The organism is Neisseria sp. HMSC058F07 (assembly GCF_001810035.1).
GTDB classification, from domain to species: Bacteria; Pseudomonadota; Gammaproteobacteria; order Burkholderiales; family Neisseriaceae; genus Neisseria; species Neisseria perflava.
In genome coordinates this window covers 1-55,490 of sequence record NZ_KV799674.1, presented here as the reverse complement: position 1 = coordinate 55,490, position 55,490 = coordinate 1, and the positions used below count along the sequence as shown (strand labels likewise).

Annotated in this window: 55 protein-coding genes, 1 other RNA gene and 1 pseudogene (1 of these 57 running past the window's edge); 26 read left to right on the top strand and 31 right to left on the bottom strand. The window is 50.5% G+C overall.

The features are described from left to right. Positions 1 to 49, bottom strand: partial view of a phosphoribosylamine--glycine ligase gene (gene purD / locus HMPREF2696_RS03655; protein ID WP_004519185.1) — the start only. Its footprint begins 1,223 nt before the window's first position; the window shows 49 of its 1,272 coding nt (coding positions 1–49); it begins with the start codon at positions 47 to 49; the stop codon falls past the left edge of the window. Positions 50 to 188: 139 nt separating this feature from the next. Between purD and HMPREF2696_RS03650 the strand changes: the two genes are divergently transcribed. Continuing rightward, entirely contained in the window at positions 189 to 500 is a 312-nt protein-coding gene (locus HMPREF2696_RS03650) for a DUF4298 domain-containing protein (protein WP_003747758.1), read from the top strand. A gap of 54 nt (positions 501 to 554) precedes the next feature. On the opposite strand, the gene HMPREF2696_RS03645 is transcribed toward HMPREF2696_RS03650, so the two are convergent. The 5 genes from HMPREF2696_RS03645 to HMPREF2696_RS03625 form a co-directional block, all read right to left on the bottom strand. After that, positions 555 to 1,166, bottom strand: a complete 612-nt coding sequence (locus tag HMPREF2696_RS03645) for an IMPACT family protein (RefSeq protein ID WP_004519187.1) — start codon at positions 1,164 to 1,166, stop codon at positions 555 to 557. 61 nt (positions 1,167 to 1,227) lie between these two features. After that, complete coding sequence (locus tag HMPREF2696_RS03640; protein WP_004519188.1) at positions 1,228 to 2,160, bottom strand: electron transfer flavoprotein subunit alpha/FixB family protein; 933 nt, start codon at positions 2,158 to 2,160, stop codon at positions 1,228 to 1,230. Between the two features lie 10 nt (positions 2,161 to 2,170). Next, on the bottom strand, positions 2,171 to 2,920 hold the full coding sequence (locus HMPREF2696_RS03635; RefSeq protein ID WP_004519189.1) for an electron transfer flavoprotein subunit beta/FixA family protein: 750 nt from the start codon (positions 2,918 to 2,920) through the stop codon (positions 2,171 to 2,173). 183 nt (positions 2,921 to 3,103) lie between these two features. Continuing rightward, positions 3,104 to 4,072, bottom strand: a complete 969-nt coding sequence (waaC, locus tag HMPREF2696_RS03630; RefSeq protein WP_004519190.1) for a lipopolysaccharide heptosyltransferase I — start codon at positions 4,070 to 4,072, stop codon at positions 3,104 to 3,106. A 46-nt stretch (positions 4,073 to 4,118) separates the two neighbouring features. After that, positions 4,119 to 4,754, bottom strand: a complete 636-nt coding sequence (locus tag HMPREF2696_RS03625; RefSeq protein ID WP_004519191.1) for a nicotinamidase — start codon at positions 4,752 to 4,754, stop codon at positions 4,119 to 4,121. Positions 4,755 to 4,923: 169 nt separating this feature from the next. Here HMPREF2696_RS03625 and tsaA point away from each other — a divergent pair, with 169 nt between their 5' ends. Then, positions 4,924 to 5,598, top strand: coding sequence for a tRNA (N6-threonylcarbamoyladenosine(37)-N6)-methyltransferase TrmO (gene tsaA, locus HMPREF2696_RS03620; RefSeq protein WP_004519192.1), 675 nt, complete (start codon positions 4,924 to 4,926; stop codon positions 5,596 to 5,598). A 95-nt stretch (positions 5,599 to 5,693) separates the two neighbouring features. On the opposite strand, the gene gap is transcribed toward tsaA, so the two are convergent. Then, positions 5,694 to 6,698, bottom strand: a complete 1,005-nt coding sequence (gene gap / locus HMPREF2696_RS03615) for a type I glyceraldehyde-3-phosphate dehydrogenase (protein WP_070504110.1) — start codon at positions 6,696 to 6,698, stop codon at positions 5,694 to 5,696. A gap of 652 nt (positions 6,699 to 7,350) precedes the next feature. Between gap and lpxC the strand changes: the two genes are divergently transcribed. Continuing rightward, positions 7,351 to 8,265 carry a UDP-3-O-acyl-N-acetylglucosamine deacetylase gene (gene lpxC / locus HMPREF2696_RS03610; RefSeq protein ID WP_070504107.1) on the top strand — a complete coding sequence of 305 codons (915 nt, stop codon included), beginning with the start codon at positions 7,351 to 7,353 and terminating at the stop codon, positions 8,263 to 8,265. Between the two features lie 237 nt (positions 8,266 to 8,502). Here lpxC and ggt read toward each other — a convergent pair whose 3' ends face one another. After that, positions 8,503 to 10,272, bottom strand: a complete 1,770-nt coding sequence (gene ggt, locus HMPREF2696_RS03605; RefSeq protein ID WP_049335672.1) for a gamma-glutamyltransferase — start codon at positions 10,270 to 10,272, stop codon at positions 8,503 to 8,505. 482 nt (positions 10,273 to 10,754) lie between these two features. On the opposite strand from ggt, the gene gnd reads away from it, so the two are divergent. Continuing rightward, a complete protein-coding gene (gnd, locus tag HMPREF2696_RS03600; RefSeq protein WP_070587873.1) occupies positions 10,755 to 12,203 on the top strand; it encodes a decarboxylating NADP(+)-dependent phosphogluconate dehydrogenase in 1,449 nt (482 codons plus the stop codon). A 195-nt stretch (positions 12,204 to 12,398) separates the two neighbouring features. On the opposite strand, the gene HMPREF2696_RS03595 is transcribed toward gnd, so the two are convergent. Further along, positions 12,399 to 13,349, bottom strand: a complete 951-nt coding sequence (locus HMPREF2696_RS03595) for a D-2-hydroxyacid dehydrogenase (RefSeq protein WP_004519196.1) — start codon at positions 13,347 to 13,349, stop codon at positions 12,399 to 12,401. 128 nt (positions 13,350 to 13,477) lie between these two features. Between HMPREF2696_RS03595 and HMPREF2696_RS03590 the strand changes: the two genes are divergently transcribed. Together HMPREF2696_RS03590 and dinG are read left to right on the top strand one after the other, a co-directional pair. After that, complete coding sequence (locus tag HMPREF2696_RS03590) at positions 13,478 to 13,696, top strand: DUF2061 domain-containing protein (protein WP_070826381.1); 219 nt, start codon at positions 13,478 to 13,480, stop codon at positions 13,694 to 13,696. Between the two features lie 164 nt (positions 13,697 to 13,860). Next, positions 13,861 to 16,011, top strand: a complete 2,151-nt coding sequence (gene dinG, locus HMPREF2696_RS03585; protein WP_070587870.1) for an ATP-dependent DNA helicase DinG — start codon at positions 13,861 to 13,863, stop codon at positions 16,009 to 16,011. Positions 16,012 to 16,080: 69 nt separating this feature from the next. Here the strand turns inward: dinG and HMPREF2696_RS03580 are convergent, their stop codons facing one another. Next, entirely contained in the window at positions 16,081 to 16,536 is a 456-nt protein-coding gene (locus HMPREF2696_RS03580; RefSeq protein ID WP_070587867.1) for a GNAT family N-acetyltransferase, read from the bottom strand. 166 nt (positions 16,537 to 16,702) lie between these two features. Between HMPREF2696_RS03580 and HMPREF2696_RS03575 the strand changes: the two genes are divergently transcribed. Then, the gene (locus tag HMPREF2696_RS03575; RefSeq protein WP_003686685.1) at positions 16,703 to 16,969 is read left to right on the top strand and encodes a DUF3079 domain-containing protein; all 267 of its coding nucleotides are present in this window, start codon (positions 16,703 to 16,705) and stop codon (positions 16,967 to 16,969) included. 83 nt (positions 16,970 to 17,052) lie between these two features. Here HMPREF2696_RS03575 and HMPREF2696_RS03570 read toward each other — a convergent pair whose 3' ends face one another. After that, positions 17,053 to 17,535 (bottom strand): dihydrofolate reductase, encoded by a 483-nt coding sequence (locus HMPREF2696_RS03570; protein WP_070587865.1) that lies wholly within the window; start codon positions 17,533 to 17,535, stop codon positions 17,053 to 17,055. 197 nt (positions 17,536 to 17,732) lie between these two features. Here HMPREF2696_RS03570 and HMPREF2696_RS03565 point away from each other — a divergent pair, with 197 nt between their 5' ends. Next, positions 17,733 to 18,530: a factor H-binding protein gene (locus tag HMPREF2696_RS03565; protein WP_070587862.1), complete on the top strand. Its 798-nt coding sequence runs from the start codon at positions 17,733 to 17,735 to the stop codon at positions 18,528 to 18,530. Positions 18,531 to 18,619: 89 nt separating this feature from the next. On the opposite strand, the gene asd is transcribed toward HMPREF2696_RS03565, so the two are convergent. Next, positions 18,620 to 19,735 (bottom strand): aspartate-semialdehyde dehydrogenase, encoded by a 1,116-nt coding sequence (asd, locus tag HMPREF2696_RS03560; RefSeq protein WP_049344926.1) that lies wholly within the window; start codon positions 19,733 to 19,735, stop codon positions 18,620 to 18,622. 240 nt (positions 19,736 to 19,975) lie between these two features. Here asd and HMPREF2696_RS03555 point away from each other — a divergent pair, with 240 nt between their 5' ends. The 4 genes and pseudogenes from HMPREF2696_RS03555 (at position 19,976) to HMPREF2696_RS03545 (ending at position 24,220) form a co-directional block, all read left to right on the top strand. Beyond that, a complete protein-coding gene (locus tag HMPREF2696_RS03555) occupies positions 19,976 to 20,548 on the top strand; it encodes an RDD family protein (RefSeq protein WP_070587859.1) in 573 nt (190 codons plus the stop codon). A gap of 207 nt (positions 20,549 to 20,755) precedes the next feature. Beyond that, positions 20,756 to 20,872 carry a tetracycline resistance determinant leader peptide gene (locus HMPREF2696_RS11180; RefSeq protein ID WP_001791010.1) on the top strand — a complete coding sequence of 39 codons (117 nt, stop codon included), beginning with the start codon at positions 20,756 to 20,758 and terminating at the stop codon, positions 20,870 to 20,872. A gap of 15 nt (positions 20,873 to 20,887) precedes the next feature. Then, positions 20,888 to 22,807 (top strand): tetracycline resistance ribosomal protection protein Tet(M), encoded by a 1,920-nt coding sequence (gene tet(M), locus HMPREF2696_RS03550; protein WP_063856397.1) that lies wholly within the window; start codon positions 20,888 to 20,890, stop codon positions 22,805 to 22,807. Positions 22,808 to 22,898: 91 nt separating this feature from the next. After that, positions 22,899 to 24,220 (top strand): annotated as a pseudogene (locus HMPREF2696_RS03545) (murein transglycosylase A). Positions 24,221 to 24,327: 107 nt separating this feature from the next. Here the strand turns inward: HMPREF2696_RS03545 and rnpB are convergent. The 7 genes from rnpB to HMPREF2696_RS03510 all read right to left on the bottom strand — a co-directional run bounded on the left by rnpB (position 24,328) and on the right by HMPREF2696_RS03510 (position 28,448). Next, positions 24,328 to 24,689: RNase P RNA component class A (gene rnpB, locus HMPREF2696_RS03540), an RNA gene on the bottom strand. Between the two features lie 53 nt (positions 24,690 to 24,742). After that, on the bottom strand, positions 24,743 to 25,450 hold the full coding sequence (locus HMPREF2696_RS03535) for a hypothetical protein (protein WP_070587856.1): 708 nt from the start codon (positions 25,448 to 25,450) through the stop codon (positions 24,743 to 24,745). Positions 25,451 to 25,504: 54 nt separating this feature from the next. Beyond that, positions 25,505 to 25,738 (bottom strand): methionine-binding protein, encoded by a 234-nt coding sequence (locus HMPREF2696_RS03530; protein ID WP_070587853.1) that lies wholly within the window; start codon positions 25,736 to 25,738, stop codon positions 25,505 to 25,507. Between the two features lie 13 nt (positions 25,739 to 25,751). Beyond that, a complete protein-coding gene (gene ruvA / locus HMPREF2696_RS03525) occupies positions 25,752 to 26,336 on the bottom strand; it encodes a Holliday junction branch migration protein RuvA (RefSeq protein WP_070587851.1) in 585 nt (194 codons plus the stop codon). A 98-nt stretch (positions 26,337 to 26,434) separates the two neighbouring features. After that, entirely contained in the window at positions 26,435 to 27,154 is a 720-nt protein-coding gene (locus HMPREF2696_RS03520) for a septal ring lytic transglycosylase RlpA family protein (protein WP_070587848.1), read from the bottom strand. 48 nt (positions 27,155 to 27,202) lie between these two features. Further along, the gene (trmL, locus tag HMPREF2696_RS03515; protein WP_049335654.1) at positions 27,203 to 27,667 is read right to left on the bottom strand and encodes a tRNA (uridine(34)/cytosine(34)/5-carboxymethylaminomethyluridine(34)-2'-O)-methyltransferase TrmL; all 465 of its coding nucleotides are present in this window, start codon (positions 27,665 to 27,667) and stop codon (positions 27,203 to 27,205) included. 64 nt (positions 27,668 to 27,731) lie between these two features. Then, complete coding sequence (locus HMPREF2696_RS03510; RefSeq protein ID WP_070587844.1) at positions 27,732 to 28,448, bottom strand: ComF family protein; 717 nt, start codon at positions 28,446 to 28,448, stop codon at positions 27,732 to 27,734. On the opposite strand from HMPREF2696_RS03510, the gene bioH reads away from it, so the two are divergent. Continuing rightward, positions 28,447 to 29,193, top strand: coding sequence for a pimeloyl-ACP methyl ester esterase BioH (bioH, locus tag HMPREF2696_RS03505; protein ID WP_070587841.1), 747 nt, complete (start codon positions 28,447 to 28,449; stop codon positions 29,191 to 29,193). The genes HMPREF2696_RS03510 and bioH overlap by 2 nt on opposite strands. A 55-nt stretch (positions 29,194 to 29,248) precedes the next feature. Continuing rightward, entirely contained in the window at positions 29,249 to 30,043 is a 795-nt protein-coding gene (locus HMPREF2696_RS03500; protein ID WP_070587838.1) for a class I SAM-dependent methyltransferase, read from the top strand. A 146-nt stretch (positions 30,044 to 30,189) separates the two neighbouring features. Here HMPREF2696_RS03500 and HMPREF2696_RS03495 read toward each other — a convergent pair whose 3' ends face one another. The 3 genes from HMPREF2696_RS03495 to HMPREF2696_RS03485 all read right to left on the bottom strand — a co-directional run bounded on the left by HMPREF2696_RS03495 (position 30,190) and on the right by HMPREF2696_RS03485 (position 32,208). Further along, positions 30,190 to 30,438, bottom strand: coding sequence for a BolA family protein (locus HMPREF2696_RS03495; protein ID WP_003686612.1), 249 nt, complete (start codon positions 30,436 to 30,438; stop codon positions 30,190 to 30,192). Between the two features lie 125 nt (positions 30,439 to 30,563). Continuing rightward, on the bottom strand, positions 30,564 to 30,893 hold the full coding sequence (locus HMPREF2696_RS03490) for an FKBP-type peptidyl-prolyl cis-trans isomerase (RefSeq protein WP_094192864.1): 330 nt from the start codon (positions 30,891 to 30,893) through the stop codon (positions 30,564 to 30,566). A 139-nt stretch (positions 30,894 to 31,032) separates the two neighbouring features. Beyond that, a complete protein-coding gene (locus HMPREF2696_RS03485; RefSeq protein ID WP_070587835.1) occupies positions 31,033 to 32,208 on the bottom strand; it encodes a cytochrome-c peroxidase in 1,176 nt (391 codons plus the stop codon). A 395-nt stretch (positions 32,209 to 32,603) separates the two neighbouring features. Between HMPREF2696_RS03485 and efeU the strand changes: the two genes are divergently transcribed. The 3 genes from efeU to efeB all read left to right on the top strand — a co-directional run bounded on the left by efeU (position 32,604) and on the right by efeB (position 36,008). Then, positions 32,604 to 33,428 carry an iron uptake transporter permease EfeU gene (gene efeU, locus HMPREF2696_RS03480; protein ID WP_036492490.1) on the top strand — a complete coding sequence of 275 codons (825 nt, stop codon included), beginning with the start codon at positions 32,604 to 32,606 and terminating at the stop codon, positions 33,426 to 33,428. 12 nt (positions 33,429 to 33,440) lie between these two features. After that, positions 33,441 to 34,607, top strand: a complete 1,167-nt coding sequence (gene efeO, locus HMPREF2696_RS03475) for an iron uptake system protein EfeO (RefSeq protein WP_004519217.1) — start codon at positions 33,441 to 33,443, stop codon at positions 34,605 to 34,607. Positions 34,608 to 34,742: 135 nt separating this feature from the next. After that, positions 34,743 to 36,008 carry an iron uptake transporter deferrochelatase/peroxidase subunit gene (efeB, locus tag HMPREF2696_RS03470; RefSeq protein ID WP_070504079.1) on the top strand — a complete coding sequence of 422 codons (1,266 nt, stop codon included), beginning with the start codon at positions 34,743 to 34,745 and terminating at the stop codon, positions 36,006 to 36,008. A gap of 82 nt (positions 36,009 to 36,090) precedes the next feature. Here the strand turns inward: efeB and HMPREF2696_RS03465 are convergent, their stop codons facing one another. From HMPREF2696_RS03465 to HMPREF2696_RS03455, 3 genes are all read right to left on the bottom strand, one after another. Continuing rightward, complete coding sequence (locus tag HMPREF2696_RS03465; protein ID WP_070504075.1) at positions 36,091 to 36,558, bottom strand: CinA family protein; 468 nt, start codon at positions 36,556 to 36,558, stop codon at positions 36,091 to 36,093. 76 nt (positions 36,559 to 36,634) lie between these two features. Beyond that, on the bottom strand, positions 36,635 to 37,480 hold the full coding sequence (locus HMPREF2696_RS03460; RefSeq protein ID WP_070587831.1) for a mechanosensitive ion channel family protein: 846 nt from the start codon (positions 37,478 to 37,480) through the stop codon (positions 36,635 to 36,637). A 111-nt stretch (positions 37,481 to 37,591) separates the two neighbouring features. Then, the gene (locus tag HMPREF2696_RS03455; RefSeq protein WP_070587829.1) at positions 37,592 to 38,593 is read right to left on the bottom strand and encodes a thiamine ABC transporter substrate-binding protein; all 1,002 of its coding nucleotides are present in this window, start codon (positions 38,591 to 38,593) and stop codon (positions 37,592 to 37,594) included. A 64-nt stretch (positions 38,594 to 38,657) separates the two neighbouring features. On the opposite strand from HMPREF2696_RS03455, the gene HMPREF2696_RS03450 reads away from it, so the two are divergent. The 4 genes from HMPREF2696_RS03450 (at position 38,658) to glmS (ending at position 43,133) form a co-directional block, all read left to right on the top strand. Then, on the top strand, positions 38,658 to 39,305 hold the full coding sequence (locus tag HMPREF2696_RS03450; protein WP_070587826.1) for a pyrimidine 5'-nucleotidase: 648 nt from the start codon (positions 38,658 to 38,660) through the stop codon (positions 39,303 to 39,305). A 61-nt stretch (positions 39,306 to 39,366) separates the two neighbouring features. After that, positions 39,367 to 39,660 (top strand): membrane lipoprotein lipid attachment site-containing protein, encoded by a 294-nt coding sequence (locus HMPREF2696_RS03445; protein WP_070588044.1) that lies wholly within the window; start codon positions 39,367 to 39,369, stop codon positions 39,658 to 39,660. A gap of 98 nt (positions 39,661 to 39,758) precedes the next feature. Next, positions 39,759 to 41,132, top strand: a complete 1,374-nt coding sequence (gene glmU, locus HMPREF2696_RS03440; RefSeq protein WP_004519225.1) for a bifunctional UDP-N-acetylglucosamine diphosphorylase/glucosamine-1-phosphate N-acetyltransferase GlmU — start codon at positions 39,759 to 39,761, stop codon at positions 41,130 to 41,132. Between the two features lie 162 nt (positions 41,133 to 41,294). After that, positions 41,295 to 43,133, top strand: a complete 1,839-nt coding sequence (gene glmS, locus HMPREF2696_RS03435) for a glutamine--fructose-6-phosphate transaminase (isomerizing) (protein WP_004519227.1) — start codon at positions 41,295 to 41,297, stop codon at positions 43,131 to 43,133. 78 nt (positions 43,134 to 43,211) lie between these two features. On the opposite strand, the gene HMPREF2696_RS03430 is transcribed toward glmS, so the two are convergent. The 3 genes from HMPREF2696_RS03430 to HMPREF2696_RS03420 form a co-directional block, all read right to left on the bottom strand. Then, positions 43,212 to 43,571 carry a DUF2628 domain-containing protein gene (locus HMPREF2696_RS03430; protein ID WP_004519228.1) on the bottom strand — a complete coding sequence of 120 codons (360 nt, stop codon included), beginning with the start codon at positions 43,569 to 43,571 and terminating at the stop codon, positions 43,212 to 43,214. Positions 43,572 to 43,702: 131 nt separating this feature from the next. Next, positions 43,703 to 45,001, bottom strand: a complete 1,299-nt coding sequence (locus HMPREF2696_RS03425; protein ID WP_039861906.1) for a M16 family metallopeptidase — start codon at positions 44,999 to 45,001, stop codon at positions 43,703 to 43,705. 58 nt (positions 45,002 to 45,059) lie between these two features. After that, complete coding sequence (locus tag HMPREF2696_RS03420; protein ID WP_070587823.1) at positions 45,060 to 46,409, bottom strand: M16 family metallopeptidase; 1,350 nt, start codon at positions 46,407 to 46,409, stop codon at positions 45,060 to 45,062. Positions 46,410 to 46,603: 194 nt separating this feature from the next. Here HMPREF2696_RS03420 and HMPREF2696_RS03415 point away from each other — a divergent pair, with 194 nt between their 5' ends. Then, positions 46,604 to 47,782 carry a phosphoglycerate kinase gene (locus HMPREF2696_RS03415; RefSeq protein ID WP_036493913.1) on the top strand — a complete coding sequence of 393 codons (1,179 nt, stop codon included), beginning with the start codon at positions 46,604 to 46,606 and terminating at the stop codon, positions 47,780 to 47,782. 93 nt (positions 47,783 to 47,875) lie between these two features. Here HMPREF2696_RS03415 and yccS read toward each other — a convergent pair whose 3' ends face one another. From yccS to HMPREF2696_RS03400, 3 genes are all read right to left on the bottom strand, one after another. Continuing rightward, positions 47,876 to 50,017, bottom strand: a complete 2,142-nt coding sequence (gene yccS, locus HMPREF2696_RS03410; protein WP_070587821.1) for a YccS family putative transporter — start codon at positions 50,015 to 50,017, stop codon at positions 47,876 to 47,878. Positions 50,018 to 50,180: 163 nt separating this feature from the next. Continuing rightward, on the bottom strand, positions 50,181 to 51,410 hold the full coding sequence (locus HMPREF2696_RS03405) for a PilT/PilU family type 4a pilus ATPase (RefSeq protein ID WP_039861910.1): 1,230 nt from the start codon (positions 51,408 to 51,410) through the stop codon (positions 50,181 to 50,183). 86 nt (positions 51,411 to 51,496) lie between these two features. After that, a complete protein-coding gene (locus HMPREF2696_RS03400) occupies positions 51,497 to 52,543 on the bottom strand; it encodes a type IV pilus twitching motility protein PilT (RefSeq protein ID WP_004519239.1) in 1,047 nt (348 codons plus the stop codon). 117 nt (positions 52,544 to 52,660) lie between these two features. On the opposite strand from HMPREF2696_RS03400, the gene HMPREF2696_RS03395 reads away from it, so the two are divergent. From HMPREF2696_RS03395 to dksA, 4 genes are all read left to right on the top strand, one after another. Continuing rightward, positions 52,661 to 53,356: a YggS family pyridoxal phosphate-dependent enzyme gene (locus HMPREF2696_RS03395; protein WP_039861911.1), complete on the top strand. Its 696-nt coding sequence runs from the start codon at positions 52,661 to 52,663 to the stop codon at positions 53,354 to 53,356. Between the two features lie 76 nt (positions 53,357 to 53,432). After that, the gene (proC, locus tag HMPREF2696_RS03390; RefSeq protein WP_004519241.1) at positions 53,433 to 54,230 is read left to right on the top strand and encodes a pyrroline-5-carboxylate reductase; all 798 of its coding nucleotides are present in this window, start codon (positions 53,433 to 53,435) and stop codon (positions 54,228 to 54,230) included. 2 nt (positions 54,231 to 54,232) lie between these two features. Continuing rightward, the gene (locus HMPREF2696_RS03385) at positions 54,233 to 54,790 is read left to right on the top strand and encodes a YggT family protein (protein ID WP_004519242.1); all 558 of its coding nucleotides are present in this window, start codon (positions 54,233 to 54,235) and stop codon (positions 54,788 to 54,790) included. A gap of 233 nt (positions 54,791 to 55,023) precedes the next feature. Then, entirely contained in the window at positions 55,024 to 55,440 is a 417-nt protein-coding gene (gene dksA / locus HMPREF2696_RS03380) for an RNA polymerase-binding protein DksA (protein WP_004519243.1), read from the top strand. The last annotated feature ends 50 nt before the right edge of the window (positions 55,441 to 55,490 follow it).

The window sequence follows — 55,490 nt, the reverse complement described above, 5'->3', positions numbered from 1 at the left end:
AAGCCAGTGCATGTTCACGTCCACCATTACCAATAACGAGCAATTTCATACCGTCTCCTTGAAGAATAGATGTTGTAAATAAAATTCAATCGATGGAATATTATTCCATCTTGCATAGCTGTTTCAAATTAAGAATAATATCGCACCAAGACAACCATACTCTAATTTCAAACAACGAAAGGAAAATCATGCAAAAACGTATTGACGAAATTCAAAGCAAATACCGCGAATGGTGCGAATTACTGCCGCAACTGGAAGCAGATATCGCCCGCTGGAAACATGCCGCAAGCCTCATGCAAGACATGGATGACTTCTATACCAACGAATACCAAGCATGCCATCAGGCCATTGAAGAAGGGGCAGATGTTGATTTGCGAACACAGGGCGAATACAGCATTATGAGCGAAGATGCCCTATGGAATGCACTGGGAGAATTTCATCAACTGGCTTGGGAACACCTGCGCTCAAGCGTAAATGCTTTAGACAGATACCAAGGCTAAAACATCAAAGGCCGTCTGAAACTTTTGATTTCTCAAATATGTTCAGACGACCTTTTATTCAAACGGCTTCTCAGTATCTACTTCAATTTGGCGCGTATTTTTCCAAGCAGCAATACAAGCTTCATAATCGGCCAATGCTATTTTCACTGTCAACTTACAATCCAGCTGTAAATCCTGTTCCACAATATCGGCCTGATATTGTTTGGCAATCCGTATAGCCTCATTCAAAACAGGATATTCACACTTCAACCAAACTGTCTTTTCGATGTTCTTTTCAACAACTTCAGCTATCGCCAATGCCTGAGCTGTTGATTCCTTATAAGCATGAATCAGACCGGGAACACCCAATAGCGTACCGCCAAAATAACGTACAACCACAACCAACACATCCGTTACGCCGACAGAATCAATCTGCCCCAAAATAGGGCGGCCTGCGCTTCCGGACGGTTCTCCATCATCGTTTGCGCGAAACTGCATTCCATCCACACCCAATCGATAGGCATAGCACCAATGTCGCGCCTTGTGATGTTCTTCCTTTAATGGGTCGAGATACTTCTTCACATCAGCCAAAGTGCGAATCGGATAGGCATATGCAATAAAACGGCTGCCTTTATCTTTAAATTCAGCCTGTGTCGGTGTGGTAATGGTTTTATAGGTCGTAATCATGCCAAAATATTTTCAGACGGCCTTTGTTATAAAAGGCCGTCTGAACGTTTCACGTGAAACATTAGTTTTTCAGTGCTTCAGTCAATTGAGGCACAACTTCAAACAAATCACCAACCAAGCCATAATCTGCTACATTGAAAATCGGAGCGTCAGCATCTTTGTTGATAGCAACGATCACTTTACTGTCCTGCATACCGGCAACGTGTTGGATAGCACCGGAAATACCGATAGCAAAGTACAGTTGCGGCGCAACCACTTTACCGGTTTGACCGACTTGAGCATCGTTTGGCGCATACTCGGCATCCACTGCCGCACGGGAAGCACCAATCGCCGCACCCAAAGCATCCGCCAAAGGAGTTAACACTTCATTAAATTTTTCAGCACTGCCCAATGCACGGCCACCGGAAACAATCACTTTTGCCTGAGTCAATTCAGGACGGTCAGACTGAGAAAGTTGACGGTTTACAAAACGGCTCAGGTTTTGAGCAGGCGCTGCCTCAACATTGACCACTTCTGCATTACCGCCTTGTTCGGCAGCATCAAATGCGGTTGCACGGAAAGTCAGCACCAATTTTTCAGAATTGGATTGAACAGTTTCAAATGCATTACCGGCATAAATCGGACGGACAAATGTCGAGTTATCCACAACTTCGGTTAAATCCGAAACTTGTGGCACATCCAACAGGGCAGCTACTCGGGGCAACAGATTTTTACCAAATGCAGTTGCAGTCGCAGCCACATAGCGGTAATCCGCAGCCAGTTTAACAACCAAAGGCGCTAATTCTTCTGCCAAACCTTCAGCGTAATAGGGCGCATCGGCTACTAAAACTTTCGCTACGCCTGCAACCTGTTTCGCCTCTTCAACCACTGCAGCAGCATTACTGCCAGCAACCAATAAATCTACATTACCCAATTTAGCGGCAGCCGTTACCGCATGCAAAGTGGCAGGATTCAAATGTTGGTTATTATGTTCCGCAATAATCAATATGCTCATTTCATACTCCTTAGATCACTTTGGCTTCGTTTTTCAGCTTTTCAACCAACTCGGCAACATCAGCCACTTTCACACCGGCTTGACGTGCTTTAGGTTCGGCAAATTTCACGGTATTCAAACGCGGAGAAATATCCACAGCTAAATCGGCAGGACTTAATTTTTCCAAAGGTTTTTTCTTTGCCGCCATGATATTAGGAAGTTTGACAAAGCGTGGTTCGTTCAAACGCAAATCTGCACTGATGACCGCAGGCAGCTTCAATGCAACAGTCTCTTCGCCGCCGTCAATTTCACGGGTTACCAATGCTTCTTCGCCTTCAATTTGCACTTTTGATGCAAAAGTACCTTGAGCCGCATTCAACAACGCAGCCAGCATTTGGGCAACTTGGTTGGCGTCATCGTCAATTGCCTGTTTGCCCAGCAGTAAAATTTGCGGATTTTCTTTATCCGCAACAGCTTTCAGCAATTTCGCAACAGCCAAAGACTCCAACTTCGCATCAGTCTCAACATGAACCGCACGGTCGGCACCCATCGCCAAAGCAGTACGCAACGTCTCTTCGCATTTTTTCTCGCCAAGAGAAACAGCAACAATCTCGCTTACTTTTCCGGCTTCTTTCAAACGGACAGCTTCTTCTACCGCGATTTCATCAAACGGGTTCATCGACATTTTGACATTACCGATATCCACATCGGAACCATCGGCTTTCACACGAACTTTGACGTTGTAGTCCACTACGCGCTTTACTGCGACCAGTGCTTTCATTCAATTCTCCTAAAAAGAATGTCCATCAAATCAAGCATACTGTTTTTGATACATTCTTTATATAAAATCCAATTCGGTTTTCCCAACATGACAAAACCAAATTTGTATAAATCTTGGCAAATATAGCGGAATTATATCATTTCTAAAGCATTTACTCAGAAAATAAATCCGACTCCCCAGCAATTATTTACCGTATACTGCAACACAATCCATCAAGGTTTGATAAACCTCGTCAACATTGGGAATTTGAGCAATACCGCCTAAATTTTCTGCATAAGCCGAAACTTGAACGCCGGTCTTGGCCGGATCTGTATCTGTATAAATTCCTACAACAGGCTTTTCCAACGCATTGGCAAGATGCAACAATCCGGTATCTACGCCAATAATACCCTCTGCGTTTTTCAATAAAAATGCAGCCTGTAATAAATTCATTTTGTCGCAAACCGAAGCAAACGGTAAATCGCTTGCAATCTGTTCGGCACGCATTTTTTCGGTTTCATTTCCCCACGGCAGATACACATTGCATTGTTGCTCTTCATTCAACTTTTTCAATAATGCACGCCAGTGTTCTACCGGCCATAATTTACTGTCTCGACTGGTTGCATGCAAAGCAACGTAATAAGGGAATTGCAAATTTTTCAGACGGCCTGATTCAGGAACTGACAAACCAAATACCTGCGTCTCAGGCATTGTATAACCAAATACTTGGGCGAATAATTCACGGTTTCGCCAGACCGCATTTTTGCCTTTCGGCACGGCAAATGTTTTACTGTATGCAAAGGCAGCCAAACTTTCACGCGCGCTGTGTTTATCCAAACCGTAAATAGGGGATTTCGCCATTTTGGCAAAACATGCGCTTTTAATCAGTCCTTGGCTATCTAAAACAAAATCAAAAGATTCAACCTGTAAATCTGTTTTCAGACGGCCTATTTCACGCCAAGTTTCAGCCTGAAAAAACTGTTTGCGCCATTGCCGCCATTTCATTACATGAACCTTTTTGACAAAAGGATGCAAGCGGACAATATCTGCAAACCCTGCCTCACACAGCCAATGGAGCTCTACCTCAGGACATTGTCGCGCCAAATCTTCAACTGCGGGTAACGTGTGAATTAAATCGCCCATACTGGACAAGCGGACAAGTAAAATCTTCATATTTTGAAAAATGTTTCACGTGAAACAACAGAATTTTAAATATACTTTATTGATTATTAATGTATTTTTTTATTTCTTCGGCGTTTTCTAAAATAATAGCTCCGGCAGAACGCATTTCCCGCCATGCAGATTCAACCGTTTCCGGAGCAATGCCACGGCAAGCCGCCTGATTGACGATGACTTTCCAAGCCCCGCCTTTAAGCAACTGTAAAACTGTCGTTTTCACACAATAATCCGTTGCCAAACCGCCGACAATGACTGTATCTGCATTTTGACAGCGCAACCATTCGATCAAACCTGTACTGAGCTTTTCTTCAATATCGTGAAAACATGCGCCGTAAGGATGTAACTCAGGATCGACGCCTTTCCAAACGCAATAATTGTATTCTTTGGCTGAAGGCAGGCCATCCAACAAATCATAGCCATATGTTCCAACCATCGCATGCGATACCCAAGTCAAATCCGCATCGGGTAAACCCGTCGGTTTCAACATATCAACAGGATTATCCACAAGCCATTTTGCCGCGGCATGATGCGCATCTTTCGTCATTACGCGTAAATCCGCCAATGCAGCTTGAGCATTGAGTTCATCCGCAATCAGATGACCTTCGGCAACGGGCAATTCTTTCGGGCACAAAGGCGTAAACGTTTTTTGTGCATCTACATCGATGGAAACAATCATGGATTAATATAACCTATTGATTTTATTTATATAATTTGAATTGAACATTTATTACCAATGTACGGACATTTGGAATAAATGCTTTGTATTATAACAAATTACTACCGCAAAATGTGGGAAAACATCTGTGATATGATGACAGTTTGCACAGAATTTTTATCCATAAATTATGTCCTATTCGATTACGCCTATTGCAACCGTTCATTCCCCCTACAAACAAAAATTCGGCATTGCCCGCCAACCCGGTTTGGTTCCTGCGGCAGAAATTTGCATTGAATTCAATCCTGAATTTACCACAGACAGCGTTCGGGGCTTGGAAGATTTCGACTACGTGTGGATAAGTTTTATTTTCCACGGCGTATTGGATGAAGGTTGGGCGCAAATGGTGCGTCCGCCACGGCTTGGAGGCAAACAAAAAATGGGCGTATTTGCCACGCGCAGCCCGCACCGCCCCAATCATCTCGGTTTATCCCTGCTGAAACTCGAACGCATCGAAACAGGCAAACCTGTCCGCATCTATTGCAGCGGCGCAGACCTATTAGACGGTACTCCGGTAGTGGATATCAAACCCTACATCCCGTTTGTCGAATCCAAACCTGACGCATCATCAGGCTTTGTCAGCGGCAAACCTGAAGAATTGAACGTTGTCTGGGCAGAAAGTACGCTTGCAGAACATTTATCCACAGAAGAAAAACATCTCATTGAGCAAAGCATCGCCCAAGATCCTCGCCCTGCCTATCAAGATATTCCCGAACGGGTTTATGTAATGAATATTGCGGATTATGAAGTGCAGTTTAGGATAGAAAACAAATGTGCCACAGTGATTAAACTATCCACAATCTGATTGCAAATTGAATCTATCTACACACAAAAGGCCGTCTGAAATGTTCAGACGGCCTTTTAATTATCCACAGACTGATTGATTCAGCCCGTTATTTTTTAGATTTTGCTGGCAAAAAATTCCAAGGTACGAACCAATTGGCAAGTGTAAGACATTTCATTGTCGTACCAAGCAACGGTTTTTACCAATTGTTTGTCGCCAACTGTCATCACGCGGGTTTGAGTCGCATCGAAAAGTGAGCCGTATTCGATACCGATGACGTCGGAAGAAACAATTTGATCTTCAGTGTAGCCTAAAGCATCGTTGGCGGCAGCTTTCATGGCTGCGTTGATTTCTTCTTTGGTAACAGGGCGTTCGAGAATAGAAACCAGTTCGGTCAAAGAGCCGGTAGCAACAGGAACGCGTTGGGCAGAACCATCAAGTTTACCGTTCAATTCAGGGATAACCAAGCCAATGGCTTTAGCGGCACCAGTGCTGTTCGGTACGATATTCAAGGCAGCGGCACGGGCGCGGCGGAAGTCGCCTTTGCGGTGTGGCGCGTCAAGGGTGTTTTGGTCGCCGGTATAGGCATGGATGGTAGTCATCAAGCCTTCGACAATACCGAATTCTTTTTGTAATACCGCAGCCATAGGAGCCAGGCAGTTAGTCGTACAAGAAGCGGCGGAGATGACGGTTTCGCTACCATCCAAAATATTTTGGTTTACGCCGTATACAACGGTTTTCACATCATTGCCGCCAGGTGCAGAAATCACAACTTTGCGCGCACCGGCACGGATATGGGCTTCCGCTTTGGTTTTATTGGTAAAGAAACCGGTACATTCGAGGACGACGTCCACACCCAGCTCGCCCCAAGGCAATTCTTCAGGATTAGGATTGGCAAATACTTTGATTTCTTTGCCGTTAACAACAATAGCGTCGTCTTTCAATTCGGCAGAGCCTTCAAAGCGGCCTTGAGTACTGTCGTATTTGAAGAGGTGCAACAGCATGTCTGCAGGAGTCAAGTCGTTAACAGCAACGACTTCGATACCTTGGGCTTTTTCAATTTGACGCAATGCCAGACGACCGATACGGCCAAAACCATTAATCGCTACTTTAATACTCATTTTGCTACTCCTAATTAGATGGAATGGGAAAAATTTTTCAGTAAAGCCATTGTATCCTGAAATAAAATTACTTTCTAGGATTATAGATAATTACTTTTAAGTTGTTTGATTTAAATAAAGAAAACATGAAATTCTTGTTTGTAGGAAAATATCAGGCAAATCGAATCAGTCCTTAATTTTGATATTTTATTTCATAAAAACCTTTTTCCAATCTTAAAAGTTTCATAAGTTTATGGAAATCATAAACTTAGTTCTATTTCCTCCGTATTTTGCCATTTTTGTGTTGATAATTCAGTGTTTTCTTCAAATCATAATATTTTAATTTTTAAAATGATGATTTTGATGAAGAACCAAACCATCTGTGGATAACGGAATAACTTTCTTTAAAACCAATTTGATAGTCGCTTTTTATCTTTGAGGCCAACCCCAACTGAATGCCGAAATAAAAAAGGATAGAATCTTAGTTCTTCTATTTTTCTGTGGATAAAACCCAAATTACCCACTTCAATTTCACATGCTATTGTGGATAATTAAAATTTTGAAATTCACACCCGCAAAACATCCATATTGGCAAATACTATTAAAAATGATGGCTTGTTTTTTCCTTTTTAACGTATCATTTGCCCATCAGACTTTTTAAAAGGAAGCAATTATGTTGCAACGGACTTTAGCCAAATTAGTAAGCGTTACCGGCGTTGGCCTGCATTCGGGCGAAAGGGTCGCTCTGACTTTGCATCCTGCCAAAGAAAACAGCGGTATTTCGTTCCGCCGTACTGATTTAAGCGGGGAAATGGGCGAAATAATCAAATTGAATCCTTATTTAATCAATGATACCCGCCTCTCTTCAACCATCGTTACCGATAAAGGCGTGCGCATCGGCACGATTGAACATATTATGTCGGCACTGTCTGCCTACGGCATCGACAATGCCTTGATTGAATTGAACGCGCCTGAAATTCCGATTATGGACGGCTCCAGCCTGCCGTTTATTTACCTTTTACAAGATGCAGGCGTGGTGGATCAAAAAGCCCAAAAACGTTTTTTGAGAATCCTCAAACCCATTGAAATCAAAGAAACCGGAAAATGGGTACGCTTTACGCCTTATGACGGCTTTAAAGTTACTTTAACCATCGAATTTGATCATCCCGTATTCAACCGCAGTGCACCTACTTTCGAGATTGATTTTGCAGGAAAATCCTATATCGATGAGATTGCCCGCGCCCGTACCTTCGGCTTTATGCACGAAGTGGAAATGATGCGCGCCCATAATCTCGGACTGGGCGGCAATTTGAACAACGCCATCGTGATTGACGACATGGATGTTTTGAATCCGGAAGGTTTGCGTTATCCCGATGAATTTGTCCGCCACAAAATCCTGGATGCGATTGGCGATTTGTACATTGTCGGCCATCCGATTATCGGTGCATTTGAAGGTTACAAATCAGGTCATGCTATCAATAATGCACTGTTGCGTGCCGTTTTGGCAGATGAAAGCGCTTACGAATGGGTTGAGTTTGCCAATGACGAAGACTTGCCCAGCGCTTTTCACGAGCTGCCGGCAGCCTGATAGAAAATAGATAAAGCAGTCCAATGAAAAGGCCGTCTGAACCTTTCAGACGGCCTAAATCATGTTGTTTTCCACAAGTAATTATCCACATATTCATATCTTTTATCTTATTGAAAAATAAAAATATTAAAATTTAATGTTATTCTTATACACATCTTATCCATATATTTTCCCAAACTAAAAAGGCCGTCTGAAACGAAGCTGTTCAGACGGTCTTTACATGTCAAACCGACAATATCAATCGCCCATGACCTTGCCTTCACGGCGCGGGTCGGCGCCGCCGAGTAAACCTTCTTTGCCGATCACAATGCCTTGCACGCCGGAATTCAAATCGCGGATTTGAACTTTATAGCCCAATTTTTCCAACGCAGCTGCTTTATCCGCCGCAGCGGTTTTATCCTCGATCTCATACTGGCTGCCGCGATTAAGCATATTCGGCAGAGAGATTGCCGCCTGAATGTCCATGCCCCAGTCGATATGCGCCACCAGCGTTTTGGCAACGAAACCGATGATGCGGCTGCCACCTGGCGAACCGACTGCCATATAAGGTTTTCCGTCTTTCATCACAATGGTCGGCGCCATCGAAGAACGCGGACGTTTTCCACCAGCAACGCTATTTGCCACCGTTTTACCATCCTCTCCGACAGGATTGAAGGCAAAATCGGTTAATTCGTTGTTGAGCAGATAACCGTTTGCCATCAGCCCCGAACCGAACGCGTTTTCAATCGAAGTCGTCATCGATACAACGTTACCGTCTTTATCCACAACCACCAAATGGCTGGTGGACGGCAGCTCGACCGCCATGCCCTGCGCGTATGCTTTGCCAAACTTGCCTGCCTGAATAGTTTCCAATGCCTTGTCAGCCTTGCGGATTTCTTCGGCACGCGGTTTCAAATAAGCTTGAGAAATCATGGCACGGGTCGGAACGTTTACAAACTTGGGATCGCCGACATAATAATCACGGTCGGCAAAAGCAATCCGCGACGCATCGCCTATCCAGCGCCAACTGTGGATATTTTCCGATCCCAACGCTTTCATATCCTGATTCTGCAATACGCCCAAAATCTGCCCCAAAGCGATTGCGCCGGAACTTGGCGCGCCCATGCCGCAAACTTCATATTCACGATACGGCGCACAAACCGGCTTACGCTCGATAACTTGATAGTTTTTCAAATCCGCCATGCTGATTTTGCCAGGATTATCCACAGCACTGGTAACGGCACGAACAATATTCTGCGCCTGCATTCCCTGATAAAACGGCGCACTGCCTTTTTCCGCCAATAGACGTACGGAACGCGCAAATTCAGGGTTTTTCAACACCGTTCCCGCAGCCAAAGGTTTGCCGTCAGGCAGGAAGTAAGCGGCGGTTTGCGGATAACGTTGCAAGGGTTCCAAATTTTGCTCGATGGATTTCGCCATACGCGGAGAAACAGCAAAACCTTGTTCCGCCAAAGTAATCGGTTTCTCAAACAAACTTGCCCACGGTAATTTGCCGTAACGCTTGTGGACATCTTCGAGCAGCTTTGGAATCCCCGGCACACCGACCGAACGGCCGCCGACCACTGCTTTCATAAAGCCCATCGGTTTGCCGTTTTCGTCCAAGAAAAGCCCCGGCGTTGCCGCTTTCGGCGCCGTTTCACGGGCATCAAACGTCGTCAGCTTTTTCGCCTTATTGTCCCAATACACCAAAAACGCACCGCCGCCCAATCCGGAAGACTGCGGCTCAACCAGTCCCAAAGTTGTCTGCATGGCAATCATCGCATCTATCGCACTGCCGTCGCGCTTCAAAATTTCATAACCGGCTTCAGTTGCCAGCGGATTGGCAGACGCCGCCATATAATGTTTGGCGCGGATTAATTTCTGCTCCGTCAGACCTGTTCCTTGCTCCGGCGCATGGTTGTCCACAGATACAGAGGGCAGGGAAACTTGGGGCTTTTGAACCGGCTGTTGCGCACAAGCGGCCAAAATCAAAACGGATAACAGTTTAATACTAAAGGAAAACTTCATATGCACACCCTTATTGACATATTTTCAGACGGCCTTTTCCCAGCTTAAATAAAAGGAAATATGAAAATAGCTTGAAATAAAAAACCATTTGACTATTTCTCTAGTCAATCAGTTCCAATTGGAGAAGTATAAAACAAGCTAAGATTGTGCACAGGCAAAAAGTTACCCACAGAATGGAGCGGCAGGAAAATTTTATCCACATCTGCAAACAAGGCCGACCTTACTTTATCCTCATCAAAAAATATTAGCTAAGTATTTGAAAATTTTTTGTAATCAAAGTTATCAACAATCTGTAGCAGCACTCAATATCATCTTCTATTTATTATTTAAAATCTAAATTATAGTTTATTTTCCTAAAGGCAAAGGCCGTCTGAAACGTAAAGGCATCTTTTCAAAAAATTAAAAAGTTAAGGATTGTTAAAAACGTGTAAATCAGCTAGAGTTACGCTAGATAAAATTAATCAATAACGGAGTTTCACAAAATGAAAGGCGACATTGGCGTAATCGGCCTTGCCGTAATGGGGCAAAACCTGATTCTCAACATGAACGACAACGGCTTTAAAGTTGTCGCATACAACCGGACGACTAGCAAAGTAGATGATTTTTTAAACGGCGCAGCCAAAAATACCAATATTATCGGTGCATATTCACTGCAAGATCTGGTTAATAAATTAGAAAAACCACGCAAAATCATGATGATGGTACGCGCTGGTTCTGTTGTGGACGACTTTATCGAGCAACTTGTCCCGCTTTTGGACCAAGGCGACATTATTATTGACGGCGGCAACGCCAACTATCCCGATTCCACCCGCCGCACCCACGAGCTGGCGGCAAAAGGTATCCGCTTTATCGGTGCCGGTGTATCCGGCGGTGAAGAAGGCGCGCGTCACGGTCCTTCTATCATGCCCGGCGGCGATGAAGCCGTATGGCCTGCCGTCAAACCGATTTTCCAAGCCATCTCCGCCAAAACGCCTCAAGGCGAACCTTGCTGCGACTGGGTCGGCCGTGACGGTGCGGGCCACTTCGTCAAAATGGTGCACAACGGCATCGAATACGGCGACATGCAGTTGATTTGCGAAGCGTACCAATTCATGAAAGACGGTTTGGGCCTGTCTTATGACGAAATGCACCAAATCTTCAACGAGTGGAACAAAACCGAACTGGATTCTTATCTGGTCGAAATTACCGCCGCGATTTTGGGTTACAGAGATGAAAACGGCGAACCTTTGGTCGAAAAAATCCTCGATACCGCAGGTCAAAAAGGTACAGGTAAATGGACCGGCATCAATGCCCTCGATTTGGGTATCCCGTTGACCCTGATTTCCGAAGCCGTATTTGCACGTTGCGTGTCCGCGTTTAAAGACCAACGCACCCAAGCAAACAGCCTGTTTGGCAAAACCATTACCCCGATTGAAGGCGACAAAGCCGCATGGGTCGAAGCCCTACGCCAAGCCCTGTTGGCATCCAAAATCATTTCTTATGCACAAGGCTTTATGCTGATCCGCGAAGCCAGCGAAAACAACGATTGGGCATTGAATTACGGCAATACTGCCCTCTTGTGGCGCGAAGGCTGCATTATCCGCAGCGCGTTCTTGGGCAACATCCGCGACGCATACGAGGCCAATCCTGATTTGGTCTTCTTGGGTTCCGATCCTTATTTCAAAGGCGTATTGGAAATTTGTCTGCCTGCATGGCGTAAAGTGGTGGCCAAAGCGATTGAGTGCGGTATTCCGATGCCTTGCATGGCTTCCGCAATTACCTTCCTTGACGGCTACACTTCCGAGCGTCTGCCCGCCAACCTGCTGCAAGCCCAACGCGACTACTTCGGCGCGCACACTTACGAGCGTACCGACAAACCGCGCGGCGAGTTTTTCCATACCAACTGGACAGGCAAGGGCGGCGATACCGCTTCAACCACATACGATATTTAATTTGCCCGGGCAAACAAAAGGCCGTCTGAGTATTTCAGACGGCCTTTTTATAGGGTTATCCACAATGAAGAATGAAATGATTTAATCTACTTGATAGATAACTTTATGAAATAAATAAAGATAAATAAAGGCCGTCTGAATATTTCAGACGGCCTTTAAAATTGTTCACAACCTTATCAACAGGTTTTCCATAGATTAAACCAGATTTTGCGGATTGCCGGCCACGAAGCGGTTGATGTTATCCAAAAGGATGTCAAACAGGCGGTTTGCGGCTTCTTGGCTTGCCCATGCAATGTGTGGCGTGACGATGAGGTTGGGCAGTCGGGCTTTCAGCAGAGGGTTGCCGTCGCGCGGCGGCTCTTGTGTCAACACGTCAAAACCTGCACCGCCGATTTGGCCGTATTTCAACGCCGCAACCAAAGCGGCTTCATCGACCAAGCCGCCGCGCCCGCAGTTGATGAGGATGGCGCCGGGTTTCATTTGTTGCAATTCGGCTTCGCCTATCATGTTTGCCGTTTGCGGTGTGAGTGGACAATTAAGCGACACGACATCGGCGGAGCGGATGGCTTCGTCAAAGGAAACATAGCCGTCGCGGACGCTTTGGGCATTTTTATGTTCGGCGAACACGACATTCATTTTGAAAGCCTGAGCATAAGTTGCCAGTGTTTTACCGATATTGCCGCGACCGAAAATCGCCAGCGTTTTGCCGTTCAAATCGCGCATCGGTGCGCCGAGGTAGCAGAAAAACGGCGAGTTTTCCCACAAGCCTGCCGCAACGTCGCGCTGGTAGGCAGGCAGGTTGCGCATCAGGGTAATCATCATCATAAACGCGTGTTCCGCCACGGATTCATTGCCGTAAGCGCGGATATTGCACACTGCCGTACCATTTTGTTTGGCGGCCTCAACGTCCACATTGTTGACGCCCGTCGCGGCTAGCGCAATCAGTTTGAGCTGCGGGTTGGCGGCGATGTGTTCGGCGGAAATCACGACTTTGTTGGTAATGATGATGTCCGCACCCCGTATGCGCGCCAGCGTTTCGTGCGCTTCGGTTGTGCCGTAGCTGCTTAATGTGTGTGGAAAATCAAATTCAAACGGGCGATTGACGAGGGTATCGCGGTCGAGGACGACAATTTGGAGCGGATTCATAAAATTCCTATCAAAAATAAAATATCGATTTATAAAATCTAAATCAGGATAAAGGATTTAAAATATACGTGTTAGTTGATAATAATTATTATGTAGCTATTAAAACATCAATGTATCAGGAAAACAGCATGATTAAAACCATTACATTTGCTATTTTGCATTTCAGCGTCGCATTTAGTGTCGCCTATATTCTGACCGGCAGTATCGGCGTTTCCAGCGCGGTGGCTTTGGTCGAACCCATCGTCAATACCGTCGTCTTTTATTTTCATGAAAAAGCGTGGAACCGCTACGAGAAAAACAAATCCGAAAAGCAAAAATTGTGGGTGCCTCTGCATCAGTGCGGCTAAAGTTTCAGACGGCCTTTTGCTTGGTTAAAACCGATTATGGTTTTTCGGTTCGTCCATTGCCATCAAAATGCCAAACCCTAAAATAGAGTAAGACTTTACGAAGGCTTCATTAAGGTAAAAATGCTAAAATACGCTATTCTTGCAAACCCATTCAGACGGCCTCAATGCTCACCGATTTAGAAAAAAACGCCATCCGCGACCATTACCAAAACATTGGCAAAAACCTGCCCGGTTTCCGTCCGCGCGCTTCGCAGCGGGAAATGATTGCGGCGATTGCCAACGCTTTTTCGCGGACGTTGACGCGTGAAGAAGGCGAAGAAGCGCCCAAACGCGAGGGTGAGAGCATTGCCGTGATCGAAGGGCCGACCGGTGTGGGTAAATCGTTGGCCTACCTTTTGGCCGGCGGCATCATGGCGCAAACGCGCGGCAAATGGTTGATCGTCAGCAGTGCGACGGTGGCTTTGCAGGAGCAGTTGGTTGACCGCGATTTGCCGTTTCTGGTCGAAAAAAGCGGTTTGGAGCTGACCTTTGCGCTTGCCAAGGGACGCGGCCGTTATCTTTGCCCCTACAAACTCTATCAACTGACGCAAAACAACGCCCAGCAAAACCTGCTTGGTTTTGAAGCACCGGAAGTGTTGTGGGACAGCAAACCCAAGCCGGAAGAATTGAACCTGCTGCGCGACATTGCCGATGAATTTTCCGCCCGCCGCTTTAATGGCGATCGCGACACTTGGCCGGAAAAAATCGATGACACGATTTGGCTCAAAGTTACCAACGACCGCCACGGCTGCCTGAAAGCCGCCTGTCCCAACCGTCCGGAATGCCCTTTTTACCTGGCACGCGATGTCTTGGAAACCGTCGATGTCGTCGTTGCCAACCATGACCTTCTGCTTGCCGACATCAGCATGGGCGGCGGCGTGATTCTGCCTGCGCCTGAAAACAGTTTCTATTGCATAGACGAAGCGCACCACCTGCCCAAAAAAGCCCTCAGCCGTTTTGCCGCCGAACATTCATGGAATATTGCCGTTTGGACATTGGAAAAACTGCCGCAGCTTACTGGCAAAATTGCCGCGCTTACCGATAAAGCCGAACTTGCCAACCTCGCCGACGAAGCTGCCACATCCTTGCTCGACAGCCTGCATGAATGGCAGTTTCACTTAGCGGAAGAGCCGTCTTTAAGTCTGGGGTCGTCTGAAAACGACAGGCGGAAACACAACGAACCGACTTGGCTGTGGGAAGACGGCAAAATCCCCGAAGGCCTTGAAACTACGGTTTCCAATACGGCCATTGCTGCACGCAGCCTGCTCAAACATGTTGTCGGCTTGAACGATGCGCTTTCTGCCGCGCGCCGCGACAAAGAGCAGGACGGCGCGCTCATCGACCGCCTGACCAGCGAGTTCGGCCTTTTTATCGCCCGTATCGAACAAATCAGCGCGGTTTGGGATTTACTCTCCACCGTTCCCATTGAAGGCGAAGAGCCGTTGGCGAAATGGATAACCCGCCGTGCCGACGACAAAAACGACTATATTTTCAATGCCAGCCCCATCAGCAGCGCATCCCACCTTGCCAACAGCCTGTGGCGGCGCGCGGCAGGCGCGGTGCTGACTTCGGCCACCCTGCAATCGCTCGGCAGCTTCAACCTGATTTTGCGCCAAACCGGCCTGCTGTGGCTGCCCGAAACCACCACGCTTGCATTGGAAAGCCCGTTTAATTTCGATGCGCAAGGCGAGCTGTATATTCCGCCGGTTCATGCCAGCCCCAAAGACCCTGATGCGCACACGGCCGCCATTGTCGAATGGTTGCCGAAACTGGTTTCGCCGGTTGAAGCCATCGGTACGCTGGTGTTGTTTTCCTCGCGCAAGCAAATGCAGGATGTCGCCTTACGACTGCCTGACGAATACTTGCCGCTTCTGCTTGTGCAGGGCGAGTTGCCCAAGGCCGTTCTTTTACAAAGGCACCATCAAGCCATTGCCGAAGGTAAAGCCAGCATTATTTTCGGCCTCGACAGTTTTGCCGAAGGCCTTGACCTGCCCGGCACGGCCTGTGTGCAAGTCATTATTGCCAAGTTGCCGTTTGCCATGCCGGACAATCCCATCGAGAAAACCCAAAACCGTTGGATTGAACAACGCGGCGGCAATCCCTTTATCGAAATTACGGTACCCGAAGCCAGCATCAAACTGATTCAAGCTGTCGGCCGCCTTATCCGTACCGAACAGGATTACGGCCGCGTGACCATCCTCGACAACCGCGTCAAAACGCAACGCTACGGCCAACAATTATTGGCCTGTTTGCCGCCGTTTAAACGGATAGGGTAGTTGTGGATCATTCAAAAAACAAAGGCCGTCTGAAACCAAATGTTCAGACGGCCCTTTATTCTTTTCAAACTATAAATCCAATTTCATGACGGATACGGTTTCCCCATTGTGCCAAGTCTGGGTAATTTCTTTCCAGCCGAACTTTTCATACACGGCCTGCACATCCGGCGTATAGAGAAACAGATGCGGCAAACCCAGTTCGCGTGCTTTATCCAGACAAAACGAAACCAGCTGCCTGCCTACGCCCAAACCGCGAAATTGCGGCAAAACGAACACATCGCCCAGCCAATATTCGTATTCGGAAAAACTCGCCATATCAAACCGCTTCAATGCCGCCGAACCCATCAGCCGCCCTTTGTTATCCACAGCCGCAAACGCCAGCGGCAAGTTATCCCCATTAAGGCACTGCGCGTAATACGCACGGATTTTATCCAGAGACGACCACGGTGCAAAATCGTGCCATTCCTCAAACAGCGCGAGGGATAAAGGCTCGACAAATTCAGGCTTCAGACGGCATATGTTCATATTGGGTCCTCTTGTTGTACCGCATAGGGATAGTTTTACAGTATAGGCCGTCTGAAAGATTAACACATCTTAAAAAATCAGCGTAAAACACGATAAACCCGCCGCCAGCCCCATTCAAATCACTTATAATTCTGCCCATACCGCACACAAACAAAAGAAGAACATCATGGCCAAGAAATTTCCCATTTTCCCGAAAAATCCCGAGCGTATCTGCTGGGGTTGCGACAAATACTGCAAAGAAGACGATTTGCAATGCGGCAACGGTTGCGAGCGCATCCAACACCCCATCGAGTTGGACGGCCGCGACTGGTATAAAAAAGGCGACTGGAGCAATTTGTTGAGCGAAGAGCAGCAAATCGAACTTGGACTGAAAGAAGCGCCCAAGCCGGCCAAACCGCATATCAAGCTGCCTTTGAAGAACAAAACGGCTTAACCGGTATGCTATAAACAAACGAGATAAAAAAGGCCGTCTGAAACCTGAAAAACAGGGTTTCAGACGGCCTTTGCGTTGTCGGATTATGCCTTCACATAATGCACAAACGCATATTCGATGCCTTTGGCGGAAACATGGTTTTCCCGAGAGGCTTCTTGCCATGTTTCTGCGGAAAATTCAGGAAAAAACGCATCGCCGTCCACATCCAAACCGACTTCGGTCAAACGCAAATCCGTGGCAATCGGCAGGGCTTGTGCATAAATTTGCGCGCCGCCCATGATGATGACTTCTTCAACCCCCTGACACAAAGCCAGCGCATCTTCCAAAGAAGCTGCCGTTTGCGCACCTTCGGCCTGATAATCTTGGCGGGTGATGACGATATTTTGACGGCCGGGCAGCGGTTTGCGCGGCAGCGATTCCCATGTTTTGCGGCCCATAATGACGGGTTTGCCGGTGGTGTAGGATTTGAAAAAGGCAAAATCCTCGGGCAAATGCCAAGGCATGGTGTTGTTGATGCCGATACAGCGGCAGGCGGCGTAGGCGGCGATAAGGGTGATTTTCGGCATAATGAAATCCGTTTGCAAAATAAAATGATTATGGCGGAAGGGAGGCGAGATGGACTGAATGTCCGATATTCTAAAAATGTTTCAATATTTATAAAATTAATATTCAAAATACTTAATTTTGACAAAAATCATTTATTGTTCATTTTTTTAGGTATATGATAAATATCATACCAAATAAAAAAGGAAAGGAAAAAATGATGAGAACCCTCCGCATTTCTGCTTTGACTGCTTCCCTGTCTTTGATGTTGGCTGCCTGCGGCGGCGCAACAAGCGGCTTGTCGAATGCCGTGACCGAGCCGCTCAATCCGCATCCGAAAGGCGTGTTGTCCGTTGAATTGAACGAATCCGTCCCTGAAAACGGTACGTTGGAGCTGACGGCCAACGGTAAAACGCAAACCCTGCAAAAAGGCGGCAAACTCGATACCGGCTTTTTGAAAACCGATAAAGTATCTTCTTACGACTACGCCCAAAAAATTAAGGTAAACGGCCAAGTCATTACTTTGGAAACGGGCGACTTCCAAGTGTATAAACAAAATTATTCCACTGTTGCTGCGCGTTACACCAAACAAAAAGCCGATGACGCAGGCAAGCTGCAAAACCTTGATACATACACATTCACCGTCGGCGAAGTCCAAGGCGATGAAACCGCTTACCGCAATTTGCCCAAACAAGGCAGCTATCAGTATTCGGGGATCGCGTTTAACGGCGACGACCGTAGTGGCCGTCTGAAATACACCGTTGATTTCGATAAAAAACAAGGTTACGGCAAAATTAGCAGCATGGCCTCCTACAATAATGTCGACCTGCTTGCCGCAGGTATTGCCAATAACAATGGCAAAGCCGCCATCAGCGGTAAAACCAGTTTGAACGGTATCGAAAACGGCCGTTATGATTTGAAACTCTTCGGCTCGCAGGCTGAAGAAATTGCCGGTAAGGCGCAAATCAAAGTTGGCGACTCTACCAAAGAAATCGGTTTGGCCGGTAAGAAAGAATAGGAAATAAGGCCGTCTGAACATTTCAGACGGCCTTATTGTGACAAAAAAAGCAACGGCCCAAACCGTTGCTTTTTTCATGCCAACCTAAATTACAGGCTGCCCAAGATAATGCGCAATACGCGGCGCAACGGTTCGGCAGCGCCCCACAAGAGTTGGTCGCCGACAGTGAACGCGCTGATGTATTCGCCGCCCATCTCCAGTTTGCGGATACGGCCAACAGGAACAGACAGCGTGCCGGTAACTTTGGCAGGAGTCAGCTCGTGGATGCTGGCTTCTTTTTCGTTGGGGATGACTTTCACCCAGTCGTTCGCGCCTGCCAAAATCGCTTCGATTTCAGAAACAGGCAGGTCTTTTTTCAGCTTCAGGGTAATGGCTTGGCTGTGGCAGCGCATAGAACCGATGCGTACGCACAAGCCGTCGATTACGGTCGGATTGTCGCTGCGGCCGAGGATTTTGTTGGTTTCCACGCCGCCCTTCCATTCTTCTTTGGACTGGCCATTACCCAAATCCACGTCAATCCAAGGAATCAGGCTGCCGGCGAGCGGTACGCCGAAGTTGGCTTTCGGATAGTCTTCGCTGCGCAGGAAATCGGACACTTTGCGGTCGATGTCGAGGATCGCGCTGGAAGGGTCGGCAAGCTCGTCTGCCACTTGGGCGTGAATCGCGCCCATGCCGCTGATGAGTTCGCGCATGTTTTTCGCACCCGCGCCGGAAGCGGCTTGGTAGGTCATGCTGGTTGCCCATTCGACCAAATCGTTTTGGAACAGGCCGCCCAAAGCCATCAGCATCAGGGAAACGGTGCAGTTGCCGCCGATGTAGTTTTTCACGCCGTTTTTGAGGCCGTTGTCGATGACGTTGCGGTTGACCGGGTCGAGGACGATAATCGCGTCGTCTTTCATGCGCAGGGAAGAAGCCGCGTCAACCCAGTATCCGTTCCAGCCGCTGTCGCGCAGGGGTTGGAACACGGATTTGGTGTAATCGCCGCCCTGACAGGTAACGATGATGTCCATTTTTGCCAATTTGGCAACATCGTTGGCATCCAACAATGTTTTGGCCGCCTGACCGAAATCAGGGGCAGCACCGCCGACGTTGGAAGTGGTAAAGAAAAACGCTTCGGGAATATGGGCGAAGTCGTTTTCTTCTTTCATACGCTGCATCAAAACAGAGCCGACCATACCGCGCCAGCCGACAAAACCTACTTTCATGTGTTACTCCTTACAAAGAAAATCCGGATAAGTTTATAGTGCATTAACAAAAATCGGAACGGCATCGCCTGCCGCTTTGTTCAGATTTTTGTTAACCCACTATAAAAAAGGGGAAAACAAACGTTTTAACGCCGTCTGCGGAAAATGTAAAGGTTTTTATCGAAAATTTTTAGAATGATAGGAAAATAGGTTAAGATGGCAATGAAATTGCATTTCATTAATGGTACAGAGGAAGATTAAATGAGCAAAATCAATTTGTCGGATTTGCCCCAAACAGAAATAGTAGATGTCCATATTGCTTCGCCGGGGGCGAGGGTTGCGGCATATTTGTTGAATAATCTGTTTACTTTTTTGATATGGTTGCCATTCATTGTGATGGTAGTTTTCACTTTAGATGAAAGCAAAGAATTAGTTTCGGAGTCTTCTCTTTCTAATACCCCTGAATATTTTGCCATAACATTTTTTATTTCTTTGGCTGTTTATTTGGTTTTCGGTATCTTCCAACTGTATTACATGAGCCGGGACGGTCAGTCTTTAGGTAAAAAAATTATGGGCATCCGCGTGTTAAAAAGTGACGGGAATAATCCAGGTTTTGAAGGAACAGTTTTAATCCGCGAAGTTGTTTGGGCGCTTGCTGTTGGTGTTGTGGTAACTATTGTATCGTTGGCAATAAGTGACACGGGTGGAAACCTGATTTCTCTGCTTATAGCCTTCATCAACTTCATCATGCTCTTTTCCGTCAAACGCGACCGCCGCACGCTCTACGATATGCTGGCCGATACGGTTGTCGTCAAATTGCCGCCGCGCCGATAAATCGCTTTTTTTGATAAAAAATTGGAGATTCCTTTACAAATATGCTCTTACGTGCTATTATTTAAGTGACTATTTAAAAGGAGTTAATAAATATGCGGCAAGGTATTCTTAAATAAACTGTCAATTTGATAGCGGGAACAAATAATTAGATGTCCTTTTTTAGGAGGGCTTAGTTTTTTGTACCCAGTTTAAGAATACCTTTATCATGTGATTCTAAAGTATCCAGAGAATATCTGTATGCTTTGTATACCTATGGTTATGCATAAAAATCCCAGTGATAAAAGTATTTATCACTGGGATTTTTATGCCCTTTTGGGTTTTTGAATGGAGGAAAATCACATGAAAATTATTAATATTGGAGTTTTAGCTCATGTTGATGCAGGAAAAACTACCTTAACAGAAAGCTTATTATATAACAGTGGAGCGATTACAGAATTAGGAAGCGTGGACAAAGGTACAACGAGGACGGATAATACGCTTTTAGAACGTCAGAGAGGAATTACAATTCAGACAGGAATAACCTCTTTTCAGTGGGAAAATACGAAGGTGAACATCATAGACACGCCAGGACATATGGATTTCTTAGCAGAAGTATATCGTTCATTATCAGTTTTAGATGGGGCAATTCTACTGATTTCTGCAAAAGATGGCGTACAAGCACAAACTCGTATATTATTTCATGCACTTAGGAAAATGGGGATTCCCACAATCTTTTTTATCAATAAGATTGACCAAAATGGAATTGATTTATCAACGGTTTATCAGGATATTAAAGAGAAACTTTCTGCCGAAATTGTAATCAAACAGAAGGTAGAACTGCATCCTAATATGCGTGTAATGAACTTTACCGAATCTGAACAATGGGATATGGTAATAGAAGGAAATGATTACCTTTTGGAGAAATATACGTCTGGGAAATTATTGGAAGCATTAGAACTCGAACAAGAGGAAAGCATAAGATTTCATAATTGTTCCCTGTTCCCTGTTTATCACGGAAGTGCAAAAAACAATATAGGGATTGATAACCTTATAGAAGTGATTACGAATAAATTTTATTCATCAACACATCGAGGTCAGTCTGAACTTTGCGGAAAAGTTTTCAAAATTGAGTATTCGGAAAAAAGACAGCGTCTTGCATATATACGTCTTTATAGTGGCGTACTGCATTTGCGAGATTCGGTTAGAATATCGGAAAAGGAAAAAATAAAAATTACAGAAATGTATACTTCAATAAATGGTGAATTATGTAAAATCGATAAGGCTTATTCCGGGGAAATTGTTATTTTGCAGAATGAGTTTTTGAAGTTAAATAGTGTTCTTGGAGATACAAAGCTATTGCCACAGAGAGAGAGAATTGAAAATCCCCTCCCTCTGCTGCAAACGACTGTTGAACCGAGCAAACCTCAACAAAGGGAAATGTTACTTGATGCACTTTTAGAAATCTCCGACAGTGACCCGCTTCTGCGATATTATGTGGATTCTGCGACACATGAAATCATACTTTCTTTCTTAGGGAAAGTACAAATGGAAGTGATTAGTGCACTGTTGCAAGAAAAGTATCATGTGGAGATAGAACTAAAAGAGCCTACAGTCATTTATATGGAGAGACCGTTAAAAAATGCAGAATATACCATTCACATCGAAGTGCCGCCAAATCCTTTCTGGGCTTCCATTGGTTTATCTGTATCACCGCTTCCGTTGGGAAGTGGAATGCAGTATGAGAGCTCGGTTTCTCTTGGATACTTAAATCAATCATTTCAAAATGCAGTTATGGAAGGGATACGCTATGGTTGCGAACAAGGATTATATGGTTGGAATGTGACGGATTGTAAAATCTGTTTTAAGTATGGCTTATACTATAGCCCTGTTAGTACCCCAGCAGATTTTCGGATGCTTGCTCCTATTGTATTGGAACAAGTCTTAAAAAAAGCTGGAACAGAATTGTTAGAGCCATATCTTAGTTTTAAAATTTATGCGCCACAGGAATATCTTTCACGAGCATACAACGATGCTCCTAAATATTGTGCGAACATCGTAGACACTCAATTGAAAAATAATGAGGTCATTCTTAGTGGAGAAATCCCTGCTCGGTGTATTCAAGAATATCGTAGTGATTTAACTTTCTTTACAAATGGACGTAGTGTTTGTTTAACAGAGTTAAAAGGGTACCATGTTACTACCGGTGAACCTGTTTGCCAGCCCCGTCGTCCAAATAGTCGGATAGATAAAGTACGATATATGTTCAATAAAATAACTTAGTGTATTTTATGTTTATGTAAAATCAGCACTTTCCAACATAGGCCGTCTGAAAAATCGCTTTCAGACGGCCTTTCGACACGCTATTGATTTCATGAAAAAACATTTGTACCGCATTACGCTCGTCAGCATTGCCGCGGCCATTCTTGCCGCCTGTCCGAGCAAAAGCATTAAAAACCTCCCCGAAACCGACACCAGCGTTATCAAAGGCCCTGACCGCCCCACCGGTACGCCCGATCCCGTCGGTACGACAGTGAGCGGGGGAGGAGCAAACTACACCGTAGTTTCCTACAACGAATTGCCGCACTGGGACCTCCAACACTTTACCAAAAGCCTGCAATCTTTCCGTTTAGGCTGTGAAAAACTTAAAAACCGCCAAGGCTGGCAGGACGTTTGTATCCAGGCCATGCAAACACCGGTGCACCATTTCCAAGCCAAGCACTTTTTCGAGCGCTATTTCACCGCATGGCGCGTCGATAACGGCGGCAATCCTGCCGGCACCATTACCGGTTATTACGAACCGGTCCTGCGCGGCGACGACAAATCCACGAGCCAATCCCGTTTCCCTATTTACGGCATTCCGAACGATTTTGTTTCCGTTCCGCTGGCTGCAAACTTGAGGGGCAGCAAAGCCACCGTCCGCATCCGCCAAACCGGCCCAAACAGCGGCGTCATCGACAACAGCGGCGCATACACGGCCGACTTGTCCAGATTCCCGATTACAGCACGCAGCACCGCGCTGAAAGGCCGTTTTGAAGGCAGCCGTTTCGTTCCTTACTACACCCGCAGCCAAATCAACGGCGGCGCGCTTAACGGCAAAGCGCCGATTTTGGGTTACGCAGATGATCCGGTCGAACTTTTCTTTATGCACATTCAAGGTTCAGGCCGTCTGAAAACGCCGTCCGGCAAATACATCCGTGTCGGATTTGCCGATAAAAACGAACATCCGTATGTTTCCATCGGCCGCTATATGGCGGACAAAGGCTATCTGCCGCTGGGTCAGACCAGCATGCAGGGCATCAAGGCCTATATGAAGCAAAACCCCGGCCGCCTTGCCGAAGTTTTGGGACAAAATCCAAGCTACGTCTTCTTCCGCGAGCTGACCGGCAGCGGCGATTCCGGCCCGGTGGGCGCATTGGGTACGCCGTTGATGGGCGAATACGCCGGTGCCATCGACCGTCACTACATCACGCTTGGCACACCATTATTTGTCGCCACTGCCCATCCGATCACCAAAAAGCCCTCAACCGCCTGATTATGGCGCAAGACACCGGCAGCGCGATTAAAGGCGCGGTCCGTGTGGATTATTTCTGGGGCTATGGCGACGAGGCAGGCGAAGTGGCCGGCAAAATGAAAACTACCGGCTATGTATGGCAGCTCCTGCCCAACGGCATGAAACCGGAATACCGCCCATAAACGGCGGTTTTAAAAAAGGCCGTCTGAAACCAAGATTCAGGTTTCAGACGGCCTTTTTATTTCGATAAAAATGCGGCAGGTTTTAAAAACCTGCCGCGGTATGGGGACATACAGCTCGGACGGTAAGCCGGGTTCTGTCGCGGACAGTCATTCCTCTAGGCACATCATTGCTGGTGTGCTCAAGCAACCTACCCGAACGCTCGGCGAGCAGCGTCATCGCGTTCTGTTTGGTCTTGCTCCGAATGGGGTTTAGCCTGCTGCGCTTTGTTACCAAATGCACGGTGCGCTCTTACCGCACCTTTTCACCCTTACCTGTTTTGCCCGAAGGCAATCATCGGCGGTATTGCTTTCTGTTCCACTTTCCGTCGCGTTGCCGCGCCCGGCCGTTAGCCGGCATTCTGCTCTGTGGAGCCCGGACTTTCCTCCCCGTATGCCTTACGCGATACGCGGCGACTGTCTGTCCGACCTGTATGAGGTGCGGATTATAACACAGCCGCCATAGGGTTCAGACGGCCTAAATATTTATTTTTTCTTTTTAAATGCTATTTCGGTCAAACCCAATTCCTGTGCTTTTTTGCGAACTGCGGATTCGGGCATTTCGCGTGCCAGGCGGCTGGTGCAGTATTCGGTCATGGTGGTGGCGCAGGCTTTGAAGTTGCCGGTAAAGTCGCTGGCGGCACTTAAAAACGGAATGAGGCGGCCGGCCATGATTTCTTCGGCCGGTGCGTCTGTTTGGGCGGATACGCGTCCGGACTCGACCGCCGAGAAAATTTGTTCTGTAAAGCGTCGGGCGAAGTTTTCTTCTGTTTGGCAGTCTTGGAATGCGGTGTTTTCGTGTTGGCAGACAAGGGTAACTTCGCCTTGAGCTTCTTGCAACGGTTCGGCCAAATCGAGTTTGAGGGTTTGCTTGTCGGTTTGCAGCCAGGCGGTGCGGCCTTGGGTTTTGATGATTTTGCCGTAAACGCCGATGGCATCGTTTTTAGGGATGTTTTTCTGTTCGGCAAGTTGTTGGGCCGAGAATAAGGGGGCTTGTTCGGCAAATGCGCCGCCGGTTTCGTGTTTGAAGTAGGCGGCGAGGTCTTGTTTGATGAGGGCTTGGGTCAGCAGTTTTTCGCCTTCGGTCAGGCGGTGTGCAAAGCCGTGTGTTTTGGGGGCGGATGCGGCATCCGTGGTCTTGGTGTCCGGTGTGCAGGCGCTCAGGAGTAAAAGCAGGGGAAGGATGTATTTCATGGTTGGTCTCTCAACAGGCCGTCTGAACCTATGGTTTCAAACGGTCAGCGTTGTTTATCGATAACGATAAACCCGGCGGGGATAAACGGGATAGGCCGGGTAATTGCGGACGGGTTTGCTGTCTTGATAGATGACGGTCGTCCCGGGCGGGGCGTTGATGGTCACGGTTTTGTTGACGGTGGTTTGCGAGTGGACGGGCAGGTCTAAGACGGCGGTGCGTCCATACGGGGTCTCGGTATAGATGCATGCGCTTAGAAAGAGGGTGATGCTCAGGGCCAATGCCTTCATGTTTCAGACGGCCTTATTTGAGCAGGTTTTTCAAGGCCAAGCGTACGCCTTCGCCGACTTCCGTGCCTTTGGGAATGCCTTTGGTGGCGGCTTTGGCTTCGCGTTCGTTATAACCGAGGGCAAGCAGGGTGTTGATGATGTCTTGGCTTTCGTCGGCAACGGCATCAGAGACAAACAGGCCGTCTGAAACGGTATGGGACACGAGTTTGCCGCGCAGTTCTAACACCATGCGTTCGGCGGTTTTCTTGCCGATGCCGGGGGCGGAGGAGAGGCGTTTCACGTCTTCTTCGGCGATGGCTTGCGCCAGCTCGTCGGCATTCATGGTCGACAAAATGCCCAATGCGGTTTTAGCACCGATGCCGCTGACTTTGACCAGTTGGCGGAAGGTGGCGCGTTCCTCGGCTGAGGCGAAACCAAACAGCAAATGTGCGTCTTCGCGGACGACAAGCTGGGTGTAGAGATGGACGGTTTCGCCAACGGAGGGCAGGTTGTAGAAAGTCTGCATGGAAACGTCGGCTTCATAACCGACGCCGTTGACATCGATAACGACCTGCGGCGGATTTTTCTCAATCAATTTGCCTGTGAGCCTGCTGATCATGGTGTTCCCCTGTGATTAAAAAAGGCCGTCTGAAACCTTGCAATTGGGTTTCAGACGGCCTTGTATTGTATCAAACTTCAGCGGTAACGCGGACGAAATCAGATGGCGGATGCCAGATTCAGATGACGGGCGCGTTCGCCTGCTTCGGCGGCACGTTCTTGGCTGCTGAACGGACCCATTTTGACAACGTATTCGTAGTTGCGTTTTTCAAGCATGACTTTGCTGTCGGACGGCAGGCTTTGTGCGGCTTGGTTCAAATAAGCCTGTGCTTCGCGTTGGGTACCGAAGGATTTCAAATCAACAAAAAATTCTTTGTTGTTTGGGGAAATAATGGTTTGAGCGGCGGTTTGGCCGGGGATGATCTGCTCAACTTTGACGTTGGCCGTGCCTTGGTTGATGAAGCCTAATTGTTGGGCGGCGGCTTTGGAAACATCGATGACGCGGTTGCCGTGGAAAGGGCCGCGGTCGTTGACGCGGACGATGACGCTTTTGCCGTTTTGCATATTGGTCACGCGTGCGTAGCTGGGAATAGGGAGGGTTTTGTGGGCGGCGGAGAGGGCGTTCATATTGTAACGTTCGCCGCTGGAAGTTTTACGGCCGTGGAATTGGTTGCCGTACCATGAGGCTTTGCCGGTTTGGCTGAAAGAGGAAACTTTGGTCAGCGGCGTGTAGCGTTTGCCGGCAACTTTGTAACTGCGGTTGGCAGAAGGATGCAGTTTTTCGACTCGAACCACGCTGTCAGCGACGGCGGCATTGATGGAAAGGACGCCGATGGTGGCGGCAGCTAGGGAAAGGAGGGTTTTTTTGGTAAAAGTCAAAACGGGTTCCGTTCTTGAGTTGATAACGCAGCGGTTTCAGACGGCCTGTTATACGCCGCCGGCAAAACCGTTTTGTCGCCATGCTTCAAACAGAATAACGGCGACGGTATTGGAAAGATTCATGCTCCTGCTGCCGGGCATCATCGGCAGGCGGATTTTTTGTCCGGCTGGCAGGCTGTCGAGAACTTCGGCTGGCAGGCCGCGCGTTTCGGGACCAAACAGCAATACGTCGCCTTCGCGGAAGGAAACTTCGTCGGGGCGGGTAGAGCCTTTGGTGGTCAGCGCGAAAATGCGGCGGCCTTCAAGGGCCTTGAGGCAGTCTTCGAAATTCTCATGTACCGTCAGTTTGGCAAACTCGTGATAATCCAAACCCGCGCGTTTCATTTTGGACGAATCCAGAGGGAAACCAAGCGGCTTGACCAAGTGCAAATCGGCACCGGTATTGGCGCACAGGCGGATAATATTGCCCGTATTGGGCGGGATTTCAGGTTGGTACAAAACTATGGTAAACATATAAATCAATCACTTATAGAGTGGCATAATGCCGAAATGTTCCATGGGTGTCAAAAACTTTAAGCTATTTTTTCATTGGCGGCCGCGCCAAGCTCCAGCAAAAAATCTTACCTGCGCCTGATTTTTTCAGCGTTTTCGCCAATTCGTCCAAAGTCGAGCCGGTGGTGAAGACATCATCAATTAACAGAATATTACACGCCTTCGGCAATTCGGTTTTGATTTTAAATGCATTCTTGATATTTCGCCGACGTTCGTCGCTTTTCAGCGTACTTTGAGGCTCGCCGTGCCGTCTGAAAACCGCGTGGCGCGGCAGTAGCGTCCAGCCGTAGCGTTTCGCCAAAATATCCGTCAACGCCTCGCTTTGGTTGAATCCGCGCTTGAGCCGCCGCTCTTTGCTCAAAGGCATGGGCAGGACGAAATCGAAGTGTTCCGTTGCCAGCCAGTCCGGTGCGTTTTGGTTCATCAAATCCGCCAATGGACGGCTCATGCCCAAATCGGCCAAGTGTTTCAGCTCGCGGATCATGCTGCTGACGGGCGGTTCGTAATACAGCGAGGCCCACATTCTATCAAATGCGGGCGGCTTTTTCTGACAACTGCCGCACACTGCCCCGCCCGCGACATGGCGGAAACACAAAGGGCAGCTTTGTGCCGTGTCGATAAAATATTCCGTCAAATCGTTTGTGCAGCCTCGGCAAAGGCCGTCTGAAACGGAATCGTGGCATAATACGCAACGTCGCGCATTGAGCTGTTTCAAACTGCGCCACCAAGAAAGAACATTCATGTCACACTCCGCCAAAAAAGTTTATCTGATACACGGTTGGGCGGCGAACCGCCATATATTCGACGATTTGATACCGCGCCTGCCTGCCGGTTGGGACGTCCGCGCGCTTGATTTGCCCGGACACGGCGATGCGCCTTTTGCCGAACCGTTTGATATTGCCGCCGTTGCTGAAGCCTTTGCCGGACAAATCGACACGCCGGCACACATTCTCGGCTGGTCGCTGGGCGGACTGGTTGCCCTGTATTTGACCGCGCTTTATCCCGAAAAAATCCAATCGCTCTGCCTGACGGCAAGTTTTGCCCGATTGACTGCCGATACGGATTATCCCGAAGGCTTGGCTCAACCTGCCTTGGGCAAGATGGTCGGCGCATTCCAGCAGGATTATGCCAAACATATTAAACAGTTTCTACAACTGCAACTGCTGCACACGCCGCATTCGGGCGAAATCTTAAATCGGGTATTGCCTGATTTGGCGCGCTGCGGCACGCCTTCCGCCTTACAGGCCGCGCTTGAAGCCGTTAATCATGCCGACGCGCGTCCGCTGTTGCCGCTTATTCAAACGCCGTCATTGCTGGTGTTTGGACAGAAAGACGCCATCACGCCGCCGCGCATGGGCGAATATTTACACCGCCATTTGAGCGACAGCGAGCTGGTCCTTATCGACAAAGCCGCACACGCGCCCTTTTTAAGCCATGCCGACGAGTTTGCCGAAATTTACCGCAATTTTGTCGAAAAGGCCGTCTGAAACAGCCTTAAACCATAAAAACATTGTCGGGCAAAGCCCGCTGACACGACCCACCATGACCGAACAAGACAAACGCTGGCAAATTCACCGCCATCTCGCCCAAGACACCGACGAGCGCCTGCAGCTGGTTCGCAATGTACCCAAACGCATCATGCTGATTGGTGCCGATGCCGACATCAGCCGCAGCCTGCTGGCCGCGCGTTATCCCGACGCCGTGTTTGAAGAATACGATCCGAATGCCGATTTTTTGAAAACAGCCGCCGCCGCGCGTAAAGGCGGTTTCTGGCAGAAGCTGACCGGCAAAACCATCCCGCAGCATTGCCAAGCCCTGACCGCGCCGTTGCCTGAAGCATCCGCCGATATGTTGTGGGCCAACCTCAGCCTCAGCCGCGCCGACGATATTTTGCCGGTTTTGAAAAACTGGGCCGCTGCTTTGAAAACCGACGGATTATTGTTCTTCACGCACTTTGGCCGCGACAGCCTGAGCGAGCTGACAGGCCGTCTGAACCATGAAGGCATCGAATGCGAAGCACCCACGCTGATTGATATGCACGACTTGGGCGATATGCTCGCCGACAACGGCTTTTACGATCCGGTGACCGACACGGCCAAGCTTGAATTGAGCTATAAAAAAGCCGGGACGTTTTGGCAGGACATGGAAACCTTGGGATTGTGGAATGCGTTGAAGTTCAGCAATCCGCAAGCGGCCAAGGAATGTGTGGATAAGATTTTTGCCAACGAAGGCCGTCTGAACATCACGCTTGAAACCGTGTACGGCCATGCCGTGAAAAAATTGGTGTTGCCGCAAGGGGAGAACGTGGTGCAGTTTTTCCCGAAACGGCAGGGCTAGTTTGGTTGCTGTTTCCGGTAGGGTTTACGCCGCGATTGCGTATTGTGGAATGCGGTTTGGCGTTTGTATCGATTGCCTGCGCTGTTTAATATGTATGAAAAAGGCCGTCTGAAAACTTTTCAGACGGCCTTTTGTTTGATTCCAAATTAAGCCTGTTTGGCAGCCCATTCGGCCGGAGTGGCGGCAACGGAAATCGACAGCGCGTGCAATTCGTTGCTTTCGAGTTGCGGCTTGAGGCCGTCTTTAATCAGGCGGTGGCGGGCGAGGCGGGCTTTGCCTTCAAAGGAAGAGGAAACGATTACGGCGAAGAAGTGATGGCCGTCGCCTTCGACTTCGACGTGTTCGCAAGGGGTAACGCCTTCAATCAGGGTTTTGACTTGTTCGGGTAAAAGCATGAGGGTTCCTTGGGAAATGGTTTGTTTGTAAAACAGGCATTATACCGAATCTTGATAAAAACAGGCCGTCTGAAAAACCAAACTTCGGATTTCAGACGGCCTCGGTCTTTTGAAGCATCAAATGCTTATTCGTACACTTTCAGCAGCTCGACTTCAAAAATCAAAGTTGCGTGTGGAGGAATTACGCCGCCGGCACCGTGTGCGCCGTAGCCCATTTCGGAAGGAATGGTCAGCTTGCGTTTGCCGCCTTCTTTCATGCCGCCGAAGCCTTCGTCCCAACCTTTAATTACTTGGCCGACGCCCAGAGTGATGGTCAGCGGTTGACGGCGGTCGAGGCTGGAGTCGAATTTGGTACCGTCTTCCAACCAGCCGGTGTAATGTACGGTGATTTCTTTGCCTTTGACGGCTTCTTTGCCGTGGCCTTCTTGCAAGTCTTCAATAATCAGGCTCATGATGTTCCTTTCGGATGTATGGTGAAAATCGGCTCAAGATTACCATATTGTGTGGAATCGTGAAACAAAGCCGCCCATATGGCCGGCAACAAAAAGGCCGTCTGAAACGGATTTTCAGACGGCCTTTGTTTTGTGCTAAACCTTATTTGTTATCAGGTTGGGATTTGACATCGGTGGATACAGGCAGCTCAGGCATGGTTCGGGCAGACTCTGGAACATTGCCGGAGAGGGCTTTCAAGAAGGCAACGATGTTTTCAGTGTCTTCCGGAGCCAGGGTTTTACCCAATTGGGCTTTTGCCATGATGTTGACGGCTTTATCCAGTTCCCAAACGCTGCCGTTGTGGAAGTATGGGTAGGTGCGTTCGACGTTTCTCAAGCCGGGAACGCGGAAGAAGAATTCGTCTTCGGCTTTTTTGGTTACGTCCGCACGGCCTTTGTCGTGTTTAGGATCGTCGATGTGTTTCCAGTAAGGACCGTCCACCAAGCCGAATTTTTGGAACATGGTACCGCCCAAGTTGACGCCGTTGTGACAAGCGATACAGCCGTTGTCCATAAATGCGCGTACGCCTTTGCGTTCTTGTTCGCTCAGGGCAGATACGTTGCCTTTCAGGTAGTCGTCCCAACGGGTCGGGGTCAGCAGGGTACGTTCAAACGCGCCCAATGCGGTGGTGATGTTTTTTAAGGAAACCGCACCGTCTTCAGGGAATGCGGCTTTGAATTTTTCTTGGTATTCAGGGATACCGGCGATTTTGGCGGCGGCATCGGCTTCGGTAGCGTTGGCCATTTCAACCGGGTTGAGCAATGGGCCGCCGGCTTGTTCTTCCACATCGGCTGCACGGCCGTCCCAGAATTGGCTGCCCAACAAGGCGGCATTCAGAGCAGTTGGGGAGTTACGGCCACCGAATTGGCTTTTGTGACCCGCGCTGGTCGGCATGTTGTCTACGCCGGCAGTTGCCAAGTTGTGGCAAGAGTTACAGCTGACGGTGTTGCCTTTGGACAGGCGGTTTTCGTACCAAAGTTGTTGGCCGAGTTTGACCTGTTCTTCGGTAAACGGACGAACTTTTTGCATTTCGGCTAAGTCAGGCAAAGGTTTGAACGTAGCTTGCGCGCGTTCCAACAGGGCTTTGTCTTCGGCAGAAACATCGGCAGAATTTTGAGGGGCCGAAACAGCGGCGGTGCTTGCGGCAGCATCGGCACCGCTCGCGGCAGAAGCTGCTTGAGGGGTTTCGGTTGTTTGAGCCGTTTTCTCGCCGCAGGCGGTCAGCGCGGCAGAAACGGCCAAAGCCAAAGCGATTTGGTGGAGTTTTAAACGTGGCATAGGAGGGTTCCTTTGTTATGCGTTTGTTATGTCATGGATTGCTGATTGCACCAGCAATATGCCAACTATAAAAGATAAGGCGGTTTTAATTTTTGTTGTAAATCAACCTTTTAAATTTGATAAATTCTGAAAATATCACTGATAGGGAAATTTATACTATGGAACTTTTTTATTATTTATTTACAATTGCTTAGATAAATTAAGGCCGTCTGAAAAAATAAAATTCAGACGGCCTTATTCAGACGGCCTTTTAGTTTTTATTGATTACGTCCGTTATTTTATTTTAAAAAATCTTAATAAATATGGGGTTATTAAAAAATAAAAATAATTTGCGTTATTAAGCATAAAGCGTTATAAATGCGTTAACAAATGAACATTTCACTTTAGAGTTTTTTATGCTGATTGCTTTATTGATTATGCTGCGCGAGGGCATCGAAGCCGCCCTGATCGTCGGCATTGTTGCCAGTTTTTTGAAACAGTCGGGACACAGCGAGCTGATGCCGAAGGTTTGGCTGGGCGTGTTTTTGGCTTCGGTCATGTGTTTGGGTATTGGTTACGGCATTCATTCCGCTACCGGCGAGATTCCGCAAAAAGAACAGGAATTGGTGGTCGGCGCCATCGGCCTGGTGGCTGTGGCGATGCTGACGTACATGATTTTGTGGATGAAGAAGGCCGCGCGTTCGATGAAACAGCATCTTCAGGATTCTGTTCAGTCGGCCTTAAACCGCGGCAGCGGCCAGGGGTGGGCCTTAGTCGGCATGGCGTTTTTGGCTGTGGCGCGCGAAGGTTTAGAGAGCGTGTTTTTCCTGCTTGCCGTGTTCCAGCAAAGCCCGACGTGGTCTATGCCGATAGGCGCGGTGTTGGGGCTGTTGGTGGCAGTTGTCATCGGTACGCTGATTTATCAGGGCGGTATGCGCCTGAACTTGGCGAAGTTTTTCCGTTGGACGGGCGCGTTTCTGATTGTGGTGGCGGCCGGTCTGCTGGCCGGTTCGTTTCGCGCGCTGCATGAGGCCGGCGTATGGAATGTGATGCAGGATATTGCTTTCGACACATCGAAATATTTGCATGAAGACAGCCCTTTAGGCGTGCTGCTCGGCGGTTTCTTCGGCTATACCGACCATCCGACCGAAGGCGAAGTCCTGATTTGGCTGCTGTATCTGGTTCCCGTCATGATTTGGTTTTTGCGCGGCAGTGCGCCGGCAAAAACGTTAACTAAATAAAAAGGAAGTAAAATGAAAAAATTCAATCTAACTGCTTTGTCCGTAATGTTGGCTCTGGGTTTGACCGCGTGTCAGCCGCCTGAAGCCGAAAAAGCCGCGCCTGCCGCTTCAGGCGCATCCGCTGCCGCTAATGCCGACGGTTCGGTCAATATCGGCGTGAACGATACTGCCTGCGAACCGATGGAATTGACCGTCCCCAGCGGCCAAGTCGTGTTCAACATCAAAAACGACAGCGGCCGCAAGCTGGAATGGGAAATCCTGAAAGGCGTGATGGTGGTGGACGAGCGTGAAAACATCGCCCCGGGTTTATCCGACAAAATGACCGTTACCCTGCTGCCGGGCGAATATGAAATGACTTGCGGCCTGTTGACTAATCCGCGCGGTAAGCTGATTGTTACCGACAGCGGCTTCAAAGACACGGCCAACGAAGCCGATTTGGAAAAACTGGCGCAACCTCTGGCAGACTATAAAGCTTACGTTCAAGGCGAGGTTAAAGAGCTGGTGGCGAAAACCAAAACCTTTACCGAAGCCGTTAAAGCCGGCGACATTGAAAAGGCCAAATCCCTGTTTGCCGCCACCCGCGTCCATTACGAACGTATCGAACCGATTGCCGAGCTTTTCAGCGAACTCGACCCCGTCATCGATGCGCGTGAAGACGACTTCAAAGACGGTGCGAAAGATGCCGGATTTACCGGCTTCCACCGTATCGAACACGCCCTTTGGGTAGAAAAAGACGTATCCGGCGTGAAGGAAATTGCAGCCAAACTGATGACCGATGTCGAAGCACTGCAAAAAGAAATCGACGCATTGGCGTTTCCTCCGGGTAAGGTGGTCGGCGGCGCGTCCGAACTGATTGAAGAAGTGGCCGGCAGCAAAATCAGCGGCGAAGAAGACCGTTACAGCCATACCGACTTGAGCGACTTCCAAGCCAATGTGGAAGGCTCCAAAAAAATCGTTGATTTGTTCCGTCCGCTGATCGAAGCCAAAGACAAAGCGTTGTTGGAAAAAACCGATGCCAACTTCAAACAGGTTGAAGACATTTTGGCGAAATACAAAACCCCGAACGGTTTCGAGCTGTACGACAAATTGAGCGAAGAAGACCGCAAAGCCCTGCAGGCGCCGATTAATGCCTTGGCAGAAGACTTGGCCAAACTGCGCGGCATTTTGGGTTTGAAATAAGATAACGCGTTTTCAGACGGCCTTTGGATATTGAAAGGTCGTCTGAATCTTATTGTCGTCCACACAAAATATGCTTGAAAACCAACCTTACTTCACACGATTGCAATCTTTCCGTTCCCTGCCAAGGAGCAGACCATGAGCCAAAACAAACAACCGGCACAACCCGAAAAACGAACCCTTTTCAAAACTGCCCTTGCCGCCGGCGCCATCGGCGTTGCCGGTTATTTTGCCGGTAAAAAACAAGGCGAAGCCGCCGCCGAAACCCAAAACAACCAACATTCCGAGCTGGCCTATCCGTGTTACGGCGAGCATCAGGCAGGCATCGTTACGCCACACCAGCTCTTCGGCATCATGTGTGCCTTTGACGTTACCGCCAAAGACGCCAAACAACTTGAAAACCTGTTCCGCACACTGACCGCCCGCATCGAATTCCTCACCCAAGGCGGCGAATACCAAGACGGCGACGACAAACTCCCGCCTGCAGGCAGCGGCATCCTCGGCAAACAATTCCGCCCCGATGGGCTGACGGTTACCGTCGGCGTCGGCAGCAGCCTCTTTGACGACCGCTTCGGCCTCAAAGACAAAAAGCCGAAACACCTACAAGAAATGCGCGACTTCCCCAACGACAAACTCCAAAAATCTTGGTGCGACGGCGACCTCAGCCTGCAAATTTGCGCATTCTCCCCCGAAACCTGCCAAGCCGCCCTGCGCGACATCATCAAAAACACCGCCCAGTTTGCCGTGATCCGTTGGAGCATAGACGGTTGGCTCCCTAAAGCCGAACCCGGCGCCATTGCCGCGCGCAATCTTTTAGGTTTCCGCGACGGCTCCGGCAATCCCAAAGTCGAAGATCCCAAAGTCGCCGATCAAGTCCTGTGGACGGGCGTTGCCGCCAACAGCTTGGACGAACCGGCATGGGCGAAAAACGGCAGCTATCAGGCCGTCCGCCTCATCCGCCACTTTGTCGAGTTTTGGGACCGCACCCCGATGCAGGAACAAACCGATATTTTCGGCCGGCGCAAATACAGCGGCGCGCCCATGGACGGTAAAAAAGAAGGCGACACCGCCGATTTCGCCAAAGACCCCGACGGCAAAATCACGCCCAAAGACAGCCATATGCGCCTTGCCAATCCGCGCGATCCGGAGTTCATGAAAAAACACCTGCTCTACCGCCGCGCCTTCAACTACTCGCGCGGCCTCGCCGCCAACGGCCAGCTCGATGTCGGCTTGGTGTTCATCTGCTATCAGGCCAACCTTGCCGACGGCTTCATCTTCGTGCAAAACCTGCTCAACGGCGAACCGCTGGAGGAATACATCAGCCCGTTTGGCGGCGGCTATTTCTTCGTCCTGCCGGGTGTCGAAAAAGGCAGCTTCCTCGGCAAAGAGCTTTTGGGCGTATAAATCCGCTGATGGTTTGAATAGATAAATAAAAAGGCCGTCTGAAACCTGATTTCCAGATTTCAGACGGCCTGTGTTTTTTCTATCAAACCAAATGTTCCGCCAAGAAAGCCAATGCGTATTCGACGGCTTGCGCCCTTACTGCTTCGCGATCGCCTGTGAAAAGCGCGGTTTGCTCAAACGAGCCTTCGGGCGTGGCCAGGCCGAACCAGACTGTGCCGACCGGTTTGGCCGCGCTGCCGCCGCCAGGGCCGGCGATGCCGGAAATACTCAAGGCGTAATCCGCTTGCGCGACGGCTTTTGCGCCGCGAGCCATTTCATAGACGGTCTCGCGGCTAACCGCGCCGTGTTTCAGCAAGGTGTCGGGCATGACGCCGAGGCGGTCTTGTTTGGCTTGGTTGCTGTATGTGACGAAGCTTTGGTGAAACCACTGCGAGCTGCCGGGAATGGAAGTCAGCGCACCTGCAAGCAGGCCGCCGGTGCAGGACTCGGCGCAGGTAACGGTTTGGCGGCGGCTGGTCAGGTGTTCGGCGATGGTTTGCAGGTGGGACATGGCGGCTCCTTATGGAAAAGGGTAAAACCGGGCAGGCGCTTGGCCCGCCGGATTTCAGACGGCCTGAAAGCTGAAATCAGGCTTTCGGCTGGATGAGGTGGACATCACATTGTGGGAACGGGATGTTGATGTTGGCGGCACGCAGGTTTTCAACCACTTGCTCGTTCAGGGCGAATCGGAATGGGCCGAGATTTTCTTCTTGCGTCCACGCCCAAAGGGTGATCTCGATGGCGCTGTCGCCAAGGTTGGTAATGTATACGACGGCAGGTCGTTCTTCGGTTTGAACACATAATGGATGCTCGGTTGCCGCTCTCAATACGGCGGCTTTGGCGGCTTTTAAGTCGCAGGCGTAGTCGACGCCGACAACGACTTGGGCGCGGCACAGGGGCAGGGAGGAGCGGTTGGTGATGCTGTTGGTCATGACCACGCTGTTGGGCAGGACGACCTCTTCGTTGTCAGGTGTGCTCAAAGAGGTCTGCACCATTTTGATTTCGCGGACGATGCCTTCAAAACCGTTGACGCGGATAAAGTCGCCGACTTTAAACGGGCGGAACAGGATAATCAGCGCGCCGGCAGCGAAGTTGGACAGTTGGTCTTTCAAAGACAAAGCCACGGCCAAGCCTGCGCCGCCGATCAAGGCGGTAACGGAAGTGGTCGGGATGCCGAGTTTGCCCAGTGCGGCGATGATGACGAGGATCAGCAGGCCGATGTTGGCGACGTTGCCGAGGAAGCTGACCAGTGTTTTATCGACTTTGGCGCGTGTCAGCGCGGCTTTCATCAGTGTTACCAAGCGTGTGGCGATCCAGCGGCCGATAAAGAAGATGGCTAAGGCGGCCAGCAGGTTGGTACCGAAAGACATGCCGGTTTGGGCGAGTTGTTCCCAACCGGAGAAGGAGGAGAGGACTTGAAGATCGAAATTCATAATTGTGTGTGCGTGTGAAGTTGTTTAAAAGGTCATTGTAAAACAAGGCCGTCTGAAAAACTAATGATTTGTTTTTTCAGACGGCCTTGATGTGTTTTTAAGTTTTTCGGTTTAACGTAAAACGGTTTTGCTCCAACGGCTCACCCATTGTTTTTGTTTGGTGTTGATGTCGGCGCGGTTGGGGGAATCGCTGTGTTTCGGTGTTTGGGCAAACTCGAATACTTTGGGCAGCGGTGTGTTTTTGACTGCCGGATAGACCCACATTTCGGCAGGCAGGGCTTTTTGCACTTCGCCGCTTTGCAGCCAGCTCACCAGTTTGGCCGCCAGCTCGGGTTGTTTTGCGCCTTTCAAAACGGCCGCGCCTTCAACTTGGCGGAATGTGCCGCCTTTGAGGAAGAGGTTGCCGGTGGGTGGGGTGCTGTATTTGCCTTTGGAGTAGTGGACTTCGGCCGCCGGGCTGGTGGCATAGCTGACCACGAGGGGATAGGCGCCGCCGTTTTGGGTGAAGTCGGTGTAGTAGGCTTCGCTCCAGCCTTTGGCAACTTTCACGCCGTTTTGGCGCATTTGCGCCCACCATTTGAACGCGCCTTCTTCACCCATGCCGCCGATGTTGGCCAAGAGGAAGGAGAGCCCGGGCGAAGATGTGGCGGGAGACGGGGTCACTAGAAGGTTTTTATATTCCGGTTTGGTCAGGTCTTGCAGGGTTTGCGGCAGGGGCAGTTTTTTCTGTTCAAACCATTTTTTGTCGTAGTTGATGGCGACATAGGCGTAATCGACGGCCAGCGCATCGGGCAGGGAAGCGGTTACGGGCGCGGATTTGGGTTGGCTGGCGGCGAGGATGCCGGCGGCTTTGGCTTTGCCGATGTTGGCGTTGTCCAAACCGTAAACCGCATCGGCAATCGGGTTGGCCTTGCTCAAAATCAGCTTGTTGAGCATTTCGTTGCCGCTGCCTGCCTTGATGACGGACACTTTGGCATCGTTGGCTTTTTCAAATTGCGCGATGACAGATTGGGGTAGGCTGAAGGATTTGTGCACGGCCAGACGCACTTCGGTTTGGGCGTACAGGTTTGCCGAAGCCAGCAACAGGGCCAAGGCGGACAATTTCAGTTTCATTCTCTTTCCTTTGTACGGGTAAAATACGAAATATCATAACAAAATCTGCATATCAAGGCACGATATGAATTATTCCCCCGTTTGGCTGTTTGACCTCGACAATACTTTGCACAATGCCGAAGCCGGCATTTTCTACATCATCAACCGCGCCATGACCGAATACATGGCAGGCCGTCTGAAGCTTTCCGAAGAAGCCGCCTCCCACCTGCGCCAAGATTATTGGCACCGATACGGCGCGACGCTTGCCGGTTTGCAAATCCACCATCCCGAAGTCGATATCGATGAATTTTTGCGTGAAAGTCACCCCCTTAAGCAAATTTTGGCAAAGGTGGAGGGTATGGATGGAACTGATGACGTTTTAGGCCGTCTGAAAGGGCGAAAAGCCGTATTTTCCAACGGGCCTTCGTTTTATGTCCGCGCATTGGTTGAAGCGTTGGGCTTGGAAGCGCATTTTGACGGCTTGTTCGGCACGGACGACTTCGGCCTGCTCTACAAACCCAATCCGCAAGCCTATCTCAACGTCTGCCGCCTGTTGGGCGTCAAACCCGAACAGTGCATTATGGTGGACGACAGCGCCGACAATCTGCACCAAGCCAAAGCCTTGGGCATGAAGACCGTTTGGTACGGCGAAAAAGCCCATCCGTTGTCATTTGCCGACGGCATAGCGAAAGATATGCAGGGCTTGCTTGAATTTTGCACAAAACTGCCGTGAAGTTTTGAAAAAACAAGTACAATACACGGTATTGCCGACATTTAAAAACAAGGACAACATCATGCGTAAACTCGCTTTAATTCTGACCGCCGCCGCCGTTTTGGCCGGTTGCTCTTGGGAAACCTACACCAACGAATCCGGCCGTACCGCCGTACGCCAAAAATATGCTACCGGCACGCCTATCGTTTATCAGGACGGTACTTATTCTAAAAACATGAATTACAACCAGTTCCGCCCAGAGCGCCGCGCCGTCCAATCCAATCAAGCGGATCACGCTGAACACGGCGAACGCGGCGAACGCGGCCAAAACTGGCAAAAGCCGCAATTTGCCAACCAACAGACAGCAACCGAATAACAATATCCCCAAGGCCGTCTGAAACGGAGTGAAAAACAATCAACACTTGTTGCCCCACTTTTCAGACGGCCTCAAACAACGACAACGGAAACCGTATCATGGCTCAGACAGCTTTAAATATCGTCATCCTCGCCGCCGGTAAAGGCACACGCATGTACTCCAAAATTCCCAAAGTGCTGCACCGCATCGGCGGCCTTCCCATGGTTGAGCGCGTTATCGATACCGCCGCCTCTCTGAATCCCCAAAACATCTGCGTCGTCATCGGCCACGGCAAAGAGCAAGTCTTGGACACTGTCAAACGTGATGTCGTTTGGGTTGAACAAACCGAACAGCTCGGTACCGGCCACGCCGTCAAAACCGCCCTGCCGCACCTGTCTGCCGAAGGCCGCACGCTGGTGTTGTACGGCGACGTTCCTCTGATTGACGCAGCTACCCTTGAAACCCTGCTCGAAGCCGCAGGCGACGAAGTCGGCCTGTTGACCGACGTGCCCAACGACCCGACAGGTTTGGGCCGTATCATCCGCGACAGCAACGGCAGCGTAACCGCCATTGTCGAAGAAAAAGACGCCGATGCCGCCCAAAAAGCCGTGAAAGAAATCAACACCGGCATTTTGGTTCTGCCCAACGCCAAACTCGAAGCTTGGTTGAACAGCCTTTCCAGCAACAATGCCCAAGGCGAATACTATCTGACCGACCTCATCGCCAAAGCCGTTGCCGACGGTATTAAAGTTCATCCCGTCCAAGTCCGTGCCTCCCATCTGGCCGCCGGCGTGAACAACAAACTCCAACTGGCCGAACTCGAGCGTATTTTCCAAACCGAACAGGCGCAAGAATTGCTCAAAGCAGGCGTCACCCTGCGCGATCCAGCACGTTTTGATTTACGGGGCCGTCTGAAACACGGACAAGATGTCGTGATTGACGTCAACGTCGTCATCGAAGGCGAAGTCGAACTCGGCGACAACGTCGAAATCGGTGCCAACTGCGTGATCAAAAACGCCAAAATCGGTGCCAACACCAAAATCGCCCCATTCTCTCATTTTGAAGGTTGCGAAGTCGGCGAAAACAACCAAATCGGCCCATACGCCCGTCTGCGTCCGCAAGCCAAACTTGCCGATGACGTACACATCGGCAACTTCGTCGAAGTCAAAAACGCCACCATCGGCAACGGCACCAAAGCCAACCACCTCACCTACATCGGTGATGCCGAGATCGGCAGCAAAACCAACTTCGGCGCCGGCACGATTATTGCCAACTACGACGGCGTGAACAAACACAAAACCGTCATCGGCGACGAAGTGCGCATCGGTTCAAACTGCGTACTGGTTGCCCCCGTCACCCTCGGCAACAAAGTGACGACAGGCGCGGGCAGCGCGATTACCCGCAACTGCGAAGACGGCAAACTCGTTCTCGCCCGTTCTCGCCAAATCGTCATCGAAGGCTGGGTGCGTCCGGAAAAAGGCGATAAGAAGTAAGGTTGATCTTTTAGTTTGTTTTCAGACGGCCTTGAGAAACAACAGGCCGTCTGAAACTCAGATTTGCCGTTTCAATGAATATAAAACGGCGTTTTCCGACTGCCGCTTTCGGGAGCCGGAGCAGCAGTCATTTTTTCAAACTTTTGATACTAAGGAACTTATATGTGCGGTATCGTAGGTGCTATTCGCGCCAATCACAATGTAGTCGATTTTCTGACCGACGGTCTCAAACGCCTTGAATACCGAGGCTATGATTCGTCGGGTATTGCCGTAAACATGGACGGCAAAATCAAACGCGTCCGCCGCGTCGGCCGTGTACAGCTGATGGAAGATGCAGCACGCGAAAAAGGCGTGTTCGGCCATATCGGCATCGGCCATACCCGTTGGGCAACCCACGGCGGTGTAACCGAGCCTAACGCCCACCCCCACATTTCCGGTGGCATGATCGCGGTTGTCCACAACGGCATTATCGAAAACTTTGAAGCCGAACGCGAACGCCTTAAAGCGTTGGGTTACACCTTCGAATCGCAAACCGATACCGAAGTCATCGCCCACAGCGTCAATCACGAATACACACAAAACGGCGGCAAACTGTTTGAAGCCGTCCAAGCTGCGACTGCCCGTTTCCACGGCGCATACGCCATTGCCGTTATCGCACAAGACAACCCTGAACAAATGGTTGTTGCGCGCATGGGCTGCCCGCTGTTGGTGGCTTTGGGCGACCAAGAAACCTTTATCGCTTCCGACGTATCTGCCGTGATCGCCTTTACCCGCCGCATCGCCTATTTGGAAGACGGCGACATCGCCCTGTTGAATGCAAACGGTATCGAAAAATTGCTCGACAAAACCGGTGCGCAAACCGAACGCGCGATTAAAGTATCCGAGTTATCTCTGGCTTCTTTGGAGCTGGGCCCATACAGCCACTTCATGCAAAAAGAAATCCACGAACAGCCCCGCGCCATCGCCGATACTGCCGAAGTCTTCTTAGATGGCGGTTTTGAACCTGAAAACTTCGGCGCCAACGCCCGCGAAGTGTTCGACGATATCCACAGCATCAAAATCCTTGCCTGCGGTACGTCCTACTATGCCGCGCTGACCGCCAAATACTGGCTCGAATCCATCGCCAAAGTGCCGACCGACGTCGAAATCGCCAGCGAATACCGCTACCGCGACGTGATTGCCGATCCGAAACAATTGGTCATCACCATTTCCCAATCCGGCGAAACTTTGGACACCATGGAAGCCCTGAAATACGCGCAATCCTTAGGACACAAACACAGCCTGTCTATCTGTAACGTGATGGAATCCGCCCTGCCGCGCGAAAGCGAGTTGGTACTGTACACACGCGCTGGCGCAGAAATCGGCGTTGCCTCTACCAAAGCGTTCACGACCCAACTGGTTGTCCTGTTCGGCCTGGCCGTTACCTTGGGCAAACAGCGTGGCCTGGTTTCTGACGAACAAGCGCGTGAATACGTTGAAGAACTGCGCCAACTGCCGGGCAGCATTCAGCACGTTCTCAATCTTGAGCCGCAAATCGCCGCTTGGGCGCAAAAATTTGCCAAGAAAACCAGCGCACTCTTCCTGGGTCGCGGCATCCACTTCCCAATCGCTCTTGAAGGCGCATTGAAGCTGAAAGAGATTACCTATATCCACGCCGAAGCTTATCCTGCGGGTGAGTTGAAACACGGCCCGTTGGCCTTGGTGGACGAGAACATGCCTGTTGTCGTGATTGCCCCGAACGACAGCCTGTTGGACAAAGTAAAAGCCAATATGCAGGAAGTCGGCGCACGCGGCGGCGAACTCTTCGTCTTCGCCGACCTCGACAGCAACTTCAACGCCACCGAAGGCGTGCACGTTATCCGCGCCCCACGCCACGTCGGCGTACTCTCGCCGATTGTGCACACCATCCCCGTGCAACTCCTGTCTTACCACGCCGCCCTTGCACGCGGTACAGATGTGGACAAACCGCGCAACTTGGCTAAATCAGTAACGGTTGAATAAGTAATTGACCGGTTAAAAAAGGCCGTCTGAAACCTGAGATTTGGGTTTCAGACGGCCTTTTCATTTTAAGAATCCGATTTATTTTTCGTATTCAGAAATGTATTGTGCAACAGCAGCTTCAGGATTGCTGGCCTGAATGACTTTAGGCGCTTCTTGATAGCCACGTTTTCTCAGATTTCCTTCACGCAATTTGTTGCCTTGTAAGCCAAGTACAATGCCTACACCGAAGCCAAGTGCGCTGACAAGGCTTCCCATGGCCTGATTGTCACCGGCGATTAAATTCAAAATTATAAATACAACAAAGATTCCGATACCCAAGCCCCATATTTTTTTCACGCATGCCCAGATGCCGCCAAAGAAAAATGCAGGCCAAGACCAACCTTGTTTGACAGCTTCATATTGACCTGTCGGATTTTTGAATATTTTGTAAGTTTTCATAAAATATATTCCTTTTACGATCAAAAATTGAAAAAACAAGTGATTGTATCACGATAACATAAACGATTTGAATAATTAAGAAAACAGGCTGTCTGAAAAATCTTTCAGACGGCCTGTTGTTTTAAAGCGTTTTATTCTGCACCGACAACGACGGTGTTGAGGTCTTTGAATTTGATGCGGCGTTGCCATGCGTCGCGGACTTGTTCGACGGTCAGGCTGTTGATGGCTTTGGGGTAGGCTTCCAAGTAGTCGTTGGGTAGGTCGTAGAGGCCGATCAGGCTCAGGTAGTTGAGCAGTTTGTCGTTGGAGTCGTAGCGCAGGGGAAAGCCGCCGACGATGTTGGCTTTGGCCTGTTTCAGCTCGGCTTCGGTCGGGCCTTCGGCGATAAACTGCTCAATGACGGCTTGGGTGTCGGCCAGTGAGGCTTTGGTGTTTTTCTTTTGGGTGGAGTAGGAAACGGCAAACGTGCCTTCTTCTGTCGCCGGGGCGAGGCTGCTGTATACGCCGTAGGTGTAGCCGTGTTGGTCGCGCAAAACTTTCATGAGGCGGCTGTCGAAACCGCCGCCGCCGAGGATGTAGTTGCCGGCAACGAGGGCGTAATAGTCGGGGTCGTGGCGTTTGATGAGGGAGGTGCCGAGCAGGACTTGTGCCTGTGTGCCGGCAAAGGGGATGTCGCGGCGTTGAGCGGTTTGTTTGGAAACGGGAGGGATGGCGTGGGTTGCAGTGGCTTTGACCGGCAGGTCTTTGAGGACGAGCTCGACCAGTTGCTCTGCCTGTTTGCGGTTGAGGTCGCCGACGATGGCGACGATGGCGTTGTCTTTGCCGTAGTGGGTGCGGTGGAAGGCGCGGATGTCGTCCAGACTAACTTGTTTGAGGCTGTCGACGGTTATGTTTGCGCCGCTGCCGTAGGGGTGGTTCGGATAGATGAGCTTGGTCAGTTCGCGCGTGGCGGTGTAGTCGGGGGTGGTTTCCTGTTGTTGCAAGCCGGTAATGGATTGGATTTGACGGCGGCGGAAAACGGCTTCGTCAAAGCGCGGACGGGTCAGCGAGTGGTTGAGCAAGTTGGCGGCTTTGTCGCGGATGTCGGCTTTGCTGAGGCTGCGGAAGCCTGCGGATGCGCTTTCGGCATTGCTGTCGCTGCTGATTTGTGCGCCGATGTTGTCGGCTTCGGCATTGAAGGCTTCTTCGTCCAGTTCTTGGGTGCCGTCGGTCAGAAGGGCGGCGGTAAATTCGGCAACTTGGCTTTTGCCGTCCAGATTGGCGACGCTGCCTGCGCCCTTGAAGCTGACTTCAAGGTCGATGATGGGGTTTTCGTGGCGTTCGACAAGGAGGATTTGGGTGCCGTCGTGGTTGCGCCAGCGCTGGATGTCGGTGGCGGCTTGGACGCTTAAGGGCAGGAGTAGGGCAAGGGCGAGCAGGGTGGGTTTCATGTTGTGGCTTTCTGTTAAGGCCGTCTGAAAGGGTATGGGCTTTCAGACGGCCTGATGTTTATCGGCGTTTGGCAGCTTTTTTGCTTGGCGCGGCGGCAGGTTTTTGCGGCTCGATGATGACGGTGCTCATGCGATCGTCGGTCAACATCTGGGCGGCGGCCTGTACTTCTTGCGCGCTGACTGCCTGCAAGCGGCGGTGGATTTCTTGTTCGTCGGTATATTGGAAACCGCGCGCTTCGAGGCGGCCCATCATGGAGGCTTGGGAAGACATGGAGTCTTTGGCGTAGATTTCGCTGACCGCTGCCTGGGTTTTGACGCGCTGCAATTCTTCTTCGGAAACGCCGTTGTCGGCAATGTCTTTGATTTCTTGGCGCAGCTGGGCAATCAGAGTATCGGTTTTCACGCCTTCGGCAGGCATAGCCATGACGCTGAACAGCGGCATTTCACGGCTGATGATGTCGTAATGCGTTCCTGCGTTCAATGCGGTTTGCTTGCCGCGCACGAGGTTTTTATCAAAACGGCTGGACGCGTTGCCTGCCAAAATATCGGAAAGGATGTCGAGGGCGAAAGGCATCGTGTCATCGAGTTTTTGGAGTTTCGGCACACGGAAGTTGATGGCAATCAGCGGCTGGTGTGTAACCGGAGAAGTGGCTTTGACCGTAACAGGCTTGCGCAAATAGGGTTCGGTATGGAGTTTGTTGCGCGGCGGCTGGGCTTTGGCCGGAATATCGCCAAAGAGTTTGGCGGCCGTCTGAAGCGTTTGTTTGGCATCGACATCGCCGACAATGACCAATACGGCATTGTTGGGCGCGTAATATTGTTTGTACCACGCGCGCAAGTCGTCGGCTTTTAGGGTGTGCAAATCTTTCATGTAGCCGATGACGGAGGCGCGCATGGACGGTTGGGTAAAGGCGGCAAGATAGGCTTGTTCCCACATTTTGCCGTCGGCTGTGTCTTCCGTGCGCAGGCGGCGTTCTTCACGGATGACGTTCATCTCGTTGAGGAATTCTTTGTCGCTGAAGTTGAGGTTGTGCATGCGGTCGGCTTCGAGCTTCAGAATCTCGGGCAGGTTGGCGGCGGCGACGTTTTCGTAATACACCGTTTCATTTCGGTTGGTATAGGCATTGTTTTGTCCGCCCAGCTCGGACACGCGGCGGTTGAATTCACCGGAGGGAACGTCTTTCGTGCCTTTAAACATCATGTGTTCCAAAGCGTGGCTCAGGCCGCTTTTGCCCGGTTTTTCATCCACGCTGCCGATTTTGTACCAAATCTGCGAAACGGCCACAGGCGCGCGGTGGTCTTCTTTGACGATGATTTTCAGACCGTTGGGCAGGGTTTCAGAAAGCGTCTGCGCCCATGAGGCGGCAGGCAGCGCGAAGGCAAGCATTAAAGCAATTCGGCGTAACATGGTTCAATCCGTAAAATGAAAATCAATCGCCAAAGTATAGCGGAAAATCTGAAAGATTGGCCGAATGTTTCAGACGGCCTGCGGCTTTATCTGCTGATTCACATCAAGCGCGGCCGTTGCCAATCTTTACCGTCGCGCCTCATTCGCGGATAATCCCAAACATTCCCGTTTCCAACCATCACAAAGGAATCATCATGGCATTTTTGAAACTGACCGAACAAAATGTTCAAGGCAAAACCGTTCTGATCCGCGCCGATATGAACGTACCGTTCAAAGACGGCAACATCAGCGACGACACCCGTATCCGCGCTTCGCTCGCATCCATTAAATACTGCTTGGACAACGGCGCGTCTGTGATCGTGATGACCCACCTCGGCCGTCCGACCGAAGGCGAATTCCATCCTGAAGACGATGTGGCACCTGTTGCCGCGCATTTGGGCAAACTGTTGGGCAAAGACGTGAAAGTATTGAACGACTGGCGTGAAAACAAACCGACCTTGAATGCCGGTGATGTCGTGATGCTGCAAAACGTGCGCATCAACAAAGGCGAGAAGAAAAACGACTTGGAGCTGGGCAAAGCCTACGCTTCTTTGTGCGACGTGTTCGTCAACGACGCATTCGGTACCGCCCACCGCGCCCAAGCTTCAACTGAAGCCGTTGCCCAAGCTGCACCGGTTGCCTGCGCCGGCGTGTTGATGGCGGGCGAACTCGACGCTTTGGGCAAAGCCCTGAAACAACCGGCTCATCCGATGGTTGCCATCGTTGCCGGCAGCAAAGTGTCTACCAAACTGACCATCCTCGAATCTTTGGCCGACAAAGTCGACCAACTCATCGTCGGCGGCGGCATTGCCAATACCTTCCTGTTGGCAGAAGGCAAAGCCATCGGCAAATCTTTGGCCGAACATGATTTGGTGGAAGAATCTAAAAAAATCATGGCGAAAATGGCGGCAAAAGGCGGCTCTGTTCCGCTGCCGACCGATGTGGTTGTCGCTAAAGCCTTTGCCGCTGATGCGGAAGCGGTGGTGAAAGACATTGCCGACGTTGCCGAAGACGACATGATTTTGGACATCGGCCCGAAATCCGCCGCTGCTTTGGCCGAGTTGCTCAAAGCTGCCGGTACGGTTGTATGGAACGGCCCGGTCGGCGTATTTGAGTTTGACCAATTTGCCGGCGGTACCAAAGTATTGGCCGAAGCGATTGCCCAAAGCGATGCGTTCTCGATTGCCGGCGGCGGCGACACTTTGGCGGCGATTGCCAAATTTGGAGTAACCGATCAAATCAGCTACATCTCTACCGGTGGCGGTGCGTTCCTTGAGTTCTTGGAAGGCAAAGAGTTGCCTGCCGTTGCTGCTTTGGAAAAACGCGGCGCATAATCGGTTTTAATCTCGATGGCTGAATAAAGGCCGTCTGAAATCCAAATCGGGTTTCAGACGGCCTTATTTATTTTGTTGAAATGTGTTATCGGTTTAGGCGGTTTGCGTATCCGACTGTCTGTGCAATGCCTGATAACACGGTGCAAGCTGGCGGATGATGAGGTCGAGCTGGTGTTTGAGGATTTGGTTTTGTTGGGACTGCTCTTTGTCGGTCTGTTCCAAATCGGCAAATTCCTGTCGGATGGCTTCGATGCTTGCATCGAAGGTGGCCGGTTCGGTCTGCGGCATTTGTTTGAGGAGTTCGGCGATGTGGTGGGTCAGGCGGGCATATGGGGCGAAGGTATTGCTGCCGTCGTGATGAACCTGGTCGCGGTATGCGCCGAGCGCGGAAATGTGACCGGTCAGTGCATAGCTGGTTTTGAGCAGGGTAAAACCGTCTTGCAGGCGGTCTTGGTATTTTTTCGGGTTGCTGCTCATGTCGGATAAGGTGCTGCTGAGGGCGGCGGTGCTTTCGTGGGCTTGGCGGCGGGTAAGGCGGTAGTCGACATCGTCGCGGCTGCCGTTTTGCAGCTGGTCGAGGATGGCGTCGAGATAGCGGCCGTTGGCAGTGATGGTCTGGGCGGCGGTGTGGCTGAGGGTGAGGTAACGCCAATCGGGCCAGAGGTAGGTGGCGGCGGCCCATGCGATAACGGAACCGACGATGGTGTCGATGATGCGGATGGGCATGGCGTGGTACACGTCCAAACCGGCAAGCGAAAGGCTGGTCAGGGCTTGGATGGTGATGAAGAATGTGGAGAAGCTGTATTTGTAGCTTCGGGTCATGAAGAACAGGGTGGTGCTGGCGATGACAATCCAGAGCTTGGTTTCAACAGACGGGGTGAAGTAGGGGACGAGCGAACCGACAATCACGCCGAGAATCGTGCCGGCAATGCGTTGGTACACGCGGCTTTTGGTGGCGGTGTAGTTAGGCTGGCAGACGAAAAGGGCGGTCAGCAGAATCCAGTAGCCGAGGTTGAGATGGAGGATTTCGACAATGATGCAGGCCGCGGCCACGACGATGGAGAGGCGGGTGGCATGGCGGAAGACGCCGGATTCGAAATTGAGCTGGCTGAGGACGGTTTCGCCGATATTGCGGAACTTGGTGTTTTCAAGGGCGGCAATGCGGGTGTCGGCGTTGTCGTTTTCGGCAAGGGACGCATCGTTTTGCAGTTGCCGCAGTTGGTAATCGACGCTGCTGAGATTGTCGAGCAGACGGCGGATATTGTGGAGGTTGGCATTGTCGGCATGGGTCTCGGCAAAATGGCTGAGGGATTGGCGGCAGCCTTCCATGGCGCGGCCAAGGCGTTTGCTGTATGCGTAGGGTTTGTTGTTGCGCAGGGAGGCGGCAACGTTGCGGCACGCCTGGCCTTGCATTTCAAGCAGGCGGCGGATGCGGAAGATGAGGTCGGTGTTTTTGAGCTGCTCGGCCATTTCGCTGTAATCGACGTGGGCGGAGCTGATGCGTTCGTGCATGTCTTGCGCACAGAGGTAGTAGCGCAGCATTTTGGCGGTACGCGGATGGCGGTGTTGGCCGCGCAATCGGTAGAAAAGTGCGCCGCGGCATTGGTTGAAGGCAGTAATCACGCTGGTGTTGCTCATGGCCAAGTCGATTTGGCGGTTGCCCAACCATGCGGCTTCGTCGGGATCGAAAAAGTCGGCTTTGGCATCGAAGTAGTTGCTGAGTGCGTCGTAGGCGTTGGCGACGGTTTCTTGGACGGGGCGGTGGGGCAGGATGATTTGGAAGATCAGGGTGTTGACGCTGTATAGGACAGTGCCCAACAGAATCATGACGGGGTTGGTCAGCCAGTAGGTTTCGGGTGTGTAGGTCAGCGTGGTGTAGGTGGCGACGGCGAGCGCACCGAAAGCGAAGGTGCGGTATTTGAGGCCGACGGTGCCGAGGATGGTGAAGCCGAAAGTCATTAGGGTCATGGCCAAGATGAAGGGAACGCCTGTGCCGATGGTGCTTTGGGCAAGCAGCGAGGAGAGGGTGAACAGGGCAACGGTGATGACGATGTTTTTCAGACGGCCTGTGAGGCGGTTGTCCAAATCGACTAAACCGCCGGCAATAATGCCGAGTACGAAGGGCATGACGAGCTTGGGCGTGTTGAAGTGCCAAACGAGGGTGGCGGCGATGAACACGCTGGTGAAGACGGGCAGGGAGGCAATGATCAGAGGTTTGAGCGGCGGAGTTTTCATGATTGGGTTGTTTTATTTGTTATGAGATGAATGATTGGATTTTAACAGGATTTTCAGTCGGTTTCAGAATGCTTGAAATAGGATAAGGCCGTCTGAACGGATATGGGGAAATACTTGATTTCGTTTCCACATCTGTTCAGACGGCCTTTTTTGGCTTACGCCATTAGGTCATCAGGTTGAGGTCGCTGATGCGGTCGTAGAGACGCTCGGTATTGTTGCCCTCGTCGTGCATTTGAATGCGCAGGCGCAAATCGTTGGCGGATACCGCTTGGCGCAGGGCTTCGCTGAGTTCGATTTGGCCTTGTGCGTAGAGGTTGAAGAGGTTTTGGTCGAACGTCTGCATGCCGTTGCTGCCGGAGCGTGCCATCAGGTCGCGGATTTCCAGCAATTCGCCTTTGAAAATCAAGTCCTGCATGGCCGGAGTGTTGAGCAGGAGGTCGGTAACGGCCGTGCGTTGGCGGTTTTTCTTGATGGTGAGGCGTTGGCCGATGATGCCGACGAGGTTTAACGCCAAATCCATCAAAACCTGTTGGCGGCGGTCTTCCGGATAGAAGTTGATAATGCGCTCGATGGTTTGGGAGGCCGTACTGGCATGGATGGTGAAAACGCACAGATGGCCGGTTTGAGCCAGTTGAAGGGCGTATTCCATGCTTTCTTCGCTGCGGACTTCGCCGATACAGACGACATCGGGTGCTTGACGCATGGCGCTTTGAACGGCAATTTTCCAGTTGTCGGTATCGATGCCGATTTCGCGCTGGGTGAAGATGCTGCGGCAAGGTTTGTAGATAAACTCGATGGGATCTTCGATGGTGACGATATGGCCGGGCAGCTTTTGGTTGCGGTAGTTGAGCATGGAGGCCATGGTGGTGGACTTACCCGAACCGGTCGGGCCGGCGAGGATCAGCAGGCCGCGTGGCGCGAGTGCAAGCTCTTGGAGCTTTTCGGGCAAACCGAGGGTTTTCATCTCGGGAATGTCTTGGCTGACGCGGCGCAATACCATGCCGACGCGGCCTTGCTCGTGGTAGGCGTTGACGCGGTAGCGTGTGTTGCTGCGCGATTGGACGGAATAGTTGATTTCCCAGTCGCGGTTGAAGGCTTCGAGTTGGTCGGGGTTCATGGTGGATTCGGCGATGGCGGCGGTGTCCGCGCCGGTCAGCGCTTTGTGGGGCATGGGCGTGAGGGTGCCGCCGACTTTAATGGCAGGAGGAAAGCCTGCGCTGATGAAGATGTCGGACGCGTTGCGTTTTTCGGCCTCTTCACACATGCGGTCGAGCAGGGGATGAAGATGTGTGCCGATTTCGGCCGGGGTGGGGATGTGCGGTGCTTGGTTTTTTTGTGAGTAGGCTTGCACCATTTCGCTTAACAGGTCGTGCAGAGGGGCGAGGTCGCTCATGATGATTCTCTTTAAAACGGGTATTCGGTCAGGCTCAAAGGCCGTCTGAAAACGGGATGATGGGGTTCAGACGGCCTGGGTATGGTTTAGAAAACAGAGAGGTTTTCGATGTTTTGCGCCTTGCTGCGTGCCAGCTCGGGGCTGATGGTGCCTTGGCGGACAAGGGTTTGCAGGGCTTGATCGAGGGTTTGCATACCGTGGGCCTGACCGGTTTGGAGGGCGGCGTTGATTTGGGCGATTTTGTTCTCGCGGATGAGGTTGCGCACGGCCGGTGTGGAAATCAGGATTTCGTGTGCGGCGACGCGGCCGTTGCCGTCGCGGGTTTTCAGCAGGGTTTGGGAAATGATGGCGCGCAAGGATTCGGACAACATGGAGCGCACGATTTCTTTTTCGCCTGCAGGGAATACGTCGACAATACGGTCGATGGTTTTGGCGGCGCCTGTTGTGTGCAGCGTGCCGAAAACCAAGTGGCCGGTCTCGGCGGCGGTCAGGGCGAGGGAGATGGTTTCAGGGTCGCGCATCTCACCGATCAAAATCACGTCTGGGTCTTCGCGCAGGGCGGAACGTAGGGCGTTGGTGAAGCTGTGGGTGTGCTGATGCAGCTCGCGCTGGTTGATGAGCGCTTTTTTGCTTTGATGGACGAACTCAATCGGGTCTTCGATGGTCAGAATGTGGGCCGGTTGGGTTTCGTTGATGTAGTTGACCATCGCCGCCAGCGTGGTGGATTTACCCGAACCGGTCGGGCCGGTTACCAAGACCAAACCGCGCGGATTTTCGGCAATTTTTTGGAAAATGCGCGGCGCACGCAATTCTTCCAGCGTCAGGACGGTGCTCGGAATGGTACGGAATACGGCGGCCGGGCCGCGTTCGGTCATAAAGGCGTTGACGCGGAAACGGGCAACATTAGGCAGCTCAAATGAGAAATCGACTTCAAAATCCTGTTGATAGAGCTTGCGCTGGTGGTCGTTCATGACCGAGGTAATCATGGTGCCGACTTCTTCCGAGCTCATCTCGGGCAGGTTGATGCGGCGGATGTCGCCGTGTACGCGTATCATGGGGGAAATGCCCGAACTCAAATGGAGGTCGGAGGCTTTGTTTTTCACGCCGAACGCGAGTAAGTCGGTAATCTGCATAATGTGGCCTTGTTTTGGTTTAGAATAATAAAATCGCTTTATTTTAAATAGATAAATCCGTTCGACCAAGTAAAATTTTCAAAATGCCGAGTGATGAACGGGTTAAAGGAGAAAACCATGTCGGTATTGCAACAAAACTATCAGGACGTATGCCGGGCGGTTGAACAGGCGGCTGAGGCTGCAGGACGGTCTGCGGATGCGGTGAAGCTGGTGGCGGTCAGCAAGACGTTTCCAGCAGACGATATTCGCGAAGTGTATGCGGCCGGTCAGCGCGATTTCGGCGAGAACTATATTCAGGAATGGTTTGAAAAAACGGAAACGCTGGCCGATTTGCCGGATATTGTTTGGCACGTTATCGGCGATGTGCAGTCTAATAAAACCAAATTTGTGGCCGAACGCGCACATTGGGTGCATACGATAGGCCGTCTGAAAACGGCGCGGCGCTTGAGTGAACAAAGGCCGTCTGAAATGCCGCCGTTGCAGGTGTGCATTGAAGTGAACATTGCCGCGGAAGAAGCAAAACACGGCGTAGCGCCCACTGAAGCGGTTGCGCTGGCCCTTGAAGTGGCCAAGTTGCCGAATATTAAAGTGCGCGGATTGATGTGTGTGGCCAAGGCCGACAGCAGCGATGATGAGTTGCGCAGCCAGTTTCATACCATGCAGCGGCTGTTGGCTGAGTTGAACGCGGCAGGCGTCGAAGCAGATGTTTTGTCTATGGGGATGTCCGGAGATATGCCAATCGCGGTAGAATGCGGCGCAACCCATGTCCGCATCGGCAGCGCGATTTTCGGCAAGCGGCATTATCCTCAATAAAAGTAATAGGCCGTCTGAACAGGGCAGACAGCAGTTTCAGACGGCTTGATCGATATCACAAAGGAGTGACATATATATGAATATCTATTTTCTCGGCGGCGGCAATATGGCGACTGCCATTGCAGGCGGTTTGGTCAAACAAGACGGCTATCGTGTCCACATTGTCGAACGCGGCGCCGAAAGACGGGAGCAACTGGTACAAGAATTGGGCGTAGCCACTTCTGAAAACCTGCCCGAATTGAGTGCGGACGATGTCCTCATTCTCGCTGTTAAACCGCAAGACATGCAGGCAGCCTGTCAAAACATCCGTTTGAATGGCGCGCTGGTGTTGTCCGTAGCGGCAGGTTTGTCCATCGATACCCTCAGCCAGTATCTGGGCGGCACACGCCGTATCGTGCGCATCATGCCCAATACGCCGGCCAAAATCGGTTTAGGCGTATCCGGTATGTTTGCCGATGCAGGCGTTTCAGAAGCTGACCGTACAGCCGCCGACGGCATCATGCGCTCTGTCGGTACAACCGTTTGGCTGAACGAGGAAGATCAACTCCACAATATTACCGGCATCAGCGGCAGCGGCCCCGCCTATGTTTTCTATCTTTTGGGCGCGCTCCAAAATGCGGCTTTGGCACAAGGTTTCAACGAACAAGACGCACGCGAACTGAGCCTTGCTACATTTAAAGGCGCAGTGGCTTTGGCCGAACAGACCGGCGAAGCATTTGCACAATTACAGCAAAACGTGACTTCCAAAGGTGGCACGACACACGAAGCCATCGAAACCTTCAAAGCCCGTCACGTTGCCGAAGCCATCGAACAGGGCGTAGAAGCCTGCGTCAAACGTTCGCAAGAAATGGCGCAACAATATAAGGCCGTCTGAACATGCGCGGCGACTTGCTCTTATTATTGGCAGACGCTATTGCCATCCTGTGTATCACGCGCTTTTTGCTCCGATACGCAGGATTGGCAGCAGAACACCCCCTGCTCAAATTCAGCATACAGGCAACAGGCTGGCTGACCAAACCTTGGCAAAAAGCATTCCCATCCGGCGAGAAAACCGATTGGTACTGCCTGCCCGCAGGTTTTCTGGTGTACTACCTTGCCTGTACCGCCATTATTTTCATCTCGCCGGCGCTGTCCATCAGCAATAAGCTGATTTTGGCAAACTTCTGGTTTGCCGCACTCCATATGCTGAAAGCCGCGGCCTATACATTACTTATTGGTCTGATTATTAGAATGGTGAGCAGCATACAGGGCCGCTATTCCCCGTTGGCTTATGCCATCGAACGAATTCTGCAGCCATTGCTCAAACCGTTTTCCTTCTTACGCGCAGGACGATACGATTTTTCAGGCAGTCTGTTGGCACTCTTATTATGGTTGTGGCTGGCCCGATGGTTTCCCCAACTTATCCAGCAAACCAACCTATGTTTGCTTCAATAGGCCGTCTGAAAGCGCAGCAGGTATTAACGACCAAAAATACAACGTCCTAAAAAGCGTATTAATATATTTAGGCGTAAGGTAGTGCAAAAAAGTGCAAATCGAAATATAAAGAACAAATGAATAGGTAAAACATGATATGATTCGCCCAATTTCCAAAACGGAAATTCAAGAAAACCCAATAAAAGCAAACCCGTAGCATCCAAATCATTAACAACAAACCGAAAGCAGACACCATGGCAAAGCTGACAGAACAAGATATTTTAAACTGGGATGGTCCTGAAGAGGACTACATGAACAGCGACCAATTGGCCTTCTTCCGCGAACTACTGGTTAAAATGCAAGAAGAACTGATTGAAAATGCAAACACCACTACCGGCCATCTTCAAGAGCACGAATCCGCTCCCGATCCAGCCGACCGAGCTACTCAAGAAGAAGAATACGCTTTAGAACTGCGCACCCGCGATCGCGAGCGTAAACTTCTCAATAAAGTGCAAGCGACTCTCCGCAGTATTGACGAAGGCGATTACGGTTTCTGTGCCGATACCGGCGAACCCATCGGCCTCAAGCGCCTGCTGGCACGTCCGACCGCGACATTGTCCGTAGAAGCGCAAGAGCGACGCGAACGAATGAAAAAACAGTTCGCCGACTAAAATATAGATATAGAAACCTCAAAAGGCCGTCTGAAAGAGCATTTCAGACG

What these genes read in the sequence shown, in the direction of transcription:
- HMPREF2696_RS03530 (WP_070587853.1), bottom strand. Translation starts at nt 25,738, where the DNA reads ATGAAGGCATTGGCCCTGAGCATCACCCTCTTTCTAAGCGCATGCATC.
- HMPREF2696_RS03400 (WP_004519239.1), bottom strand. Translation starts at nt 52,543, where the DNA reads ATGCAGATTACCGACTTACTCGCGTTCGGCGTGAAAAACAAAGCCTCC.
- dinG (WP_070587870.1), top strand. Translation starts at nt 13,861, where the DNA reads ATGCTCACCGATTTAGAAAAAAACGCCATCCGCGACCATTACCAAAAC.
- HMPREF2696_RS03595 (WP_004519196.1), bottom strand. Translation starts at nt 13,349, where the DNA reads ATGAATCCGCTCCAAATTGTCGTCCTCGACCGCGATACCCTCGTCAAT.
- HMPREF2696_RS03455 (WP_070587829.1), bottom strand. Translation starts at nt 38,593, where the DNA reads ATGAAACTGAAATTGTCCGCCTTGGCCCTGTTGCTGGCTTCGGCAAAC.
- HMPREF2696_RS03575 (WP_003686685.1), top strand. Translation starts at nt 16,703, where the DNA reads ATGGCCAAGAAATTTCCCATTTTCCCGAAAAATCCCGAGCGTATCTGC.
- HMPREF2696_RS03445 (WP_070588044.1), top strand. Translation starts at nt 39,367, where the DNA reads ATGCGTAAACTCGCTTTAATTCTGACCGCCGCCGCCGTTTTGGCCGGT.
- dksA (WP_004519243.1), top strand. Translation starts at nt 55,024, where the DNA reads ATGGCAAAGCTGACAGAACAAGATATTTTAAACTGGGATGGTCCTGAA.
- HMPREF2696_RS03405 (WP_039861910.1), bottom strand. Translation starts at nt 51,410, where the DNA reads ATGAGCGACCTCGCCCCTCTGCACGACCTGTTAAGCGAAATGGTGCAA.
- ruvA (WP_070587851.1), bottom strand. Translation starts at nt 26,336, where the DNA reads ATGATCAGCAGGCTCACAGGCAAATTGATTGAGAAAAATCCGCCGCAG.
- bioH (WP_070587841.1), top strand. Translation starts at nt 28,447, where the DNA reads ATGTCACACTCCGCCAAAAAAGTTTATCTGATACACGGTTGGGCGGCG.
- HMPREF2696_RS03385 (WP_004519242.1), top strand. Translation starts at nt 54,233, where the DNA reads ATGCGCGGCGACTTGCTCTTATTATTGGCAGACGCTATTGCCATCCTG.
- HMPREF2696_RS03430 (WP_004519228.1), bottom strand. Translation starts at nt 43,571, where the DNA reads ATGAAAACTTACAAAATATTCAAAAATCCGACAGGTCAATATGAAGCT.
- HMPREF2696_RS03580 (WP_070587867.1), bottom strand. Translation starts at nt 16,536, where the DNA reads ATGAACATATGCCGTCTGAAGCCTGAATTTGTCGAGCCTTTATCCCTC.
- HMPREF2696_RS03555 (WP_070587859.1), top strand. Translation starts at nt 19,976, where the DNA reads ATGAGCAAAATCAATTTGTCGGATTTGCCCCAAACAGAAATAGTAGAT.
- HMPREF2696_RS03500 (WP_070587838.1), top strand. Translation starts at nt 29,249, where the DNA reads ATGACCGAACAAGACAAACGCTGGCAAATTCACCGCCATCTCGCCCAA.
- HMPREF2696_RS03425 (WP_039861906.1), bottom strand. Translation starts at nt 45,001, where the DNA reads ATGAAACCCACCCTGCTCGCCCTTGCCCTACTCCTGCCCTTAAGCGTC.
- HMPREF2696_RS03465 (WP_070504075.1), bottom strand. Translation starts at nt 36,558, where the DNA reads ATGTCCCACCTGCAAACCATCGCCGAACACCTGACCAGCCGCCGCCAA.
- HMPREF2696_RS03650 (WP_003747758.1), top strand. Translation starts at nt 189, where the DNA reads ATGCAAAAACGTATTGACGAAATTCAAAGCAAATACCGCGAATGGTGC.
- HMPREF2696_RS03495 (WP_003686612.1), bottom strand. Translation starts at nt 30,438, where the DNA reads ATGCTTTTACCCGAACAAGTCAAAACCCTGATTGAAGGCGTTACCCCT.
- HMPREF2696_RS03485 (WP_070587835.1), bottom strand. Translation starts at nt 32,208, where the DNA reads ATGCCACGTTTAAAACTCCACCAAATCGCTTTGGCTTTGGCCGTTTCT.
- efeU (WP_036492490.1), top strand. Translation starts at nt 32,604, where the DNA reads ATGCTGATTGCTTTATTGATTATGCTGCGCGAGGGCATCGAAGCCGCC.
- HMPREF2696_RS03640 (WP_004519188.1), bottom strand. Translation starts at nt 2,160, where the DNA reads ATGAGCATATTGATTATTGCGGAACATAATAACCAACATTTGAATCCT.
- HMPREF2696_RS03415 (WP_036493913.1), top strand. Translation starts at nt 46,604, where the DNA reads ATGGCATTTTTGAAACTGACCGAACAAAATGTTCAAGGCAAAACCGTT.
- yccS (WP_070587821.1), bottom strand. Translation starts at nt 50,017, where the DNA reads ATGAAAACTCCGCCGCTCAAACCTCTGATCATTGCCTCCCTGCCCGTC.
- glmU (WP_004519225.1), top strand. Translation starts at nt 39,759, where the DNA reads ATGGCTCAGACAGCTTTAAATATCGTCATCCTCGCCGCCGGTAAAGGC.
- HMPREF2696_RS03570 (WP_070587865.1), bottom strand. Translation starts at nt 17,535, where the DNA reads ATGCCGAAAATCACCCTTATCGCCGCCTACGCCGCCTGCCGCTGTATC.
- gap (WP_070504110.1), bottom strand. Translation starts at nt 6,698, where the DNA reads ATGAGTATTAAAGTAGCGATTAATGGTTTTGGCCGTATCGGTCGTCTG.
- HMPREF2696_RS03510 (WP_070587844.1), bottom strand. Translation starts at nt 28,448, where the DNA reads ATGAATGTTCTTTCTTGGTGGCGCAGTTTGAAACAGCTCAATGCGCGA.
- trmL (WP_049335654.1), bottom strand. Translation starts at nt 27,667, where the DNA reads ATGTTTACCATAGTTTTGTACCAACCTGAAATCCCGCCCAATACGGGC.
- lpxC (WP_070504107.1), top strand. Translation starts at nt 7,351, where the DNA reads ATGTTGCAACGGACTTTAGCCAAATTAGTAAGCGTTACCGGCGTTGGC.
- HMPREF2696_RS03645 (WP_004519187.1), bottom strand. Translation starts at nt 1,166, where the DNA reads ATGATTACGACCTATAAAACCATTACCACACCGACACAGGCTGAATTT.
- tsaA (WP_004519192.1), top strand. Translation starts at nt 4,924, where the DNA reads ATGTCCTATTCGATTACGCCTATTGCAACCGTTCATTCCCCCTACAAA.
- proC (WP_004519241.1), top strand. Translation starts at nt 53,433, where the DNA reads ATGAATATCTATTTTCTCGGCGGCGGCAATATGGCGACTGCCATTGCA.
- HMPREF2696_RS03420 (WP_070587823.1), bottom strand. Translation starts at nt 46,409, where the DNA reads ATGTTACGCCGAATTGCTTTAATGCTTGCCTTCGCGCTGCCTGCCGCC.
- efeB (WP_070504079.1), top strand. Translation starts at nt 34,743, where the DNA reads ATGAGCCAAAACAAACAACCGGCACAACCCGAAAAACGAACCCTTTTC.
- HMPREF2696_RS03450 (WP_070587826.1), top strand. Translation starts at nt 38,658, where the DNA reads ATGAATTATTCCCCCGTTTGGCTGTTTGACCTCGACAATACTTTGCAC.
- HMPREF2696_RS03565 (WP_070587862.1), top strand. Translation starts at nt 17,733, where the DNA reads ATGAGAACCCTCCGCATTTCTGCTTTGACTGCTTCCCTGTCTTTGATG.
- HMPREF2696_RS03625 (WP_004519191.1), bottom strand. Translation starts at nt 4,754, where the DNA reads ATGATTGTTTCCATCGATGTAGATGCACAAAAAACGTTTACGCCTTTG.
- waaC (WP_004519190.1), bottom strand. Translation starts at nt 4,072, where the DNA reads ATGAAGATTTTACTTGTCCGCTTGTCCAGTATGGGCGATTTAATTCAC.
- HMPREF2696_RS03590 (WP_070826381.1), top strand. Translation starts at nt 13,478, where the DNA reads ATGATTAAAACCATTACATTTGCTATTTTGCATTTCAGCGTCGCATTT.
- asd (WP_049344926.1), bottom strand. Translation starts at nt 19,735, where the DNA reads ATGAAAGTAGGTTTTGTCGGCTGGCGCGGTATGGTCGGCTCTGTTTTG.
- HMPREF2696_RS03535 (WP_070587856.1), bottom strand. Translation starts at nt 25,450, where the DNA reads ATGAAATACATCCTTCCCCTGCTTTTACTCCTGAGCGCCTGCACACCG.
- HMPREF2696_RS03395 (WP_039861911.1), top strand. Translation starts at nt 52,661, where the DNA reads ATGTCGGTATTGCAACAAAACTATCAGGACGTATGCCGGGCGGTTGAA.
- gnd (WP_070587873.1), top strand. Translation starts at nt 10,755, where the DNA reads ATGAAAGGCGACATTGGCGTAATCGGCCTTGCCGTAATGGGGCAAAAC.
- glmS (WP_004519227.1), top strand. Translation starts at nt 41,295, where the DNA reads ATGTGCGGTATCGTAGGTGCTATTCGCGCCAATCACAATGTAGTCGAT.
- efeO (WP_004519217.1), top strand. Translation starts at nt 33,441, where the DNA reads ATGAAAAAATTCAATCTAACTGCTTTGTCCGTAATGTTGGCTCTGGGT.
- HMPREF2696_RS03460 (WP_070587831.1), bottom strand. Translation starts at nt 37,480, where the DNA reads ATGAATTTCGATCTTCAAGTCCTCTCCTCCTTCTCCGGTTGGGAACAA.
- ggt (WP_049335672.1), bottom strand. Translation starts at nt 10,272, where the DNA reads ATGAAGTTTTCCTTTAGTATTAAACTGTTATCCGTTTTGATTTTGGCC.
- HMPREF2696_RS03635 (WP_004519189.1), bottom strand. Translation starts at nt 2,920, where the DNA reads ATGAAAGCACTGGTCGCAGTAAAGCGCGTAGTGGACTACAACGTCAAA.